This window comes from Rhizobium sp. AC27/96 (genome assembly GCF_001692325.1).
GTDB lineage: Bacteria > Pseudomonadota > Alphaproteobacteria > Rhizobiales > Rhizobiaceae > Rhizobium.
The window spans coordinates 336627-392488 of record NZ_LXKN01000046.1 but is presented as its reverse complement, the minus strand read 5'-3'; the positions used below and the strand labels follow the sequence as shown (position 1 = coordinate 392488).

Here is a 55862-nt window from a genome sequence, read left to right as displayed (position 1 = left end):
GCCCGACAATGCCGTCTGATAGCCGGCGGCGCGCAGATGATGCGCGAAGGTCGGAATATCAGAGCAGAATTCGGCGGCATTGTCGTAGACGCGCGTGCGGCTCGGCAATTGCCCGGACATGAAGGAGGCCCGCGCCGGCGCGCAAAGCGGACTTGCCGTATAGCTGTTGGCGAAGCGCACGGAGCGTTTCGCCAAAGCTTTCAGGACCGGCGCATGCAGAAACTCGGCCGGGCCATCGGGAAACAATGTCCCGTTAAACTGATCGACCATGAGAATGAGAATATTCGGGCGCGACATTCGGGTATTTCCTTGAAGATCAGAGGCCGATGGCGGCTTTGACGGCATCGAGACCGGGTTTGCCGTCGATAGTGGTGACGCCGGTAAGCCAGGGCGTCAAGGCATCCGGATGCGCCTTCAGCCACGCAGTCGCTGCATCCTTGGCGCTGTCGCCACCGAGGATCGAGCCCATCAGGGAATTCTCCATGCCGATGTCGAAAGTCAGATTGTGGAGGAGCTTGGCGGCATTCGGGCATTGGGCTGCCCAGCCGGTACGGGCCAGCGTGTAGACTTCGGCTCCGCCGTAATTCGCGCCGAAATAGGCATCGCCGCCTGCGAGATAGGCGATCTTGAAGCGCTCGTTCATCGGATGCGGCGCCCAGGCGAGGAAGACGATCGCCTGCTTGTCCTTCGAGGCACGCTCCACCTGCGACAGCATCGCCTGCTCGCTCGATTCCACCAGCTCCCAGCCCTTGAGGCCGAAATCATTGGCGTCGATCATCTTCTGGATATTGGCATTGGCGGGCGCGCCGGGCTCGATGCCATAGATCTTGTGGTCAAAGTCGGCGGCATGCTTCTGCAGATCCGAGAAGTCCTTGATGCCCTTGTCGGCGACATAGGTCGGCACCGCCAGTGTGAATTTCGCACCTTCGAGATTGCGGTTCAGCACTTCGACAGCCTTCGCCGCGTTGAGGTCGTCGACAAAGGCTTTCTGCGCCGGCATCCAATTCCCGAGGAAGACATCGATCTCGCGGGTTTTCATCGCCTGATAGCCGATTGGCACGGAGAGGGTCTTGATATCGGGCTCGTAGCCGAGTGCTGTCAGCAACACGCCGGTTACACCGTTGGTCGAGGTAATGTCGGTCCAGCCTGGGTCGGACATATGGATCGTGCGGCAGCTGTCGCCATCGGCGCGGGCGATGCCGGCAAAGGAAAGGACGGAGAGAAGGGCGCCGGCGGCGAGCCGACCCATTGCAGAAATGCGCATGACGATAGCTCCCTCTTTGTTATTGGATTATTTTATTGAACATCACTAGCGCTCGCGCTGTGAAGCAGGCATTTTTCGATAGATGCCAAAAGGAAATTTTATGGCTGAACGTTTGGTGGATCTTGGTTGGCTGCGTATTTTTGTGGAGGTCGGGCGCTCCAGCAGCCTCTCTTCCGCAGCTTTGGCGCTTGGGCTAACGCAGCCCGCCGTCAGCTATCAGATCCGCCGCATCGAAGAGCAGATGGGCGTTTCCCTGTTCCACCGCCAGCATCGCGGCGTCAAGCTTTCGCCTGAGGGGCGGCGCCTGTTCGAGATGGTTGAAAAAGCGGTAGGCGGCGTCGATACGCTGGTGCGCAGCTTTCGTGCCGAGGCGGAGCGGCCGTCCGTCCGGCTGAGAACCGACTATGCGTTCTCCGCTCTCTGGCTGATCCCCCGCATGCATGCCTTCCGGCTGCTCCATCCGGAGGTAGATATCCAGATCGTCGCGACGCAACGGCTGGATCGCGGTGCACCTGACAATGGCGACATCGCCGTTTTCTTCGGATCGCGAAATGAATTCGGCCCGGGAGCGTCGCTGCTATTGCCGGAAAAGGTCGTGCCGATCTGCACCCGTGGCTTTGCCGAGCGTCACGGCCCGTTCACCGATCCCTCGCAATTGGCGCGCGCCACCCTCGTACATCTCGATTCAGAGATGCCATCGCCATGGTTCGATTGGGAAAGCTATCTCGCAGCATTCGGCATTGCCCATGACAACTCTGCCGGCCGTGGCGACCTGCGCTTCAATACCTACTCATTGGTCGTGCAGGCAGCGCTCAGTGAGCAGGGTGTGGCGATCGGCTGGATGGGCCTCGTCGATTCGTTACTCGCAGCCCGCACATTGGTGACGGCCGGTCCGATGCTGGAAGCACCGGAGCGCGGCTATTGGCTTCTGCCGCCAGCAGCGCCGAGTCCGCATGCGGAGCGGCTGGCGGAGTGGCTGCTGGCAGAAGCGGCTGCGGCTAAGCAGCCATCGCTTCCTCTGCCGTGAGATCAGCCAGGAAAGTCTCGCACCAGTGCAGGACATCGTGCTCCAGCAGATAATCCATCATGCCGCGCCAGCGTTCCTGCCGTTCCTGTAGCGGCATGTTGACGGCGCGCGCCAGGGCATTGGCCGTGCCGTCGACGTCATAGGGGTTGACGAGCAAAGCACCGTGGAGCTTACGCGCCGCGCCGGCAAATTGCGACAGCACCAGCACGCCTGGGTCTTCCGGATCCTGCGCCGCGACATATTCCTTGGCGACGAGGTTCATGCCATCGCGCAGCGGCGTCACCAGCCCGACCTTGGCGAGCCTGTAAAGACCGGCCAGGATCGGGCGGCTGATCGAGCGGTTGATATAGCGGATCGGCACCCAGTCGACCGTGCCGATGGCGCCATTGACCCGGCCGGCCTGTTCGGCGACGGCATGCTGCATCGCCTCGTATTCCGGCACTTCCGAGCGCGATTTCGGGGTGATTTGCAGATAGGTGACGTTGCGCTGGTGCGCCGGGTTGTTGGTGATGAACCGTTCGAAAGCGTCGATGCGCTGCGTGATGCCCTTGGAGTAGTCGAGCCTGTCGACGCCAAGGATCAGCTCGCGGCCCTCGATGCTTTGCCGCGCCTTTTGCACCATGCTGTGCGACGCGGCCTTGCGGGCGAAGGCGGCGAAGCCTGCCGTTTCGATGCCGATCGAATAGGCGCCACCACGGAAATCATGGCCATGGGCGCTGAAGTGGCCAGGGCTTTTCTCGATACCCATGCCCTCGCGCTTCAGGCAGCCTGCGAAATTTTCGAGGTCATGATCGGTCTGGAAGCCGAGCAGGTCGTAGGAGGTGAGGCCGCGCATGATTTCTTCATGCACAGGCATGGCCTGCACGACGTCGGCCGGAGGCCAGGGAATATGCAGGAAGAAACCGATGCGGTTATTCAGCCCCATCTGGCGCAACTCGGCTGCCAGGGGAATGAGGTGATAGTCGTGAACCCAGATGACATCATCCGGCTCGATCAATGGCGCCAGCCTGTGGGCAAAGAAGCGGTTGACGCGAAAATAGCCGGTCATTTCCTTCCGGGCATATTCGGCCAGATCAAGCCTGTAATGACAGATCGGCCAAAGCACGCGGTTGGCAAAGCCCTGATAATATTCCTCGACATCGGTCTGGGTCAGGTCGGTCAGGGCATAGGTGATATTGCCGTCCTGCGTCATCTCCAGCGGCTCCGGTTCGGCCTCGCCGCTCGATTTGCCGGACCAGCCCATCCAGATGCCGCCGCGCTCTGCTAGCGCCGCCTGTAGCGCCACGGCAAGGCCGCCCGCAGCCGCAGCGCCCTTGTGATCAGGCACGGAAACACGATTGGAAACGATGATGAGACGACTCACGGATTATTCCTTTCAAGAGGGCTGGGAGGGCGCCGCAATGATCGATGGATCATTTGACGAGCGTTGCCAGCACCTCCCTTAAACGCGCGGGTGAGCCAATGGATGCACGCGCCAGCGTTTTTCCGCTGCCATCGCTGATGCGCACGGATTGACCGCCAAGACGATTGGCGGCGGCAAACATCGTCTCGTCGGTCACGTCGTCGCCGATCGTCACGGGACGGCGGCCTTCGAAAGGTGCTTCGGCAAGGAATGCCTCGACGGCGCTCCCTTTGTTGGCATGGGCAGGGCAGATCTCCACAACCATCTTGCCGCGCTGCAAGCTCCAGTCCGGCCCGGCTTCCTCGAGGTAGCGTTGCATGGCTTCGACAATCTCAGCCTCGCTGCCGGGTGTTTGCCGGTAGTGAATGGTGACGGCCGCACCCTTGTCTTCGACAATAGCGCCCGGCCAGGCATGGGCCTCGCGAGCGATAGCCTGCTTCATCTCCTGGAAGGCAGGCGGGATATGCGTGCGCCGCAGCCGACCCGCCGCATCGCGCCGTTCTGCGCCGTGCAGGCCAGCTACCGGAAAGCGGAAGGGTGCAAACAGCGGATCGACGAATTCGATCGACCGTCCTGTCACCAGCGCCAAGGCGCCGCCGAGCTGGCGTGAAAGCGCATGGAGCGTCGCGGGAAGATCGTCGGGCACGACGATCGCCTCGGGCGTTTCGGCAAGATCGAGCAGCGTTCCGTCGATGTCGAGAAACAGTGCCCAATCGTGAGGATAAAGTGAGAGTGCGGTGAGGGCCGGCTCTTTCAGCGGCCTCGGTGTGGCTTCGCCCTGTTCGGGCTGTTCCTGAGAAGACATGCCATCTTAGCTAAGGCGCTATTCTCATACGGCAAGGAAAAAAGCGAAATCATCATAAGTCAAAGCCAGCAGCGATCTGCTGAAATCGAGGTCCAGGAATGCAAAAGGGGCCGCGCTAGCGACCCCCCATGAGCTTTGGCCCGTAACTGGCCTGAAGCGCTGAGCGCTTCGGGAAGGTGTTGATCAGTGTGAGGGCTGCCTCACAACGTTCACGACCATTTCCATGCCATATACCAAGACCGAAATCCCACTAGACATTGGATCACCTTCCTTTCGTTACGTTTCAGACAAGCTAAACGTAGCTCAAATTTGAGCCGATGCAAGGGGTTCGTTGTTATGGAACTTCATTCTTCTTGTCGCAGCGAAATCTCCTGCATTGCCGCGTCGGCTACCAGAGCCTGCCGCATCGGGCTTCACGAAGAAAATGTTGCGATGCGAAACGTGATCGGACGAAGCGTCAAATATCTGTCATCTTCGCTGTGAGGGCATGAAAAATTAAGAGTTTGTTACCCATTCCGCATCAACAATCGTCCAAGATTTGCCATTCTCCCGCGGGACAGGAAAACAACGGGAATCGGAGTTAGAGACGCATGTGTCGCTGGGCAGCCTATCGTGGAGACCCCCTCTATCTGGAGGAGCTGGTATCTTCGCCTGCCCACTCCCTGATCGAACAATCCCATTGCGCCACGCGCGCCAAGACGGCGACCAACGGTGATGGCTTCGGCATCGCCTGGTACGGCGACCGGCCGGAGCCGGGCCGCTACCGCGATATCCTGCCCGCCTGGTCCGACTGCAATCTGAAAAGCCTGGCACGGCAGATCCGCTCGCCGCTCTTCCTCGCCCATGTCCGCGCCGCGACCGGCGGCGGCACGCGGCGCGACAATTGCCATCCCTTCGTTCTCGAGAATTGGTCGTTCCAGCACAATGGCCAGATTTCCAATTTCGAGCGCCTGCGCCGCCCGATGGAAGCCATGCTCGATGACCGGCTGTTCCATGCCCGCAGCGGCACGACCGATTCCGAGCTGCTGTTCCTGCTGGCGATGCAATTCGGCTTGGCGAGTGATCCGGTCGCGGCGATAGCCGAGACCATAGGCTTTGTCGAAGGTCTGTCGATCGATTTGACCGGTTCGGCGCTGGTGCGCTTCACGGCCGCCTTCTCCGATGGCAAGTCGCTTCATGCGATCCGCTATGCGACAGACCGCAAGGCGCCGACGCTCTACGCATCGCCCGTCGGCTCAGGATATTGCCTGGTGTCGGAACCACTGAACGACGACATCGATGCCTGGCGAGAAATTCCCGATGGCAGTGCCGTGCTCATCGACGATACCGGCGTCCATGTGACGCCTTTTCAGCCGCAGGAGAGCAGGGCCGACAAGGCCCGGATTCCAGCCGCTATCCCTGCTTGAACTGCTCCGATATCAGCGCCGCCAGCCTGAATGCCACTTCGTCCTTGTCGAGATCGGGCCATTGCTCGACGCTGTCGTGACGGATGATCTTCACGCGATTATGCGTGCCGCCCATGATGCCGGTCGCGGGTGAGACGTCGTTGGCGACGATGATATCGGCGCCCTTGCGCTCCAGCTTCGCCTTTGCATTGCTCTCGACATCCTGCGTCTCGGCGGCAAAGCCGATGACGAGCTTCGGCCGTTGCGTATGATGGCCGACCGTCTTCAGGATGTCCGGGTTTTCGGTGAGCGTCAGTGTCGGGATGGATTCGCCCGGGTGCTTCTTGATCTTCTGGTCGGAGGCAGACGCCACCTTCCAGTCGGCAACGGCAGCCACCATCACGGCGATGTCGGCTGGAAGAGCCGCCAGCACGGCATCGCGCATCTCGTCGGCACGCTCAACATGGATGACGCGCATGCCCGCCGGATCGGGGAGGGTGACGGGGCCTGAGACCAGGGTGACGTCGGCGCCAAGGGCGGCAAGTGCAGAGGCGATGGCATGACCTTGCCGGCCGGATGAGCGGTTGGCGATATAGCGCACGGGGTCGATCGGTTCATGCGTTGGCCCAGAGGTAATGATGACTTTCTTGCCGGCAAGCGGCTTGGCGCCATCATCCAGCCGCATCTCGACGGCGGCAACAATATCGAGCGGTTCCGCCATGCGCCCCGCGCCCGCTTCGCCGCTCTCAGCCATTTCGCCCTTCATCGGACCGATAAAGGCGATGCCATCGCCGCGCAGCGTCTCGACGTTGCGCTTCGTTGCGGCATGGGCCCACATCTTGGGGTTCATGGCAGGTGCTGCCAGCACGGGCCGGTCAGTTGCAAGCAATATGGTCGAGGCAAGATCGTCCGCCAGCCCGTTCGCCATCTTGGCGAGCAGATTGGCCGTCGCCGGCGCGATCAGCACGAGATCGCAGTCGCGCGCCAGCCTGATATGGCCGACATCCTGCTCGTCCTGGCGGGAAAACAGATCGGTGAAGACGTGATCGGCGGCCAAGGCACCGACTGCGAGCGGCGTAATGAACTCCTGGGCGCCCGCCGTCATCACGGGGCGCACGCTTGCCCCGCGCTCGCGCAGCCGGCGGATGAGGTCGAGGCTCTTATAGGCCGCGATGCCGCCGGAGATGATGAGAAGGATGCGCTTTCCTGCGAGAACCATGGTTCAACCCGTCGTCCGTTCTTTTGACAACTAGCCTAAGCCCTTGGCGAATAATAGGCAATCGCGCCGTGCCTCCGCGGGTGCTGACACGCAGGCGATCACATCGACATCAACTACTTGTCACTTGCGGTAGCTCTTCGGCTCGACAACACTGAACACGTTAACGATCGAAGGAGCAACGCCTTGAGACTGATGAAAATCGCAATGATCGCCCTGCCAATCATGGCTGCTGCCGCGCCGGCTTTTGCCGAACGCGCCTATTCGCCGCAAGAGCAGAAGAACAAGGAGATCGTTCTGGATTTCTACCAGAAGGCGCTGAACGACAAGGACTTCGATGCTGCCTCCAAATATCTCGGCAAATATATCCAGCACAATCCGATGGCCGGCGATGGTCCGGAAGGGCTGCGCGGCTTCCTCGATTACCTGAAGAAGAACTATCCGCAGTCGAAGAGTGAGATCAAGCGCGTCATGGTCGACGGCGACTTTGTGATCCTGCGCGTCCACGCAATTCGCCAGCCCGGCGACCGGGGCAGCGCCATCGTCGATATCTTCCGGGTCGAGGACAACAAGATCCAGGAGCATTGGGATTCGGTGCAGCCGATCCCCGAGACATCGAAGAACAACAATACGATGTTCTAAACGCAAGGGCCGCAAGAGATCCAGCTCTTGCGGCCCGTTCTTACTCATTCAAAGCATGCCGGCGACGATAATCGCACCGTGAAAGGCGCCGTCAGGTCCGCGTGATCGACAGGCCGCCGTCGACCAGCGAAGCCGTGCCGCTGACGAAGCTGGCGTCATCGGAGGCGAGGTAGAGGACCGAGCGGGCAATCTCCTCCGGACCGGCAACACGCTTCAGCGCATGCAGATTGGTGATGAAAGCCTGCTTCTCGGCCGTGTCGTTCATCTCGCGATACATGTCGGTATCAACAGCGCCTGGCAATATGGCATTGACGCGCACATTCTGCGGACCGAATTCGGCGGCCAGTGTTTGCGTCAGGCCGATCAGGCCGGACTTGCTGGCGGCATAGGCAGCAACGCCCGGGAAGCTGACGGTATGGCCGACAAAGGTCGAGGTGAAGATCACCGAGCCACCGCCGTGCTTGATCATTTCGCGGATCTGGTGCTTGGCGGCCAGGAACGACGCAGTGAGGTTGATCGCCAGTGCATCGGCAAAACCTGCCTCGGAAACCTCGGTGCTGGGGCCGGATTCGCCAAGTGTGCCGGCATTGTTGAAGGCAATATCGAGTTTGCCGTAGCGCTCGACCGCAAGGGCAACCAGTACCTTGTGGTAATCTTCCGAGCGCACATCGCCGGCCAGTGCGGCAGCCTCGCCGCCGGCGGCCTTGATTTCATCGACAAGACTTTCCAGTTCCGCGCCGCGGCGAGCGCCGACGATGACCTTGGCGCCTTCAGCGGCAAAGAGCTTTGCAGTGGTGCGGCCGATGCCGGAGCTGGCGCCGGTGACGATTGCGACTTTTCCATTCAAACGGTTCATTGTTCCATCTCCTGTGTGAGAACGTGTGTTTCGGTCTGTCCGATACACGGAAGATGGCCTTTTCCAACCGTTCGGATTAGTCTTCAAATAATGGAACTTGAATTCGGAATTGCCGAACGATGCTGAAGATGGATGGGATTGTCACTTTCGTCGCCGTTGCCGAGGCGGGATCGATCAGCGAGGCGGCGCGACGCCTTCGCTTGTCGAAATCCGTCGTCAGCGAGCGGCTGTCGGAGATGGAGAAAGTTCTGGGGGCGACCCTGCTCCATCGGACGACCCGCAAGCTGACCCTGACCGAGGATGGGACCGCCTTCCTGGAACGTGCGACCCGCATCGCACAGGAGGTGCGCGAGGCCGCCGCCGATCTCGCCGAACGGCGCGGCACGCTGATGGGACCACTGCGCATCGCGGCACCCGTCACCTTCGGCCGCATGCATCTCGGTCCGGCTCTCTATCCGTTTCTATCCGATCATCCCGATATAGAGCTGACGCTTGATCTCGATGATCGCCGCGTCGATCCGTCATCGGATGGTTATGACGCGATCATCCGCCACGGCCTGATCGCAGACTCGCGGCTGGTCGCGTGGAAGCTTGCAAGCAGCCGCCGCCTTCTCGTGGCGTCGCCGGATTATCTGAAGCGCCACGGTCGCCCCGCCTCGCTATCGGACCTCGAGAACCATCGCGGTATTTTCTATACCAATCGCGGCGTGGCTGACTGGCGGTTCCAGGGTGCGGACGGGGCTGTCGTTATCAGGGGGAGGCTGGCGCTGGGGGTCAACAATGGCGACGTCCTTCACGATGCGGCCATTGCCGGGCTCGGAATTGCTTTGTTGCCGACCTTCATCGTCGGACCCTCCGTCGGGGAAGGGCGGCTTGTCGAGATCGATATCGGCCATCGGCCCGAGCCGGAGTTCATCTTCATGGCCCATCCGGAGGGGCGCAATCCATCGGCGAAACTCAGGGCCATAGCCGAGCATCTGAAGAAGGCATTCGGCGATCCGCCCTATTGGGACCGGGGCTAGTTACGCTATCAGGCTCATGAGATTGGCAACGATGGGCGATCGCTGTGCCTTGAGGCTGGCAAGACCGAGACGTGCCACGATCGGCGGCCCATCGATCGGCCGATAGGCGACGCCGTCGAGCTTGATCTGCGCGATCGACGCGGGAACGATGGAAACCCCGAGATTGGCGGCGACGAGATTGACGATCGACGGGATCTGCGGTGCCTCCTGCGTCACCACAAGCTCGAAACCGGCCTCGCGGCAGGCCGCGACAATATCGTCATAGAGGCTGAGGCCAACCATGCGCGGAAAGAGGATAAAGGGCTCGCCGGCAAGTGCTGCAATCGGCACCCGATCTCGCGCCGCAAGGGGATGGCGGGCGGGCAGTGCAATCATCATCGGCTCGTCGGCAAAGCGCTTCAGCCGCACGTCGCGCGTATCTTCCAGGCCGGGGCGGATAAAGGCGGCATCGATCTCGCCGCGTACCAGCCGCTCCATCAGTGCATTGGTGTTCATCTCGGTGAGCGACAACAGCACGCCGGGCCAGTGATCGCGAAACTCTCGGATGGTCGCCGTGACGATGCTGTTGAAGGCGGAGGAGGCGGTAAAGCCGAGCGACAGGCGGCCGATTTCGCCGCGGTTGGCGCGCTGGGCCGCGAGCTTTGCTTTTTCCGCCGCATCCACGGCGGTCTTCGCCTCGGCCAGAAAGGCTTCGCCGGCGACCGTCAGTTCGGCGCCATGCGGCACGCGGTGAAACAACTGCACACCAACCTCGTTTTCCAGATCCTTGATCTGCTGGCTGAGCGGCGGCTGGCCGATGCCGAGATTGGCGGCGGCGCGGGTGAAATTTCCCTCTGCCGCCAGCGCCAGAAAATAGCGGATATGACGCAGTTCCACGATATCTCCAAAACCTATTGAAATCGCCTGTTCCATATATTGGACTAATGAAGTGCTATTGAATAGATTCTGGGGGTAAGAAAGATTGGATGCCCCATGTTCCGCCCCGCCAACAGGCAAAAAACCACCGCCTCCGAAGTCCCGTCGCGTCCGGAATTGACGCTTGTGAAAAGCGAGCCGCTGGTCGAGCCGCGCCAGTTCCTGACGCGTGGCACACCTGCCTTCCGCCGCGCGACCATCGCCCTGTTCCTCTCCGGCTTTGCCACCTTCTCGCTGCTCTATTGCGTTCAGCCGCTGATGCCGATCTTCTCGCAGGATTTCGGCGTTACGCCCGCTGAAAGCTCGCTGTCGCTGTCGCTTTCGACAGGATTCCTGGCCTTTGCGATTTTCGGGGCAGCTGCCGTTTCCGAAAGCCTCGGGCGCCGCAGCCTGATGTTCATTTCGCTGCTGGGTGCTGCTCTTTGCACGCTTGTCTGCGCGGTATCGCCCAACTGGCATGTTCTGCTGATTTTCCGTGCGCTCGAAGGCTTCCTTCTGGGCGGCGTTCCCGCTGTCGCCATGACCTATCTGGCCGAAGAGATCGAGCCGCGCGGCCTTGGCGGCGCCATGGGTCTCTATATCGCCGGCAATGCTTTTGGCGGCATGGCCGGTCGCGTTGTGACGGGTACGATCGCGGAATTCTTCAGCTGGCGGCCAGCGCTGGCAGCTGTCGGCATTCTCGGCCTGATCGCCGCCACCGGCTTTCTCTATCTGCTGCCGCCATCGCGCAATTTCACGCCGCGCAAAGGTTTCGATATTGCCTTTCATGGGAAGGCCTGGAGCGGGCATTTCAGCAATCCGGCACTGCCGCTGCTGTTCGCCATCGGCTTCCTGGTCATGGGCTCCTTCGTCACGGTCTATAATTATTCCGGCTTCCGCCTCGTCGTCGCGCCGTATAATCTCAGCCAGACCGAGCTTGGCCTGATCTTCACCGCCTATCTCTTCGGCATCGTTGCCTCCTGGGCCGCAGGTCTGCTTGGCGACCGCATCGGCCACTTCGTCGTGCTGCCGGCCGGTGTGTTGATTGCCGCTCTTGGCGCTGTCGTCACCCTGTCCACGTCGCTGCTGCTGATCATCCTTGGCATCATTCTGGTGACGATCGGCTTCTTCGTCACCCATTCCGTCGCCAGCGCCCTTGTGGGACGGCTTGCGAGTGGCGCCAAGGGGCATGCCTCCTCGCTCTATCTGCTGGCCTATTATCTGGGCTCCAGCATTGCCGGCTCGCTCGGCGGCTATTTCTGGCTTGCCGACGGTTGGAATGCCGTGGTTGCCTTCATCCTCATCATGCTGGCCATCTGCCTTGTCAGCGCCGTTGCGATCGCAAGGTTGGCTCGCCGCTAAGGCCGGAGATTGAAAATGATCCGCATCAACCATCTCGATCACCTCGTGCTGACGGTCGCAAGCATCGAGCAGAGCTGCGATTTCTACGCTCGGGTCCTCGGCATGGGCGTCGAAACCTTCGGCGAGGGCCGCAAGGCGCTGACGTTCGGCAACCAGAAGATCAACCTGCATCGCGCGGGCCACGAATTCGAACCGAAGGCCAAGCGGCCGACGCCGGGCTCCGCCGATCTCTGCTTCATCAGCAACACGCCGATCGACGACATCATCGCTCATCTGCAGGTGGAGGCTGTCGCGATCGAGGAAGGTCCGGTTCGCCGAACCGGCGCGACCGGCCCCATTCTCTCGGTCTATTTCCGCGATCCCGATCACAATTTGATCGAAGTCTCCAACGCCATCTCCTGAGATTGTGCGTCGTCAGACACTTCTTGACATCGCCTGCCTACGATCTATATTAAACCGGAAGGTTAATTAACTTATTGGTTTGTGATCCTCATGGATGCGTTGAGCATGACCCTTTCGGCTCTTGCCGACCCGACCCGCCGGGCCATCCTGGCACGGCTGACAAGCGGCGAGGCCTCCGTTTCCGAGCTGGCGGAGCCATTCGACATGTCCCTGGTCGCCGTTTCCAAGCATTTGAAGGTGTTGGAAAAGGCTGGTCTGATCTCGAAGGGGAGGGAGGCGCAGTGGCGTCCTTGCCGGCTGGAACCCAAGCCGCTCAGGCAGGTGGATGACTGGCTGGAAAGCTATCGCCAGTTCTGGAACGATAATCTCGACCGCCTGGAAGCTTACGCAGCTCTGTTGCAACAGGGAGGAGCCGATGACCGCGGCAAATGACGGCGGCGGCATGAGCCCGCAGCGCGAGATCGTGTTGACCCGCGACATAGCCGCACCGCGCGCACTGCTGTTTCGTCTCTGGACGGAGCCGGAGCATCTGATGCGCTGGTGGGGGCCGCAGACCACCACCGCCTCATCCGTCTCCGTGGATTTGCGCGAAGGCGGCGCCTGGCGGCACTGCATTCTTACGGCAGAGGGTCGGGAATATTGGAGCCACGGACGCTATCTGGAGATCATTCCACCGGAACGCCTCGTCTTCACCTTCGGCTGGGAAAACCGGGAGGGTAAGCCCGAGCATACGATGCAGGTCACCGTGGAATTTCATGAGCTTGGCGAGAAGACGCGTCTCATGTTTCGCAAGGTGCAGCTGCCCGATGATACCGAACTGAAGCTGCAGACCGGCGGCTGGGAACAGGCTCTCGATAAATATGTCGCTTACGCAGAAGCCACCTCAAGGGAAGGATGAGTGTGATGAAGAAGACCTATCACGGAAGCTGCCATTGCGGCGCCGTCGCTTATGAAGCCGATCTCGATCTTCAGGGTGGCACCTTCAAATGCAATTGCTCGATCTGCAAGAAGAAGCGCAATTGGCTGACTGTCGCCACACCCGCCGATTTCCATCTGGTTTCCGGCGAAGAGAGCATTGGCGAATATCAGTTCGGCCAACGCATCCTGCATCACCTCTTCTGCAAGAACTGCGGTATCAGTTCCTTCAATTGGGGTGAAAATCCAGCACTCGGCGGCAAGTTCTATGCGGTCAGCATCAGCTGTCTGGACGATGCCAGCGACGAGGAACTGGCCTCGCTCCCCGTGGGATATTTCGACGGCCGCGACGACCATTTCGACAGGGCGCCCGAAGAAACGCGCTATCTTTAACGTAGGACTTAGCCTTTGGTGGCCAGCCAGATGACATGACGCGCGCCGCTCTTGCCATTGGCGCGCGTATGGACCACCTCGGCGGCAAAGCCGCTCTCGCGCAAGCGTTTCGTGAAGCGCTCGTCGGGTCCGGAAGACCAGACCGCCAGAATACCGCCTGAGCGCAGCGCGCCATGGGCAGCCTTCAGGCCTTGATAGTCGTAAAGGCCGTCATTGGCCTCCGACGTGATGCCATCCGGGCCGTTGTCGACATCGAGCAGGATGGCGTCGTAACTCGCCTTGCTCGCACGGATGAGCGGGCGGACATCGCCTTCGTGGATAGCGACGCGTGCATCATCGAGGCAGCCATCAAAAACCGTTGCCATCGGCCCGCGCGCCCATGCGACGACGGCCGGGACGAGTTCCGCGACCGTGACCTTGGCGTCCTCACCGAGTTCGCCGAGTGCCGCCCGCAAGGTAAACCCCATGCCGAGGCCGCCGATCAGCAGATGCGGCGCCTTGCGGCCCTTGATTTTCTCGCAGGAGAGCGTGGCAAGCGCGCGCTCGGAGCCGCTCAGGCGACTGTTCATCAGCTCGTTGGTACCAAGCATGATGGAAAATTCCTGGCCGCGCTGCTTCAGCCGCAGTTCGCCGCCGCCGGGGATTTTCGCAGTGTCGAGCAAGGTCCAGGGGATCACGGGCAACTCTCAAGCTTGTTGGAATCGCCCGGGACCATAGTCTTTCAATGTCGCCAAGAACAGATGCCCTTATCCCAGCCGGATATAGGGCACATCCTTTTTCGCAACTTCATCAAGCGCTTCCTCATAGCCCGCATCGGCATAGCGCATGACGCCGAGCGCCGTGTCGTTGGTGAGCGCATGGTCGAGCCGCTCATCAGCGGCTTGCGTGCCATCAGCAACCACGGTGACGCCGCAGCTCGTCATGTAACCGGCATAGCCGCCGCCGCCGGAATGGACGACGACGAGATCGGCCATCGACGAGCAGAGCATCATGGCGTCGATCAGCGGCCAGTCGGCGATGGCGTCGGAGCCGTCCTTCATGCCCTCGGTCATGATGTTCGGATGGGCCATGGCGCCGGCGTCGAGATGATCGCGCGAGAAGGCGATCGGGCCCTTGAGCTCGCCGCTTGCCACAAGCTCGTTGACGCGGCGGGCAAGTGTGGTGCGCTCGCCATGGCCGAGCCAGGCGATACGCGCCGGCAGGCCTTCGAAGGGCACGTGCTCGCGGGCAAGGCGGATCCAGTTGGTGACGATCTTGTTGTCCGGGAACATTTCGAGCAGCAGGTCGTCGATACGGGCGATATCGCTTTCCTCACCCGACAATGCCATCCATCGGAACGGGCCGATGGCGCGGCAGAAGAGCGGCCGCAGATAGGCTTCGGTGAAGATCGGGATATCGAAGGCATTGGCGACGCCGCCTTCCTTCGCCTGGGTGCGGATGAGGTTGCCGTTGTCGAAGACTTCGGAGCCCTTTTTCTGGAAGTCCAGCATGGCCTTCACATGTTCGACGATCGAGGCGCGGCTTGCCGCCATCAACTGGCCCTGGCCATCGTCGCGCAGATCCTTGACCTGGGCGAGGCTCATGCCCTTCGGCACATAACCATAGACGAGATCATGGGCCGACGTCTGGTCGGTGACGATATCAGGCACGATGCCGCGCCGCGCGATTTCCGGATAGATTTCGGCCGCATTGCCTACGAGGCCGACGGAAAGCGCCCGCTTCTCCTTGACGGCAGCGTCGATCATTGCCAGCGCGGAATCGAGGTCTGGCGCGATCTCCTGCAGATAGCCGATTTCCTGGCGCTTCCGGGCACGCTCTGCATCGATGTCGACGCAGAGGATCGCGGCACCCGCCATGCGGCCGGCGAGCGGCTGCGCGCCGCCCATGCCGCCAAGACCGGCGGTCAGAACGAAACGGCCGAAGAGATCGCCGCCGAAGCGGCGCTCGGCGATGCGCATAAAGATTTCATAGGTGCCCTGGATGACGCCCTGGCTGCCGATATATTGCCAGGCTCCGGCCGTCAGGCCGCCCCAGCAGATCAGGCCCTTGCGCTGCAGCTCGTAGAACACCTCGGCCTTCGCCCACTGTCCGACAATGTTGCAGTTCGCCATGATGACCAGCGGCGCCTTGTCATGCGTGCGGATGAGGCCGATCGGTTTGCCGGACTGGATGAGCAGCGTCTGGTTCTCATCCATTTCGGTGAGCGCCTTGACGATACCCTTGTGTGCCGCCCAATTGCGCGCAGCCTTGCCGAGGGCTGCGTAGACGACGAGATTGTCCGGGTCTTCGCCCACCGAGAGCACGTTTTCGAGCAGGCGCAGCAGGGCCTCCTGCCGCCAGCCCTTGGCACGCAGCTCCGGGCCGCCCGGAATGGGGAATTTCGGGTGACGTGGATTGGCTTTCGGCATGGATTTCCCTTCCCTGTTTTCTTTGTTGTTTCGGTGGCCCGGCTATTTCGGCGGCAGACCTTCGACGAAGTCCAGCGCGGCCAGAAGCAGCCGCTTGCGCAGCATGTCGTTGCCATAGGCTTCCGGCCCGGCACGCAGCCACCCCTTCATCTCGCGACCGCCCATCAACATGGTTTTGACGTCATGCTGCTCCAGCGCCCAGCTATCGTTGCCCTTGCCGAGACGGATCAGCATCCCGTCGACACGGGCGCCGCAGAATAGGTGGCCATTCAGCAGAAAGGCCCAGCCGCCGAACATCGCTTTTTCGCTGAGCCCGGGGCGTTCCCCGAGCTCTTCTCTCAGCAATTCTTCGAGACCGGCGTCGCGGGCCATTCAAGCCTCCTGCGTTCCTCAGCCCTTCTTGCCGGCGAGCGCGTATTTCGCGATCTCGATGCCCATGGCCTTCTCTACGGAGGGATAAACCGTGGGGTCGAGCACGCTGGCCGAGAGAGGAATGATGTCCATCGGCACATGCAGGATGAAGACGTTCATGCCTTCATACAGCTGGCCGACGCTCAAGGGTTCGCCTTCCGGCGACAGCGTGGTGATGACGGAAGGGAAGGTCGCGAGACGCTTGCCACCGGTGTCTTCGACCGCCATGTACTCGTTCATCACATACATGATGACGGCCTTGTCGCCGCTGCCGACCGTGATGGTGCCGATATCGAAGGCTTCCTTCGTGTAGACGACATCCTTCGTGGTGATCGTGCCTTCGGCCAGGATATGACCGCCCGTCGTCTTGCAGATGGCGTCGATGACGGCGCTGCCGCCCTTCTTTTCCGCCTCGATGATGGCTTCGCCGAGCGACAGCGCCATGGAGATGCCGCCGAGCGCTGCGTGCGTGCGGACGTAAGAAGCGCGCAAGGGGTTGCGGCAGGAGGCGATGAAGCCGCCCGATTGGTCGGAAGCGGCGCGCAGGATCGGCGAAATCTTCGCCGTCGCACCCTTCACGACCAGCTCGATATAGCGGTTCTCGGCGCGATTGCCGCCGACGGCGGTCTGGATCATCTGCTCCGGCGAACCGGCCATGCCGATCGAGCCCATATCACCAGTCGGATGAGCGCGGATATCGCCGACGGCGTCCACGACCTTCGTGCCGAGAATGGCCGATGGCAGCCAGCCGTTCAGCGTCGAGGACTTGCCGTTCTGGCCGATGATCAGACCGGAAAGCTTTTCGCCAAGCTCGTCCTGCAGCAGCTGTGCGGCCTTGACGTAATCGATGCCCTGCATTTCCCAGGGGGTCGTGGAGGCCGGCGCGCCGATGGCGGCAGCCGTCGCGATCCAGTCGTTGTCGTTGAGTTCGTCGATCGACACCAGCTCCGGCTTGCCGACATTGACGGCCGCATAGCCGAGCATGCGGCCGTGATCGGCCCAGCCGCCGCCGCCGGCGGCATAAACGGAGCCACCCTTGACGGCCGCTTCCACATCCTTGGCAACGAGTACGCGTCCCATTGGCTACTCCCGGTTCTGTTTGAGGTTCTTGTCCATGTCGCGCACCGCTTCGAAAAGCACGGCGGCACCCATGGCGATATCATCATTCTCGGCCCATTCCTCGGCGCAATGGCTGCGGCCTTCCTTGCAGGGCACGAAGATCATGGCGGCGGGCGCGACCTTGGCGATCCAGGCCGTGTCGTGGCCGGCGCCGGAGGCCATGCGGCGATGCTTGGCGCCGACCGTTTCGCAAGCTCGCTCGAGCGTTTCGAGCAGCACCGGAGCGCCCGGTGTCGGAAAATTGTCGGAGACGCGGACCGGCGTATTGATCGTCACGCCGTAATCGGCGGCAATGGTCTTCACTTCACCGTCGATCCAGGCGAGGAAATCTTCCATGTCGCCACGGATTTCGGCGCGGCCGTCGATCAACAGCACGACCTTGGACGGCACGACATTAGCGGCATTCGGCTCGATGCGGAATTCGCCGACGGTTGCGGCGAAATGACCCGGCGTCTTCGCCTGCTCGGCCGCCCTCTGCCGGATATCCAGCACGAGCTGCGAGGCTGCCACCAGTGCATCCGCGCGGCGATCCATCGGCGTCGTGCCGGCATGGTCGGCGCGGCCTTCCACGGTGATTTCGATGCGGGTGATGCCGGCGATCGCGGTGACAATGCCCACATCCTTGTTCTCGGCTTCCAGCACCGGCCCCTGCTCGATATGCAGTTCCAGGAAGCCGGCAATATCCGGGCGCTTCTGAGCGAGCAATACGGAAGGGTCACCGCCGACTTCGGCAATGCCCTGCGAAAGCGTGCGGTCGCCGCTCATGCGGGAGAGCCAGGCCTCGGGGATCTGCCCGGTCATGCCGCGGCTGCCGATGCAGGAGACGCCGAAGATGCTGACTTCTTCAGCCAGGAAATCGACGATCTCCAGATCATGGTCGAGTTCGATGCCGCGATCCTTCAAGGAGCGGGCGACTTCAAGCGCTGCAATCGTGCCGGCGATGCCGTCGAAGCGGCCGCCATCGGGAACGGTGTCGGAATGCGAGCCGACAAGGATCGTGCCGAGGCCGGGTTTCGCGCCGGCGCGACGGCCGATCAGGTTGCCGGCGGCATCCATGCGCGTCTCAAGTCCTGCCGCCTTCATCCGTGCGTCGATATAGGCGCGCCCTTCGAGGAAGAGCGGCGAAAAGGCGCGGCGCGTCCAGGGGTGGCCGGGCTCGGTAATGCCGGCCAGCGCATCGATGTCTTCAGCGATGCGGTCGGCGTTGACGGGCAGGTTGCGGCGTTTGGTGTCGGTCATCAGGCAGCATCTCCGGCAATGATTTGGCGAGGCAAGGGGCGCACGAAGTTGCCGGAGCCGGGTTCGGCCAGCACCTTCTGTCCCTCGGTGATCTGCTTGCCTCTAAGGTAGGCGGCCGACACAGTCCAGGGCAGACGGATGCCGTTATAGGGGCTCCAGCCAACGACATTGTTGCCGCTGGCGGCTGCGTCATAGACCATTTCGCGTGGTTCCAGCACGACGATGTCGGCATCCTTGCCCGGCGTCAGCGCGCCCTTGATATGGTCGAGACGGAAATGCTTAGCCGGATTCTCTGCCATCAGCTTCGCGGCCCAGGTGAGCGGCACGCCGCGTTCGAGAGCACCCTTGACGAAGAGCGGCACCATGACCTCCAGTCCCGGCACGCCGGAAGCGTTCGCCAGCATATCCGGATTGGTCTTGCGGTTTTCCGACCAGCTGACATGGTCGGTCGAGACCAGCCAGACATTGCCTTCCGCCACCTTGCGCCACAAGCTTTCCACTTCGGCGCGCGGGCGGATCGGCGGATTGATTTTCGCCTTGCCGCCGAGGCGCCGCACATCGTTTTCCTCGTCGAGCGTCAGATAATGGATGCAGCATTCAACGGTCGCTTCGAAGCCGTCGCGGCGATAGGCGCGGGCAATATCATAGCCACGGCCGAGCGAGCAATGCACGACATGGGCCGGGCAGCCGGTATCCGCACCCGTCTCGAAGATCGTGTGCATGGCGAGAAGCTCAGTGATCGGCGGGCGGGAAAGGCCGTGGGCGCGATAGTCGGTCACGCCGCTCGCCTTCACCTGCTCCATATAGGTGCGGACCGCTTCGTCATCCTCATTGTGGACCCCGGCGGTCAGCCCGGTCGGCGCGATGGCGGCAAAGCAGGCGTCGAGAAGAGCAGGCGGGATGCGGGGGAAGCGCTTCGGGTCCGTGCCGAAGGTCGAGAATTTGAAGGCGGCAACGCCGGCCTCGACCATTTCGGCGATGCGCGCCGGGCCCTCTTCCGGGTCGATCGTGCCATAGAGAGCGAAATCGACGCGCGCCTGCGGAGAGGCATGGTCGATCTTCTTCTTCAAGGATTCAGCCGAGCAGACGAGATTGCCTTCGTCATAGGGCATGTCGACGATGGTGGTGACGCCGCCGGCCGCCGCCGAGCGCGTCGACCAGACGAAGTCTTCCTGATCCTTCTGCGATAGCGAATGCACCTGCGCATCGATCGCGCCGGGCAGGATCAGCGCCTTGCCGAGCAGATGCCGCTCGCGTGCCGCTGGCGGCACGCCGATGCCGATCTCGGCGATCTTGCCGTCGCGCACGGCGACATAACCCGCCTCCACGATGCGCTCAGGCAAAACAACCGTGCCCTGAAGAACAAGATCGAAATCGGCCATATGCATTCTCTCCGCTTATCGGTTGGTTCAGATGGCGACGGTGTCGCGATATAGCCGCTCTTCGACACGCTCCAGCGAGCCGAGCGCGAAGAAATCATCATAGGCAAGGATCGGCTTGTGGGCGATCATTTCGGAAATGAAGGCCTCGGAAGCAAGCTCTTCTTCGATCGCCTCGACTTCTGCTGAAAGGGGACGGTCGACCACATAGAAATCGGCATGCTTGCGCACGACGTCGTAGAGCATGCGCGCAACGCCTTCCGGCTTGTCGCCGAGGATGTCCATCGCCTGGGCCGAAAGCAGCGCTTCCAATGCCGCCAGGCGCTTCAGCGCCCGCATCTGCCGCTCGAAGCGTTCGATGACCAGCGGCAGGAAGGCAGCCTCGTCCTCCATGCCGCCCGCGACGACAAGCGATTGCGCCGAAACCGGGTTGGACATGGAGAGCACGCGCGAGAAGATCTCACCCGCTAGCTTGATGATTGGTCCGAAACCAGTGGCGATCTTGCCCTCCGGCACGAGATTGACCGGCAAGCCGCGACGTTGGCCGTTGCCGAGCAGGACGCAGCGATTGAAGGCGTTGCGGGCAGCGTGTGCCATGCAGATCACGGCGGCTTCAAGCAGAATGGTAACGTCGAGCGGCAGCGAACCGCCCGAGGTCATGACGCGCCCGTCGACGATGACGGGGTTGTCGTCGGAGCGGCCGGTGGCGGCGAGAATCTTGTGACCGGCCGTCAACAGGTTCTCGATGACGGCGCCGAAGACCTGTCCGATCATGCGCAGGCTCAGCGGGTCCTGCACATGGGTCGCGACCGGCCAGGGCCATTCATCCGAGGCATTGCAAAGCCAGGCGCCGATCAGCGCCTCGCGGGCGGTGCCGACATGGCGCACCGCGATCCAGGGGTCACGCGAAGCGCCAAGAGCGCCAGCGGCCATCATGGCGGTAGCAAGCAGCACGCGGATCGAGGCAGCGGCGTTGCGGGTGGTCTCGGCGGCAGCGGCGAAGCTTACGGCATTGACGCTAAGCGAAGCCAGGCTGTCACGCGGGAGCATCTTCACGGCGCTGATGCCGGCGGCGTCGAAGGCATCGGCCGCCTGCATGCGGCGGCCACGATAGACGGCTTCGCCGACGCCGGTCAGAACCGCGCCGATCTGGCCCATCAGGCCGATATCGGCGCAGCCGATCGAGCCGGTGCGCCGTACCACAGGGATGACATCGGCGCGCAGCAACTGCAGATAGGAATCGATCAGCTCCTGCGAACATCCGACCTGCCCCGTCAGGGCAGTGTTGACGCGGATCGCCATGGCGTTGCGCACGACCGACATGGAAAAGGGAGCGCCAGTGCCGAAATGATGCGCACGCACCAGGCCGAGATTGAAGGCGTCGAGATCTTCCGGCGACCACTCGACATCCTTCATCGCGCCGACGCCGGTCGTCGAACCGTAGACCGGCATGCCGGACTGGATGGTGCTTTCGAGAACGCCGCGTGCCAGGCGCACCCGCGCCATGCCACTTTCCGATGCCGAAGGAAGCGCGACGCCTGCGCCGATCCGAACCAGATCGCTGAACCCCAAGGGCTGTCCGGTGAGTTCGATGCCGGCTCTCTGACGCTCCATTGTCGTTATTCTCCTTTTTTGCAAGGCTATGCGAGCCTCATCGCCAATGGGATATCCCAAATGGCGAACACCTCAATCGGCGGCGTGTGAATTCTGAGGCGAGTCCGGCTGCGATGCAACTCTGTGTTTGCTTGGGCTCATAGGCTCCCGCTCGCGAGCGCGGGCAGCGGGGATCGGCCCTTTCCCGTGTGAAGGAAGACGGCACACGCCGATGCTCAAGCCTCAAGATGCGTCGAGGATCAGCTCAGATGCCAGGCGATATAAAGAAGTGCCAGCGCGATGACCCACAGCGCCAGACGGCCGGAGCGGCTGTGCTTGGCCTCGGCCTTGCCGATCGCTTCTGCGGTCTGCGGATCGAAGCGCAGGCCATTCTCGCTCATATGCAGCAGCTCGTGATGGAACTTCTCCGTCTTGGCGGCGATTTCCGGCACGGCTTCGGCGAGTTTCACGGCTGCCTTCAGGCCGTCCTTGAGGTCGGTCATGATGCGCTTGGGGCCGAGATTGGTGCGGATCCAGTCTCCGACGACCGGCTCCGAAGCCTTCCACATGTTGAAGCGCGGATTGAGCATGCGCGACACGCCCTCGACCACGACCATGGTCTTCTGCAGCATGACCAGTTCGGGACGCGTCTCCATGTCGAAGAGCTCGGTCACCTCGAAGAGCAGCGTCAGCAGCTTGCCCATGGAGATCGTTTCGGCCGGCTGGCCGTGGATCGGCTCGCCGATGGCGCGGATCGCCTGGGCGAAACTTTCCATATTGTGATGGGCAGGTACGTAGCCGGCTTCGAAGTGCACTTCGGCGACGCGGAGATAGTCGCGGGTGATGAAGCCATAGAGGATTTCGGCGAGGAAACGGCGTTCCTTCCGACCGAGCCGCCCGACGATGCCCATGTCGACGGCGACGATCATTCCAGTGGCATCGACGAAGAGGTTGCCGGGGTGCATGTCGGCATGGAAGAAGCCGTCGCGCAGCGTGTGGCGAAGGAAAGACTGGATCAGCGTATCGGCGAGCGTGTTAAGATCGTGGCCGGCGGCCTTCAATCCCTCGACATCGGACATCTTGACGCCGTCGATCCACTCCATGGTGATGACGTCGCGTCCCGTGCGCTCCCAATCAACCTTGGGAACGCGGAAGCCCGGATCCTTCTCCGTATTCTCGGCGATCTCGGAAAGGGCAGCCGCTTCCAGCCGCAGATCCATCTCCACCTTGGTGGTTTGCTCGAGTGTCCGCGTCACTTCGACTGGCCGAAGACGTCGGCTGGACGGGAGGAAGCGCTCCTGCAGCCCGGCGACGAGGTACATCGCCTTGATATCGTTGCCGAAACGCTGACGGACGCCGGGGCGAACCACCTTGACGGCAACACGCTTGCGGCCTTCCGCGGTCTCGATTTCGGCCGGATGCACCTGCGCGATGGAGGCGGCGGCGATCGGCTCGCCGAAGCTGGCATAGAGATCATCGATCCGCCGGCCGAGCGAGGCCTCGATAGCTGCCATCGCTGTCGCCTGCGGGAAGAAAGCCATGCGGTCCTGCAGCTGCGACAGGTCGTTGGCCATGTCGACGCCAACCACGTCGGGGCGCGTCGCCAGGAACTGGCCGATCTTCACATAGGAAGGGCCGAGCCGCTCGACGGCCTTGGCAAGCCGGTCGCTGCGGGCCTGGCTCTTGGCGCGCTTGCGGGCAAACATGCCGACGAAGGATTTGGCGAGGCTGACGGACGGCGGCAGGCCTTCCGACGGAAGCGAAATGACCACGCCTTCGCGCACCAGTACCCAGCCGACCCTGAGCAGGCCGAAATATGCGTAGAAAGCACTCATAGCGTCTCAAGGTCTCTGGAGATGGAGGCCGTCAGTCGGGTCACATCGCTCGACATCATGCTTCAGAGCTTCCAGCCGGAGTGCAGCGCGGCGATGCCGCCGGTGTAATTGGTGAAGCTCACGCGTGAGAAGCCGGCCTCACGGATCATCGTCGCGAAGTCCTGCTGGTTCGGGAACTTGCGGATCGATTCCACCAGATACTGATAGGGCTCGGCATCGCCAGTGATCGCCTTGCCGAAGCGCGGGATGGCGTTGAAGGACCAGGCGTCGTAGACGCGGTCTAGCAGCGGCAGGTCAACCTCGGAGAATTCAAGCACCAGCAGCCGGCCGCCGCGCTTGAGAACCCGATAGGCTTCCTTCAGCGCCACGTCGATGTGCGGCACGTTGCGAATGCCGAAAGCGATCGTGTAGGCGTCGAACGAATTGGGCTCGAAGGGCAGTTCCTCGGCATTCGCCTCGACGAAGGTCAGGTTGTCGGAGAGCTTCTTCTTTTCGGCGCGCTCGGCACCGACGCCAAGCATCGAACCGTTGATGTCGAGCACGGTCGCATGCGCCAGACGGTTCGAGGCTTCAACGATGCGGAAGGCGATATCGCCCGTACCGCCGGCGACGTCGAGGGTCTTGTAGCCCGCGTCCTTGCGCGGGTTGAGCGCGGATATCATCGCGTCCTTCCAGGCGCGGTGCATGCCCATGGACATCACGTCGTTCATGACGTCGTAGCGCTTGGCGACCTTGTGGAACACCTCGTTGACGAGGCCCTGCTTTTCGCCATCGGCTACTTCGCGGAAACCATAGGACGTTTCCATGCCGCCATCGGCGGAGGTGCGGCTGTCTGCCATCGGCTCAACTCCGTTACATAATTCAGTCGCGGACCATGGCGAAATCGCGTTTGCCACGCTATCTCATCAGCCAGATCACCATCCGCAACGCCTTGGGCTATAGCCCAGATCATAAGCGGTTGAAACATAAAGATGGATAGCCATGCCGGAATTACCAGAGGTCGAAACCGTCAGACGCGGGCTGGCGCCTTCCATGGAGGGCGCGGTTCTGCAGGCGCTGGAGCTGCGGCGCAACGATCTGCGCTTTCCGTTCCCGGCCGATTTCGCGCAGGCCGTGTCAGGCCGCGGCATCACGTCGCTGTCGCGCCGCGCCAAGTACCTGCTGATCGACCTGGAAGACGGCATGACGATTGTCTCGCATCTCGGCATGTCCGGCTCCTTCAGGGTCGAGGCTGGTGTAGCGGCCGATGCGCCCGGCAACTTCCATCATCCACGCTCCAAGGACGAGAAGCACGACCACGTCGTCTTCCATCTGGCGGGTGTAAACGGTGGCGCACGCGTGATCTATAATGATCCGCGACGCTTCGGCTTCATGGATATGGTCAGACGGTCGGATATTGGGAGCCACCCCTTCTTCCGCGATCTCGGTCCGGAGCCGACGGGCAATGAACTGGGCGCCGACTATCTGGCCCAGCGCTTTGCCGGCAAGGCCCAGCCGTTGAAGAGCGCCTTGCTCGACCAGAAGAACATTGCCGGCCTTGGCAATATATATGTCTGCGAGGCGCTGTGGCGGTCTCATCTGTCACCCTTGCGCGCCGCCGGCTCGCTGGTCACCGACGCCGGCGGGCCGACCGGGGAACTGCTGACGCTGGTCGCTGCCATACGCGAGGTCATTGCCGATGCGATCGCCGCCGGTGGCTCGTCCCTGCGCGATCATATCCAGACGGATGGGTCGCTTGGCTATTTCCAGCATTCATTTTCCGTCTACGATCGTGAAGCCCAGCCTTGCAGTACGCCCGGTTGCAGCGGTACGGTCGGTCGCATTGTTCAGGCGGGGCGCTCCTCTTTCTATTGCGCCACCTGCCAAAGCTGATTGAAGGGAGAGAGACATGGCCTACGAAACCCTCATCGTCGAAACGCATGGGGCCGTCGGCCTCGTCCGGCTCAACCGACCGCAGGCGCTGAACGCGCTGAACTCCACCGTATTGTCTGAGCTGAAGCAGGCCTATGCCGCCTTCCATCTGGATGATGCGATTGGCGTGATCGTGCTCACCGGTTCGGAAAAGGCTTTCGCGGCCGGCGCCGACATCAAGGAAATGCAGCCGCTCGATTTCATCGATGTCTACAAGAACGATTTGATGAGTGGCTGGGACGAGGTCGCCAAGGTGCGCAAGCCCGTTATCGCGGCGGTCAGCGGTTTCGCGCTTGGCGGCGGCTGCGAGCTCGCCATGATGTGCGATTTCATTATTGCCTCCGAGACGGCGAAGTTTGGCCAGCCGGAGATCACCCTCGGCGTCATCCCCGGCATGGGCGGTTCGCAGCGGCTGACCCGCGCCGTCGGCAAGGCGAAGGCGATGGATCTGATTCTGACCGGCCGCATGATGGATGCCGCAGAAGCGGAACGTGCGGGCTTGGTGGCTCGCGTCGTGTCGGCTGACAAGCTGCTGGACGAGGCTCTGGCCGCCGCCGCCAAGATCGCCTCTCTGTCACGCCCCTCGGTGCTGATGGCCAAGGAGGCGGTCAACCGCGCGCTGGAAACCACGCTTGAGGAGGGCTTGCGTTTCGAGCGCCGCCTGTTCCACAGCCTGTTCGGCACGGAAGATCAGAGGGAAGGCATGGCTGCCTTCATGGAAAAACGTAAGCCTGCGTTCAAGAACCGGTGAGCGCAGGAATCCGGAATTACGAGCCTTCGGCAAGAATCCGCGTTGACGCCGGGGCTCATTCCGGTTATATGCCCGCCACAGTTTGGAAAGCCGCTCTGGTTTTCCGCAATTGCTCCCGCATTGCTGGATGAAGTGGCCGCAGGGCCCGCGCTGCAACGATGGAGTTATGTTCGAATTCTAAGAGAGGCATACATGGCCAATACTACCTCGGCGAAAAAAGCGACCCGCAAGATCGTCCGCCGCACCGAAGTCAACAAGGCTCGTCGCTCGCGCGTTCGCACTTTCGTCCGCCAGGTCGAAGAAGCCATCGCATCGGGTGATGCAGATCTCGCAAAGGCAGCTTTCCTTGCCGCCCAGCCGGAACTGGCTCGCGCAGCAACCAAGGGCGTGCTTCACGCCAACACTGCTTCCCGCAAGGTCTCGCGTCTTGCCAAGCGTGTGAAGGCCCTTTCGGCCCCGACCGCATAACTTTCTATTAACGACTCGATCGTTAGACTTGAAGCCCGGCCCTTGCGCCGGGCTTTTTGGATTCTGACAAAAAAATGCCGTATTGCCAAAATCGAGTACCTGATCATGTCATTGACGTGACAGAAATATACATTTGAAAACAAAGGCTTGCAGCAGGATATCCCAGCGCTGTGTGATCTGCATGACGCGTTGCCGGCTCACAAGTGAGTCAAGGGAATTTTTATTTTATTTCTTTTGAAAGCCCTGAGAATCGCGCTGAACGGGAATCTCTTTGATTCAACAGCGATTCTTTTTTGAAGGGCTTGTGACAGTCAAATATGGCTTCCGGAGTCAATGGCCGGCTCTTAATTTTGTGTAAAATTCATCGTTGATATCTGCCTCCGATCCTGCCTAAATGCTTTTCAACAAGGGGCGCGGATCTCACCTTAAACGGCTTCGGCGAACACCGTCACTAGCGGCGGCGTGGGTGGTTTTGTCTCTTGTGACGGAGCAGTTCAGCTCCGTTTTTTCAAACAGTTGACGAGTTAAAGCCGGAAGCGGCAACGCTTGCGGAACGAGGAAGCTTGTCTGTCCTTTGCAGCCTAAGTCAATGACGCGGCTGTGGGGAGGGGAGAAAAATTGACAGTCGTTGGAGCAGCCGGTCGGAAGACGAGGGCCGACTGATGCTCCGGTTACAGACACCGAGACGAAGATCGCTTTAAAGAGCAGTTTTCGCCACAGTGTTCCTGTAAGGCCCATTGGCGGGGCTCGGCTGATGAACCGGTATGCGGCGCAGCTTGGGACAACGAGCGCGATAGTCATGCCATGGCGAAGACCTAGGGGCGGCGGTGCAACGCTGGTTCGCCCCATAAAGAGACTGTGGAAGGCGGCATTACATGCAGATACATACGAGGACGACGGGTGCGTTGGAAAATGGGGACAATGCGCAGGCGTTCGGTGCTGTTTGCCTAGAAGCGGCGGGGGAAAAAGGAGACGTGGCGCAAAACGTTTTGTTTGAGCGCGTCAGCGCGCGCTTGAAAGCTCAGGTCGGTCCTGATGTTTACGCCAGCTGGTTTGCGCGGCTCAAGCTGCATTCGGTATCCAAGAGTGTTGTACGTCTTACCGTTCCGACGACCTTTCTGAAGTCGTGGATCAACAATCGCTATCTCGATCTCATCACCGGCCTGTTCCAGGCGGAAGATGCCGAGATCCTGAAGGTCGAAATTCTGGTGCGCAGCGCGACAAGGCCGGGTGTAAAGCCGTCGGTTGATGAGCAGGCTGTCGTGCCGGATCAGGCTGCCGTAGCGCCGATCCGCCGCTCCGTTGCCCAGCCAGCCGGCCATGCAGCTGCTCAGGCTGTCAGTGCGGCCGCTGCTGCCCGCCCGGCTACGGCAGGTACGCCCTTGTTCGGCTCGCCGCTCGATTCCCGCTTTACCTTCGACACCTATGTCGAGGGCAGCTCGAACCGGGTGAGCCTTGCCGCCGCCAAGACCATCGCGGAAGCCGGTTCCGGCGCAGTGCGCTTCAATCCGCTCTTCGTTCACTCGACGGTCGGTCTCGGCAAGACGCATCTGCTGCAGGCGATCGCCAATGCAGCCGTACAGAACCCGCGCAACCTGCGCGTCGTCTATCTGACCGCTGAATATTTCATGTGGCGCTTTGCCACTGCCATTCGCGACAATGACGCGCTGACGCTGAAGGATTCGCTGCGCAACATCGACCTTCTGATCATCGACGACATGCAGTTCCTGCAGGGCAAGATGATCCAGCACGAATTCTGCCATCTGCTCAACATGCTGCTCGACAGCGCCAAGCAGGTCGTCGTCGCCGCCGACCGTGCGCCCTGGGAGCTGGAATCGCTCGATCCGCGCGTTCGCTCGCGTCTTCAGGGCGGCGTTGCCATCGAGGTCGAGGCGCCGGATTACGAGATGCGTCTCGAAATCCTCAAGCGCCGGCTGGAAGCTGCCCGTCTGGAAGATCCGTCGCTGGAAATTCCGGCCGAGCTTCTCTCGCATGTCGCCCGTAATGTCACGGCAAGTGGCCGCGAACTGGAAGGCGCTTTCAATCAGCTGATCTTCCGCCGGTCTTTCGAGCCGAACCTGACGGTCGAGCGTGTCGACGAGCTGCTTGCACATCTGGTCGGCTCCGGCGAACCGCGCCGTGTCCGCATCGAGGACATCCAGCGCATCGTCGCACGCCACTACAACGTCTCGCGTCAGGAGCTGGTCTCCAACCGCCGCACCCGCGTCATCGTCAAGCCGCGCCAGATCGCCATGTATCTGTCGAAGACCTTGACGCCGCGCTCCTTCCCAGAGATCGGTCGCCGCTTTGGCGGGCGCGATCATACGACGGTGCTGCATGCCGTGCGCAAGATCGAGGAACTGATCTCCGGCGATAGCAAGCTGTCGCATGAGATCGAGCTGCTGAAGCGCCTCATCAACGAATAGGCGGCGGGCAATATCCGCTCATCATTTCACGGCCGGCGTCATCGCCGGCCGTTTTCGTTGACGCCTTGTTCGGCTTGATGCGGATGCTCAACCGAGCCAGCGGCCGTCCATGCCGTGGTGAAGGTAACGCCAGCCTATGTCGGCGGCGTTGCCTGCGAGATTTCGGAAAACAGCCAGGCGCGCAGCGCCGCAATCGCCGGTCGTTCGAGTGCGCCCGGCAGATAGACGAGGTGATAGGCGAGTGCGCTGGCAAACCCTATCGGGAAGGGAGCGACCAGCTTGCCCTCCGCCAGCTCCTGCTCGACGAAGGACCGGCGCATGAGTGCTATGCCGAGCCCGGCCTGCATGGCTTGATAAGCTCCGATACCATCCGTGAAGACCGGCCCACGCGTGGCGTCGACGCGGCTTGCACCCGCAGCTTGCAGCCAAAGTTCCCAGTCGCGCCGATAGACATCATGGATCAGGGTCAGCTTCGCCAGGTCGTCGACGAGGGGCGAGGGGCCGAGTGACGCCGCCATTGCCGGCGTACAGACGGGCACATACTCGTCGTCGAGCAATCGCTCACTTGCCAGACCCTCATAGCCGCCAAGGCCGTGGCGAATGGCGACATCTATTCCGTCCCGCTGGAAATCCATGATGCGGTGAGAAGCGCTGATGCGCAGATCGATCTCGGGATGCGCCTGCTCGAAGCGGCGCAGCCTCGGCACCAGCCAATGGGTGGCAAAACCGGCTGTACAGGTAACCGTCAATACGCTGTCGTTCGCGCGCATGGTCAGCGCCGCAGTCGCCTCGCGGATGAGCCGGAAGGCCGTCCGCATGGTTGCGAAATATTCGGCGCCGTCCGACGTCAATGCGAGGCTGCGTGTCCGGCGCTCGAAGAGCCGCACGCCGAGCGCGCTTTCGAGGTCGCGAACCTGCAGGCTGATGGCGCCGGGCGTCACATGCAGCTCGTTTGCAGCCAGCGTCATGCTAAGATGACGGGCGGACGCTTCGAAAGCCCTGAGGGCCGAAAGAGATGGCAACTGATCCATAATGATTGAGTTAAGCTAAACCATAAAATGAGAAAGAGTCGTTTGTCAGAAAGCGGATATTGAGAGATTATCCTAGTAATTCTGGTGTTTGGCAAGCAAGCGAAAATAGGCGCCTGACAAGCTGAACTCAATCATTCGAAAGTGGGGGTTTGTCGTCATGCAGCAGAAATCCATGGGTGCGCTCGAGTGGGGCATGTTGGTGGCGCTATCATTGCTTTGGGGCGGCTCCTTCCTGTTCAACGGCATTCTGGTGCGGGAATTGCCGCCCTTCACCATCGTCACGGCGCGTGTGGCGCTTGCTGCCATTGCTCTTCATGTCATCGTGCGGATGACCGGACATTCCATGCCGCGCGATCGCCAGGCATGGCTTGCCTTCTTCGGCATGGGCTTCCTCAACAACGTCATTCCCTTCCTGCTGATCGTCTGGGGCCAGACGCATATTGCCAGCGGCCTCGCCTCGATCCTCAACGCAACGACGCCGCTTTTCGGCGTCGTGGTCGCGCATTTTCTGACCGCGGACGAGAAGATGACCGGCAATCGCCTGATCGGCGTCATCGTCGGCTTTGCCGGCGTGGCTCTGATGATAGGCCCGTCGGTGCTCGCAAGCCTAGGCGGCTCGAATGCGCTCGCGCAGCTCGCCGTGCTGGCCGCTGCCTTCACCTATTCGCTTGCCGGCATATTCGGCCGCCGCTTTCGCCGCATGGGCTTGGCGCCGATCATTCCCGCTGCCGGCCAGGTCACCGCCTCGACCGTGCTGCTATTGCCGATCGCGCTCTTTGTCGATCGTCCGTGGACGCTCGCAATACCCTCAAGCGAAACCTGGCTCGCGCTTGCCGGCCTTGCCATCCTCTCGACTGCGATCGCCTACGTGCTGTTCTTCCGCATTCTGGCAACCGCGGGGGCCACGAACCTGATGCTGGTGACGTTCCTCATCCCTGTCAGTGCCATCCTGCTGGGCGCGCTTATTCTCGGCGAAGACCTGCAGATGAAGCATTTCATCGGCATGGCGATGATCGCGGTCGGCCTTGCGGCGATCGATGGAAGATTACTCACCCTCCCTTCGAGGGGGAGGGTCGGCACATAGTGCCGGGGCGGGGTGATCTGGGTAAGCACTGAAGCCTCGATTGGCTCTTGGGGATCACCCCCACCCGCCGCTTCGCGGCGACCTCCCCCCTCAAGGGGAAGGTGACTAACAGGCGAGATCGGCGACGACAGAATCGAGAACCAGCATTCCCGACGGCGTGCAGCGCAGGCGGGAATTGCCGATCCGCTCGATGAAACCGTGTTCCAGTAAAAACGCCTCGCGCTGTGGATCGGGATCGCGTCCCGAAAGCTCCTGCCAGCGCACGAGATCGATGCCTTCCTTCAGACGCAAGCCCATCAGCAGCAATTCGTCGGCCTGCTCGTCGAACCCGAGCATTTCCTGATCGACCATGCCGTGGCCGTCACGCTCGACCATCTCAAGCCAGCTCTCCGGCTTGCGCTCGGTCGCTGTTGCAAGCTTCTGCGGGCCGTGGGTCAGGCGGCCGTGGGCGCCAGGCCCAATCCCGGCATAGTCGCCATAGCGCCAATAGGTGAGATTGTGCCGGCTCTCGGCACCCGGACGGGCATGGTTGGAGACCTCATAGGCCGGCATGCCCTCACGCTCGGTAATCTCCTGCGTCGCCTCATAGAGCAGCGCCGATTGGTCACCATCGGGCACGATCAGTTTGCCGGCCTTGTGGAGGCCATAGAAGGGCGTGCCTTCCTCGATCGTCAGCTGATAGAGCGAGAGGTGATCGACGGCGTAGGAAATTGCCTCCTTCAGCTCGCGTTCCCATTCCTCGACGGTCTGGTTCGGGCGGGCATAGATGAGATCGAAGGACATGCGCGGGAAGATCTCGCGCGCCAGCTTGATCGCTTTCAGCGCATCGGCGACGTCGTGCAGCCGGCCGAGGAATTTCAGGTCGCGGTCGTTCAGCGCCTGCACGCCCATCGACACGCGATTGACGCCAGCCGCGCGATAGCCGCGAAACCGTTCAGCCTCGACGCTCGACGGATTTGCCTCCATGGTGATCTCGATGCCGTCAGGCATGTGCCAGGTCCGGGCGATGCCGTCGAGAATGGCGCCGACAGTTTCCGGCTTCATCAGCGAGGGGGTGCCGCCGCCGAGAAAGACGCTGGTCACCGTCTTCGGGCCGCTGATCATCCGCATCGACGCCATTTCCTTCAGAAAGGCGGCAGCGAAACGCTCCTGATCAACTGGCTGATGGCGGACATGGCTGTTGAAATCGCAATAGGGACACTTGGCCGCGCAAAACGGCCAATGCACATACACGCCGAAACCGGGCTCGCCGGTATCCGGTAGCAATTGCGCGCCGCGCATCAGCTGTTGCGAATCCATGATATCCACGAAGTAAGCTTACGCCTCCAGGCAGGTTTCGACAAAGACCTTGAAGGCCCGGGCGCGATGCGAGAGTGCCTGCGGATCGCCAGGCTTCCAGCCATGCTTCTCCTCGGCGCTCATTTCACCAAAAGTGGTGTCGTACCCCTCCGGCTGGAAGATCGGATCGTAGCCGAAGCCCTGAGTGCCGCGCGGTGGCCAGGCGACCGTACCTTCGACCTCGCCGCGGAAAAGCTCGGTATGCCCATCAGGCCATGCCAGGCAAAGCACGCTGACGAAGCGCGCTGTGCGGCTTTCCGGCGATGTCGCGCCGGCTTTTTCAAGAGCGGTCTCGACCTTCTGCATCGCCATCGCGAAATCGCGGGTGCCGTCAGCCGTTTCGGCCCAGTTGGCCGTGTAGACGCCCGGATCGCCGCCAAGCGCGTCGATCACCAGGCCGGAATCATCAGACAACGCCGGCAGGCCGGAGGCATGCGCAGAGGCGAGTGCCTTGATCGCGGCATTTTCTTCGAATGTCGTGCCGGTCTCGTCCGGTTCGATGAAGTTGAGGTCGGCGGCCGATTTGGCGGTGAAGCCGAAGGGGCCGATCAGATCCTCGATTTCGCGGATCTTGCCGGCATTGTGGCTGGCGACGACAATGGTTTTGGTATCGAGCTTACGCATGTCCTGTTCCGTCATAGGCCCCAGATGCGGGGTTCTGCGCATTCCAGGCTGTTGCCGGCCGGATCGCGGAAATAGATCGAGCGGCCGCCATTCGGCCAGTGAAAATCGGTTTCTATGGCAATGCCGGCAGCCTTCAGCCTCTGCGCCATTGCCTCGATATCGTCACCGGTGACGCGGAAGCACACATGACCATGGCCCGTCGTCCCATGCGAAGGCACGGGAAGGGCGTCCGGTTCCGGTGGCTTTATCGTCTCGGCCGGATTGAAGATCAGCAGCACGCCTGATCCGCAACGGTAAAAGATGTGGCGATTGCCGCCGCGTGAGATCTTCTGCAAACCGAGAATGTCGCCGTAAAAAGCTTCGGCGGCATCGAGATCATCGGCATAGAGAGCCGTTTCCAGGATGCTTTCGAGGGCCGTATCTGCCATTGCAAGATGTCCTTAGGCGATTGCCTGCTTCTGCAGATCCACCAGTTCGGCAATGCCGTTCTTGGCAAGGCCCAGGAGCGTCGCGAATTCCTCTTCGCTGAAGGGCGCACCCTCCGCCGTTCCCTGGATTTCGACGATGCCGCCCTTGCCTGTCATGACGAAATTGGCGTCGGTTTCAGCCGAGGAGTCCTCGAGATAGTCGAGGTCGATGACCGGCTGGTTGGCGAAGATGCCGCAGGAGATGGCGGCGATATGATCCTTCAGCACCCGGTCCACCTTGACCATATTGCGGCTTTCCATCCACTTCAGGCAGTCGTAAAGCGCGATCCAGCCGCCGGTGATCGAGGCCGTGCGCGTGCCGCCGTCGGCCTGGATGACGTCGCAGTCGACGGTGATCTGACGTTCGCCGAGTTCCTTCAGATCGACGACCGCGCGCAGCGAGCGGCCGATGAGGCGCTGGATTTCCTGCGTGCGGCCGCCCTGCTTGCCGGCTGCGGCCTCGCGCTTCATGCGCTCGCCGGTGGCGCGCGGCAGCATACCGTATTCGGCCGTGACCCAGCCCTTGCCGCTGTTGCGCAGCCATGGCGGCGTCTTGTCCTCAAGGCTTGCCGTGCAGAGCACATGCGTATCACCGAACTTGACCAGGCAGGAGCCTTCGGCATGCTTGGAAAAATTGCGCTCGAACGACACTTTGCGCATCTGGTCGGTTTTTCTGCCTGAAGGCCGCATTCCACTCTCCTGAAAGTTTGTCGACCGCTTCTACGACCCGTAGGCGGCTTTTGCAAAGGAAAAGCAGGTCGAAAGGCCCGGCGGCGGCGCAGGCAGCATTTTTCCCTTTCGCCATTGCTAACTGAATGATTATATTTTGGCCAAGGCTCAACGAAATGGATTAGACAGCGAAATGGTATTCACGACATCGTCGGTTTCGGATGTCATTGCTGCACTGGACGAACGATCCAAGGAAGTTTTCCGCCGTATCGTCGAGGGCTATCTGGAGAATGGCGAGCCGCTTGGATCGCGCAATCTATCCCGCCTGCTGCCGATGTCCCTGTCGCCGGCCTCCGTGCGCAATGTCATGAGCGATCTGGAAGAGCTGGGGCTTATCTATTCGCCGCATATCAGCGCCGGCCGGCTGCCGACCCAGGTCGGGCTGCGTTTCTTCGTTGACGCTTTCATGCAGGTCGGCGATCTCTCGGCCGAGGATCGCGCCACCATCGATCGCCAGGTCCGCGGCAGCAATCGCGATCAGCCGATGGAATCTGTCATGACCGAGGCGAGCCGCATGCTCTCCGGCATTTCACGCGGCGCCGGGCTGGTGATCACCTCGAAGAACGACCCGGTGCTGAAGCACGTCGAATTCATCCGCCTGGAGCCGACCAAGGCGCTCGCCGTGCTGGTGGGCGAGCATGATCAGGTGGAAAACCGCATCATCGAACTGCCGGCCGGCGTCACCTCCTCGCAGTTGACGGAGGCGGCGAATTTCCTCAATGCCCATATGACGGGCCAGACCCTGCCGGATCTGCGCCGTCAATTGCAGACATTGAAGGAGAGCGTGCGTCACGAGCTGGATACGCTGTCGCGAGAGCTGGTCGAGCGCGGGATCGCCGTCTGGTCCGGTGGCGAGGACGAAGGCAAGCCGACGCAGCTCATCGTGCGTGGTCACGCCAATCTCCTGTCCGAAATCGCCGGCGCAGAGGATCTGGATCGGCTGCGCCTGCTCTTCGATGATCTCGAAAAGAAGGACAGTCTCATCGAGATCCTCAATCTGGCCGAAAGCGGACCGGGAGTGCGCATCTTCATCGGCTCGGAAAACAAGCTCTTTTCGCTTTCCGGCTCCTCGCTGATCGTCGCGCCCTATCGCGACGACGACGATCGCATCGTCGGTGCCGTCGGCGTAATCGGCCCAACGCGGTTGAACTACGCCCGTATCGTGCCGATGGTCGATTATACGGCCCAGTTGATTTCGCGGCTGTCGCGCTCGGGAATGTAGTTCCGGATCCCGGCTGTGCGGCGGCGTGTCCGGCCCGATCGGAGATGGATGGCGGAGGTCACCGCTTTGAGTTCTCGATCAACACTCCTTTCTCAATGCCACCATATCGGGAATTGGCTGTTCTTCTCGACAAAGCCTTGATTTTTTCCGGGTAAACCTCGATATCGGGCACATCCAAAAGACAAAGCAATTCGGAGACCGTCATGACCGACGAAACAACGAAAACCGGACCTGACGCCACGGCGGCTGACGCTGCTGCGGATTTCGCTCAAGAAGCAGCGGAAACCGTGGATGCGACGGAACCGTCTCAGCCGGACCCGGTGGAGCTGCTGAAGGCCGAAAACGGCGAACTGCGTGACCGCTATCTTCGCCTCGCCGCCGATATGGACAATCTTCGCCGGCGTACCGAGCGCGAGATAAAGGACGCAAAGTCCTACTCCGTGGCAAGCTTCGCCCGCGACATGCTCGCCGTGTCGGATAATCTGCGCCGCACGCTGGATGCCATTCCGGCTGAAGCGCGTGCCAGCGCCGATGCCGGTCTGCAGACGCTGATCGACGGCGTCGAGTTGACGGAGCGCGCCATGCTCTCCGCCCTCGAGCGTCACGGCGTACGCCAGATCGAGCCTGTCGGGCAGAAGTTCGACCCGAATTTCCACCAGGCGATGTTCGAAGTGCCGAACCCTGAAGTGCCGAACAATACGGTGGTGCAGGTGGTGCAGGCCGGCTTCGTCATCGGCGAGCGCGTTCTGCGCCCGGCCATGGTCGGTGTCGCCAAGGGCGGCCCGAAGATCGTCGAGAATGCCGAGGGCGCCAACAGCCCGCTCGACGAAAAAGACGCCTGATCCATACACGAGAACAAAAAATAAGAGCCGGATGATTTCAGATCATCCGGCTCTTATTTTTGCCTTGGTCCGATGCGATCCAGGCCAAGCCGTTAGAGCATGATGCCGAAAAGTGTAAGCGGTTTTCGGACGACATCATGCTCCAACTATTTGATTCTAGAGCGGATTGAGATTTTAGGTCGAACAGACCTAAAATCATCCGGCTCTAGGCGGCGTTGGATGCCTGTTCCTCGTTGAGGAAAGCATAGATTGCCGAAGCGGAATCGGTGGCGCGCAGCTTGGCGACCAGATCCTGGTCTCGCAAAACGCGGGCAATGCGGGACAGCGCCTTCAGATGATCAGCGCCTGCGCCTTCGGGCGCGAGCAGCAGGAAGACGAGATCGACGGGTTGATCGTCCAGAGCCTCAAAATCGACAGGCGCCTCAAGGCGCGCGAAAATGCCGGCGATGGACTTGATGCTGGCGAGCTTGCCATGCGGGATGGCAATGCCATTGCCAACGCCGGTGGAACCAAGGCGCTCGCGCTGCAGCACGACATCAAAAATCTCGCGTTCGGGAAGTCCGGTCAGTTTCGAGGCTTTGGCCGCCAGTTCCTGAAGCAGTTGTTTTTTGGAATTTGCCCTCAAGGCGGGGATGATCGCATCTTGGTGTAGCAAATCTGCCAATGCCATTCTCTTTATCCTTCGTGTCGCCGAGAGCCGGTAACGGGAAAAAGCGGCGGCCGGGTGCTGTTACGCGCCGCCGCCGCTTACCTTCTATTCTCAGCCTTTGATATTGGCCGCGTCGATCCAGCCAATGTTACCGTCCTGGCGGCGGTAGACGATGTTCAAATGTTCCTTGCCGGGGCTGCGGAAGAGCAGCAACGGTTCGTCGGTCATGTCGAGCGCCATCACGGCGGTCGCCACCGACATGGTCTTCAATTGCTTCGTGCTTTCGGCAACGATCACCGGCGCGAAATCGGCTGCAATTTCCTCGTCGTCATCCGGTACGCCATCCATGACGGTATAGGCGACTTCAGCCTGGCCGTTTATGTGGTTGCCGGCCTGATGATCCTTAAGCTTGCGTTTGTAGCGGCGCAGGCGCTTCTCGATGCGTGCAGACGCTGCGTCGAACGCCAGCTGCGGGTCCATGGCCTCTCCGGCAGCATGCAACACGACACCACTGTCGAGGTGAAGCTTGCAATCGGCCGCGAAGCGGGAGCTGGATTTCTGCACCGTTACCTGACCCGAATACCCCCCGTCGAAGTATTTCGTCACGGCCATACCGATCTGGTCCTCGATCCGCTGACGGAAGGAGTCACCAATTTCCATATGTTTACCGGAGACACGCACACTCATGGAGTTTCCCTTCTTGTAGTGGTTATTGCGCGTATCAGTTTACGCCAAGCCTCAAGCTCATCCAAGCACTTCACGCGGTCAAAGACAAATTGCGTATTTCGACCGCCTTCGGGATGATGGGGATAAGTTTCATGGTCGTGCTATCTTGCAGCGATTGCGGCGGGCTTCTAGCCCTGCCACATGGGAAAGTCAACTGCATCTTAACGGACTGTTAGGAGATGAACACCCTGCGGTTGAAAGGCGACAATCGTCAGAAACTGCCGACTTTTGCCAGCGCCCGCTTTTCACGACGCCGCTGCACGGACGATGGGATGTTCATGGCTTCCCGGTATTTTGCAACCGTACGGCGAGCAAGCTCGATGCCGCCGCCTTTGAGCGTATCGACGATATCGTCGTCCGACAGAACTGCATCCGGGCTTTCGCCCGATATCAGCAGGCGGATTTTGTGGCGCACGGCTTCGGCCGAATGACCGTCGCCACCCTCGACGGCGCTGATCGAGACGGTGAAGAAATATTTGAGCTCGAACATTCCGCGCGGCGTCAGCATGTATTTGTTCGAGGTGACACGGCTGACGGTCGATTCGTGCATCTTGATCGCGTCGGCCACGGTCTTCAGATTAAGCGGCCGCAGATGATCGACGCCATGGATCAGGAAGGCATCCTGCTGCCGCACGATCTCGCTTGCCACCTTCATGATGGTCTTGGCGCGCTGGTCCAGGCTGCGGGTCAGCCAGTTGGCGTTCTGGAGGCATTCCGACAGGAAGGCGTGGTCCTGGCTCGTTTTGGAGACCGACGCGAAATAGGACTGGCTCACCAGCACTCGGGGCAGGGCATCGGGATTGAGCTCCACCAGCCAGCTGCCGTCGGTGGAGGGGCGCACGACGATATCGGGCATGATCGCTTCGGACACGCTGGTCTCGAAGCAGCTGCCGGGCTTTGGGTTCAGCTGGCGAATTTCCGCCATCATGTCGAGCAGGTCTTCCTCATCGACGCCGCAGAGCCGCTTCAGCGATGCGAAATCGCGTCGCGCCAGAAGCTCCAGATTTTCGATCAGCCGCTCCATGGCCGGATCGAAGCGATCTTTTTGCCGGAGCTGGATTTCCAGGCATTCGCTGAGGGAACGGGCAAAGATGCCGGGAGGGTCCAGCAGCTGCAGGGTGGCAAGCACGCGCTCCACATCCCCGATTGCCGAGCCGAGGCGCTCCACCGTCTCGTTCAGATCGGCGCGGAGATAACCGGCATCGTCGAGCTGGTCCACGAGGTGCTGTGCGATCAGCCGATCACCCATGGCGGGAAGCGAAAAGGGGATCTGTTCGTTCAGATGGTCGCGCAGCGATACCTGGCCGGCGACGAAGTCGTCCAGATCAAAGCTTTCGCCCGCTTCCCCGCCGGGCATGGATTTCCATTGGCTCAGCAGCTCGGGCGCATCGGCCCGCTGCGGGCTTCCGTCGTCGGGGAAGACATCGCTGAAATTGGTGTCGAGCTCGTTGTTCAGCCTGTCGGCATTGCCGGTATTTTCGTTCTCGTACCAGTCACTGGCAAGGTCGCTGCTGTCGAAGGTCTCGTCGCGGCTATCGCCCGTGCTTTCGAAGGAATCGTCCTTCGTTTCGCGATCGCCGTGGCTGCCCATATCTTCGTCATTTGACGCAAATTCCAGCAGCGGATTTTTCTCGACCTCCTGGCCGATGAATTGTGTCAGTTCGAAATGAGTCATCTGCAGCAACTGGATGGATTGCATCAGTTGCGGTGTCATCACCAGGCTTTGGCTTTGGCGCAGGAAAAGATTGGCCGATAGTGCCATGGCGGACGCGAGACTCCCCTTGAACTCCTCGGGAATTCGCGTTTTCCGTCACTAAAATCTTCGCGAAATTCCAACTGGCCCAAAAATTGCTTTTTTATAAGATTTGGTCAAGCGGAACTGTGAAGCAAAGGTAAATTTCCGCCCCTTTGCAGATCTATGTAATATTAAGGGGCGAGCAGCTCGAATTTAAGCCAATCAAAGGCTGAAATTGTCACCGAGATAGAGTTTCCGAACTTCCGGATTGCTGACGATATCATTGGCTCTGCCATGCGTGAGCACTTCGCCGGCATGAATGATATAGGCGCGGTCGATCAGGCCAAGCGTTTCACGGACATTGTGGTCGGTAATCAAGACGCCAATCCCGCGCGCCGTCAGGTGATGCACGAGGTTCTGGATGTCGGCGACCGAAATCGGATCGACACCGGCAAAAGGCTCGTCGAGCAACATGAAGGTCGGGTCGGTCGCCAGCGCGCGGGCGATTTCCAGACGCCGCCGCTCGCCGCCCGAAAGCGCGATCGCCGGCACGGTGCGCAGATTGCGAATGTGGAATTCCTCCAGCAATTCGTCGATCTTGTGCTCCCGCTTTGCCTTGTCCTTTTCGTGAACCTCGAGCACGGCGCGGATATTCTGCTCCACCGTCAGGCCACGAAAGATCGAGGCTTCCTGCGGCAGATAGCCGACACCGAGCCGCGCACGACGATACATGGGCATCGAGGTGACGTTGTTGCCGTCGATCTCGATCGTACCTTCGTCCACCGGCACCAGCCCGGTAATCATGTAGAAACAGGTCGTCTTGCCGGCGCCGTTCGGCCCCAGCAGACCCACTGCTTCGCCACGCCGCACGACCAGCGAAACGCCGTTCACGACACGGCGTCTACCATAGGTTTTGGTGAGGCCGCGCGCGATCAGGGTGCCCTGATAGCGCGCTTTATCCGCGGCCGGCGCACCGGATGCCGCAGAGGATGGCCCGGGCATGCCGGGTAAGGTGGTGGTCGTCGATGTCGTCACGAGGGGGCCAGTATCAGTTCTTGTTCTGTTGTTGCTGCACTTGCTGCGACTTTGGATCGAGCTGGATCTGGACGCGGCCCCCACAGGAATCCAGCTGCGCTTCACCCGTCGCCATATGCACGGTGAGCTGGCAACCTGTGAAAACGTTCGGTCCGTCCGTCAATACAACCTTCTTGCCCTTGAGGACGGCGAGCTGGTTTGTCATGTCGAAGGAACCGTCTTCGGCGGTCGCCGTCTGCGTGCCGGAAACGAGGTAGACCTTATCGGTGACCAGAATATGGTCGATATTGGCATTGCCGGAGACCAGGGACTCGTTCTGCTCCTTGGCGACCTTGGCGACGGGATTGTCCGCCGGCTTGGGAGCGTTGGCATCGGTCGGCTGCTTCTTCTTGTAGAAGACAGTCATCTTCCCGGCCTGCATCGTCGTGGTTCCCTGAACCACCTTGACGTTGCCGGTGAACACGGCCTGGCTCTCCGCGTCATGGATTTCCAGCTTGTCGCTTTCGATCTGGATCGGCTGATCCTTCGAAATGGCGAGACCGGGCATCTTGCTTGTCGTTGCCTGCGCACCTGCTTCGGCGGCTGCAAACAGAGCAAGCGCGCCAATGGCACAGAAAAGGCCGGCCCTGCGCCGGCGGGAGTTGAAAATTGAATGTGTCCAATCGTTTATCATGAACCGCCCGGCTTCTTTTCGCTAGCTGAATTGTTGAGAGCGGACGGTTCGATATGCACCTGAACCTGCCCGTCGAGTTCGATTACGCTCCCCTTATCCGTCATCTTGAGCGAACGCGCAACAACCGACATGCCACCTCGAAAGATTGAAACCTGATCCTGGCTCGACAGGTCGCCCTTCTTGACATCCAGGAATGCGGTCCTGAATTCGGCGCGCAAGCCATTGTCCATCACAATGGTGAAAGGTTCTGTCAGTTTCAGCGTGTCGGCCTGCCGGTCGAAGTCCGCGCTTTGAGCGGTAACATGTGCGATCACGTCCGTATTGACAGGCATGGATGCCTTGATGGTCTTGAGCGTGATCATGTTGGGGTTCTTGATATCCTGCAGCGCTTTTTCCGCGAGCAGGGAATAGTTGATGCCGTCCTTGTTGCGGCCGGCGATTGCGGGGCGCTCCATCACGACCTTGCCATCCTCGATCTTGGCGCCCTCGATCTGGATCTCGGCCGGCAGGTAGGCGCGGATGACGGAGACGCCAACGAAGATCAGCGAGACGATTAACGCAGCCAGCGGCAATAGCACTTTCAGTCTTCTCACGCGCGAGGAGTGGAAGATTGCGTCCTTATACGGGCTGCGTTCCGGCAAAGCGCGGACGGTCTCGCCGGGGGTCTCGATCGTATTCAGCATGCAACAGGTCCGTCTTTTCTGATCCGGAGAACCGCATTGACGTTATGCGGGGCTGTGTCAAAAAGCCCATCGGATCGTTTCGCATTATTGCACTGGCTTGCCAATATGGATTTTTTTCTGCAACCAAGCAAATTTGGCGGAGAAATATGCCATAAGCCGGTTTCATCCGATCGGGGTATGTCCTATCTGATGAGCCAGCAGAGCGACGTGCCGCCGACGACATCGAAAACGGGAACAGCTTTTCTCTGAGGATTGTGCCTGTTTCAAGATGTCATGTATCCGGTTCGTAGCGCATTCAGTTTGTTGCAGGGAGAAATAAGGCGTGATGGACAGTTCTGCAATCGCGGATCGGCGACAATTACGCCGCAGGCTTGGTTTCTGGCGCATTGTTGCCGTTTTGCTCCTCGTGGCCCTTGGTTTTGCGCTCTATCGTTTCATCGCCGGGGACTTGCCGGATGCGCGAGGACCACAGGTCGCTCGCGTCACGATCTCCGGGCTCATTCAGGACGATCCCGAGCTTCTGGAGCGATTGAAGAAGATCCGCGACAATGATCAGGTCAAGGCGCTGATCGTCTCGATCTCGTCGACCGGCGGAACGACCTATGGCGGCGAGCGCATCTTCAAGGCGATCCGCGCCGTAGCCGCCAAGAAGCCTGTCGTCTCCGATATCCGCACCGTTGCCGCCTCGGCCGGCTACATGATCGCCGCCGCCGGTGATGATATCGTCGCCGGTGACACCTCGATCACCGGCTCGATCGGCGTCATCTTCCAGTATCCGCAGGTCAAGGATTTGCTCGACAAGGTCGGCGTGTCCCTCGACGAGATCAAGTCGGCGCCGCTGAAGGCCGAGCCTTCGCCCTTCCATCCAGCCAGCGAAGACGCCAAGAACATGATCCGCAACATGGTCATGGACAGCTATGGCTGGTTCGTCGATCTCGTCGCGGATCGCCGCAAGCTGCCGCGCGAAGAGGTGTTGAAGCTCGCCGACGGCAGCATCTTCACGGGCCGTCAGGCGCTTCAGAACAAGCTGATCGACACGCTTGGCGGCGAAGACGAGATCCGCGCCTATCTCGAAACGCGCAAGGTCAGCAAGGACCTGCCGATCGTCGATTGGAAGCCGGAAGACAAAAGCTCGTCCTTCTTCTGGCCAAGTGCCGCGGCCTGGTTGCTAAATGGCCTTGGTTATGGTGATTTTCTGAAGGCAGATGGCTTTCAGAAAGTCATGACAGATAAGTTGTTTCTTGACGGCCTGCTTTCTGTTTGGCAGGGTGCAGCCAACTGATAAATCAATGATTTAAGGGGGTAGCCGTGATCAAGTCGGAATTGGTGCAGATTGTTGCCGCCCGCAACCCGCATCTCTATCACCGCGACGTCGAAAATATCGTCAACGCAGTCCTCGATGAGATCACCGATGCGCTCGCCGCCGGAAACCGGGTTGAACTTCGCGGCTTCGGTGCTTTCTCCGTCAAGAACCGTCCCTCGCGCTCCGGTCGCAACCCGCGCACGGGCGATACGGTATTCGTCGAGGAAAAGTGGGTTCCCTTCTTCAAGACCGGCAAGGAGCTGCGCGAGCGGCTTAACCCGGGCGCCGGCGATGAGGAAGACGACAACTGATCGTCTGGCTTCGGTCGAATTTTCCCGGGATGGCCCTTCGGACATGATTGTGCCGCGACGCGGTGGCACTTGAACTCGGCCGCGTCTTTTCTATTGTGCGGCTTAAGGCGGTGCGTGTGCGATCTACACGGTACGTCTGGATAAAGGAGCTGCGCGATGGCCAAGAAGATCGTCAACCTGCTGATATTGCTGCCGCTCGGCATCATTTTTATCGTATTCTGCGTTGCCAACAGGCAGTCGGTGACACTTGCGCTCAATCCATTCCGGCCGGACGATCAGGTGTTGTCGCTGCATGCGCCGCTCTTCGTCCTGCTGTTCGTGGCGCTGATCGTCGGCATGCTCGTCGGCGGCGCGGTGACCTGGTTCAGCCAGGGAAAGCATCGCAAGCGCGCCCGTAGCCAGTCGCTCGAGGCGGTGCGCTGGCAGGCGGAGGCTGATAAGCACCGCACGCGCGCCGAGCAGATTGCCGGGCAGCTTCCGTCAAAGTGACTGGATGCCGCGAAGCCGCATTTCCTTGTAGTCGCCTTCCGGCGAAGCTCCGTCGCCGATGATTTCGAAGCCGAGCGCCCGATAAAAAGCCATGGCATGCGTGTTTTTGACCAGGCATTTCAATCGATATCGGCGTTTCGGCCAATCCGGCAGGGCGGCAAGCAGGGCTTTGCCGGCGCCGCGGCCCTGAAATGCCGGGAGAATATAAAGCATATGGATGAAGTCGTCCGCGTCCCATAGCGCCGCGAAGCCTGCGATCAAACCATGCAGGTCCTCGCAAACCAGCAGGCGCTCGCCCGCCGAATGAACGGCGAAATCCTCAAGGTTGAAATGGCTGGGATCGACCCAGAGGAACGTCTGCCGGCGAACGCTCAGATAAATCTCGGCAAGAAGCGGCATATCCTGCTCGCGTGCCGGACGGATGGTCCAAGTCTCGGGTATCGTTGTCATGACTCGATTATATGGGCGCCAAATGTGATCGTGGCAATCAGGCTTTGGCTTGGCCGTTGATCGCTGCAGTGAGATCGGAAAAGAACTGCTGTGTAATCTTCTTGGCGCTGGAATCGACCAGCCAAGAGCCAAGCTGCGCGATCTTGCCGCCGACCTGCGCATTGGCTTCGTATTGCAGGATGGTCTCGTTGCCGTCTTCCTTAAGGACGACGTCTGCTCCGCCCTTGGCAAAGCCGGCAATCCCACCTTTTCCCTCGGCATAGATCGTGTAGCTTATCGGAGGGTTGATATTGGAGAGCGTCACATCGCCGTTGAAGGACGTCGAGAGGGGACCGATCTTCAACCTCACGGTCGCGGTCAGTTCCGTCGAGGAGACCCATTCGAGGCTCTCACAGCCGCGAATGCACTGCTTGAGCATATCGGGGTTGTTCAGAGCCGCCCAGACTGCGTCCCTGGGTGCCGCGATCCGCTGTTCGCCGGTCATGTCCATACGCAATCCTTCCAATGCGACATTATGAACATGGATCATCGCAGATCGGAAAGCGCTTTGCCAAGTGGCGGCCAGATGCTATTTGCACGCTCATATCAATTTTGAGACAAGCATGGTGAAACATAGGGAAAACCGGCCCGGTCAGAAAGCAGCGGGCGGTCTCGGGGCAAAACCCCGGCGTGACATGCCCGGCAAGCCGCCGGCAAAGCCCGCGCATGCCTTGCGGCCTGCCAAACCTTCGCGCGATCACGGCGAGCGGGTAACCGAGCCGCGCGCTGCCGCATCGGTGGCTGCCGCGCCCGAACGTCCGCTGATCGCCCGAACCGGCGAGCGGTCGGCAGAGCGCGTGCCAGTCATTCTCGAGTCGCTGGGCGCCGGGGATTTTCACCTTATCGACACCGGCAACGGTCTGAAGCTTGAGCAATACGGCCCTTATCGCATCGTGCGCCCCGAGGCGCAGGCGCTGTGGCCGCCATCGCTCGCCGCCCATCTGTGGGACAATGCCGATGCCATCTTCACCGGCGATACGGACGAGGACGGCATGGGCCGCTGGCGCTTTCCGCGCGAGGCGCTCGGCGAAACCTGGCCATTGCAGTTGCTTGGTGTCGATTTTCTCGGTCGCTTCACCGCGTTCCGCCATGTCGGCGTCTTTCCCGAGCAGATCGTGCATTGGGCGTGGATGAAGGAGCAGGTCGAGGCGGCGAAACGGCCACTGAAGGTGCTGAACCTCTTCGGCTATACCGGCGTGGCGTCGCTCGTCGCGGCCGCCGCCGGCGCGGAAGTGACCCATGTCGATGCCTCCAAGAAGGCGATCGGCTGGGCGCGAGAAAACCAGGCTCTGGGCCGCATGGAAAAGCTGCCGATCCGCTGGATCTGCGAGGATGCGATGAAGTTCATCCTGCGCGAAGAGCGCCGCGGCAGCAAATACGACATCATCCTCACCGACCCGCCGAAATTCGGCCGCGGCCCGAATGGCGAGGTCTGGCATCTTTTCGAACATCTGCCCTCGATGCTGGATATCTGCCGCGAGATCCTGTCGCCGAAGGCGCTTGGACTGGTGCTAACGGCCTATTCGATCCGCGCCAGCTTCTACTCGATCCATGAATTGATGCGCGAGACCATGCGCGGGGCCGGCGGTGTCGTCGAATCCGGCGAACTGGTCATCCGCGAGGCCGGCCTTGATGGCCGCACGCCGGGCAAGGCGCTTTCCACCTCTCTCTTCAGCCGCTGGGTGCCGAAATGAATCAGGATTTCCGTAATGACGGCCCGCGCAGGGTCGGGCAGGTCAAGGAGGTCACCTCGCTTGCCAATCCGATCGTCAAGGACATCAAGGCGCTGACAGTCAAGAAATCGCGCGAGGAGAGCGGCGCTTTCCTGGCCGAAGGCCTGAAGCTGGTCATCGATGCCCTCGAGCTCGGCTGGACCATCCGCACGCTGGTCTACGCAAAGTCCGTGAAAGGCAAGCCGCTCGTCGAGCAGGTGGCCGCAAAAACCGTGGCGTCCGGCGGGTTGGTGCTGGAAGCGAGCGAAAAGGTCATCGCGTCGATCACCCGTCGCGACAATCCGCAGATGGTGGTGGGTGTCTTCGATCAGCGCTGGCGGCAGCTGAGGGATGTCAAGCCGCAGGTTGGCGAGACCTGGGTGGCGCTCGACCGCGTGCGCGATCCCGGCAATCTCGGCACCATCATTCGCACCGCCGATGCGGCAGGTGCCTCCGGTGTCATCCTCGTCGGTGAAACGACCGATCCGTTTTCGCTGGAAACCGTGCGCGCCACCATGGGTTCGGTCTTCGCGATGCCCGTCGTCAAGGCCACGCCCGAAGAGTTTCTGGCCTGGAAGAAGAAGGCCGATGTCTCCGTCGTCGCCACACATCTGGCCGGCGCGGTCGACTACCGGACCATCGATTACAAGAAGAAGCCCGTCGTCATTCTGATGGGCAACGAGCAATCCGGCCTGCCGGATGTCCTGGCGAAAGAGGCCGATGCGCTTGCCCGCATTCCGCAGGCCGGCCGCGCCGACAGTCTCAATCTGGCAGTTGCGACGGCCGTCATGCTGTTCGAAGCCCGCCGCCATATCCTGACCCTTAGCGAGAGCCGATGACCGAAAGCGAGACCAATCCGCAGCCGCCTGCAAAGCCGGCGCTGTTTTCCCGGCCCTTGCCGATCCTGATCTTCATCGTAATCGCCGTCATCCTTGACCAGATCGTCAAGATCACGGTCGATCACTGGCTGCCGCTGCAGGAAATGGTTCCGGTCATTCCGATGCTGGCGCTCTATCGCACCTACAATCTCGGCGTCGCCTTCTCGATGCTGTCAGGCATGGACGGCTGGTTCATCGTCGGCATGCGGCTTGTGATCGTCGCCTTCGTGCTCTGGCTTTGGCGGCATACGCCCAATCATCGCTGGCTCGCCCATCTCGGCTTTGCCCTGATCATCGCCGGCGCTCTTGGAAACCTGATCGACCGCTTCCTCTACGGCCATGTGATCGACTATATCCTGTTCCATACGGAAACCTGGTCTTTCGCGGTGTTCAACCTGGCCGATAGTTTCATTACAGTCGGCGCGGCCTGCGTGATTCTCGACGAGCTTCTGATGCCGAAAAAGGCGAAAGCTTAAAATTCTAGCGAATCCCTGAAGGCATCGGGAACGTTGCCCATGCTAGCCAGATTGCATGAGCACGCTGGCAAATCTGCAGGAAAAGCTTGCCGCTGACATTACGCGCGGCCAAACCGGATCGATCGAAGGACTGACCGGGAACGGTCCCCCCTTTGCCGAGCCAACCGAGACGCTGCACGAGGCGGAGCGGCGCCTGACACCGTCGGCGCGTTGGCTGCAACGCCATTGGCTGAACGGCGGTGGTCTGATTGTCGGTATTATCTTGCTCGCGATCGGCTTTGCCGGAGGTCCGCTGACCCTGGCCGGCGTTCTGGCCCTCGTGGCGATTACCCTTATCGCCATCGGCGTCTTCAATATGTGGAAAGACGCGCGGAAACCTGCCGCTGTCGCCGCCGATCTCAGCGAGAGCGAGCATGACCGTCTTTGGGAGCGCAGGGAAAGCAACAATCTGATTGCTACCATTCATGATGCGCTCGGCGATATCACTGTCACCCGCAGCATCGACCGACGGATCCTGGACGCCAACGCCACCTTCCGCAAGCTGACGGGCAAATCCAATCCCGAAGGTCTGACGCTGGAGGAGACCGGCCTGGTCTTCCGTGCCGTTACCGACGCAAAGCATCAGGATGCCGAGATATCGACGCCCGAGGGTCGTCGCATCTTTGCCTGGCATGATGTCATATTTCGCGATCCGTCGACGGGACAGTTGTGCATACAGAGTGTGGCGCGCGACGTGACGGAAGAACGCCAGACGACCCGCCTTCGCGAGGATGCAAGGCTGAAGGCCGAATATAACAGCGCCGCCAAGTCGCGGTTGCTGGCGACCGTCAGTCATGAAATCCGCACGCCTCTCTCGGGCATTCTGGGCATGAACCATCTGCTTGCCCAGACGCCGCTGACGCTGGAGCAAGCCAATTACCTGACGGGCATCCGCCAGTCGGGTCATGCGCTGGTGCAACTGGTCGAAGATCTGCTCGACTTCTCCACCATCGAGGTCGGTCGTTTCCAATTGCATCCCCGCAAGGAAGCTTTCCGGCCATTGCTGGAAGGCGTCGTCGAGATGCTTGCACATCGCGCCCATGAAAAGGGCATCGAAATCGCCGCGACCGTTGCCGCCGATGTACCCGAGGCGATGGAGTTCGATCCGGCCCGATTGCGCCAGGTCCTGTTCAATGTCCTCGGCAATGCGGTGAAGTTCACCCAGACGGGCGGCGTGCTCGTGCGCGCCAGCCTGCAAGGACGCAATCTCGCAATCTCGGTGCAGGATAGCGGCCCGGGTATGACGGAGGAGGAGCAGGCTCGTATTTTCGGAGAGTTCGAGCAGGCCGGCACCATCGTCGAGAGAAGCTCCGGCACCGGGCTGGGGCTTGCCATTTCGGCTCGTATTCTCCGCGAATTCGGCGGCGGACTTAGCGTCGCCAGCGAACGCGGCAGGGGCAGCGAGTTCACTGTCAGCTTCCCCATCGGGTTGGTTGCCGAAGAGGACGGAAACCTCAGGCGCGATGCCGTGCTCAAGGGGGCGCACGTCCTGTTGCTTGCCCCGGAGGGCGCGGCAAGCACCGCGATCGCGCAAACCATTCGCACGCTCGGCGGCCATTGCCGCCTGATCGGTGCCGACGATATCGATGTGCTGAAGCGCTCCTCTTCGACGCGGGAGCGTGGTGCCTGGACCGATCTCATCGTCGATCATCGCATGGCGCCCCTATATTTCAGGGAGGGCAACGAGCTCGCGATGCCGGCGCTGCGCAAGATTTTCCTCGTCAATCCCGAGGAGCGCAACACCCATCCGCTCGATCTCTTCGATGCCTGGCTCATCCGGCCGCTGCGCGAGCAATCGCTGATCGATGTGTTGAGCGGCCGCATGCGCGGCATGGAAAAGCGCGATGCCTTGATCGAAGCTGTGTCCGAGATCGGCATAACGACGCCTGAGGCTGAAGATCCCGCCCTTGAAATCCTGCTCGGCGAGGATGATCCGGTCAACGCCATGCTCATTCGCGCCATGCTTGCCAAGGCAGGCCACAGGGTCTGCCTGGTGGAGGATTTCGATGGTCTGCGTGCCCGCACGGAAAATGCCGAGCCACGGCCTGATGTTATCGTCACCGATTTCAACATGCCCGGCGGTGCCGGTGCGGCCGTGCTGGCGCAATTGCGCGCCCAGGAGCGCCGGCATGGGTTGCCGGCATTGCCGATCATCGTGCTGACGGCCGATAGCCGCGATGCGATCCGCCGCCAGGCCTTGCTTGCCGGTGCCGATGCCGTCATCGTCAAGCCCGTCGACCCCCAGCGATTGGTAACGACGGTGCAAAGCCTGTCGAAGCTGAGCTTCGAACGCGCATAGCCGGCTATTTCGTTTTAGAAGGAAGATTGCGGCCCGGATTCATCAATGCCCGATAGAAGGCATTGGCCGCCCTCAACCACAGGCAATCGGTGCCGCTAAGTTGGGGACTGTGCGTTCATTCGAAAATTGCAACGGGCACGCTTCTTGCTTTTAGCAATGCTGCATGTCACTTTCCTGTCGCATGAATTTGGTTTATGGCGCTATATCGGCCCGTAGGGGGAGAATCGCCATGTCCATCGAAATTTTGAATCGCGAAGCTCAGGGCGAAATGGTTCAGTCTTCAAAGGCAACGGTTGCGCCGGTTGCCAGCGATGTGCTTGGACGCATCGGAAATCTAGAAACTCGCCTTGCCCGCACGGCGAGCGAGATCGATGCCGCTCAGGCTGTCCGCTATCGTGTTTTCGTCGAGGAGATGAAAGCGCAATTGCCGGCTGACGCCATGCGTCGCCAGCGCGATATCGACGGCTGGGATGCCATCTGCGACCATCTGCTCGTCCTGGACCGGTCGCTCGAAGGCGATCCGGAAGACCAGATCGTCGGCACCTATCGCCTGCTGCGCCAGGAAGTGGCCATGGCCAATGGCGGCTTCTATTCCGCCTCCGAATTCGATCTGGATGCGCTGCTTGCCCGTCATCCCGACAAGCGCTTCATGGAGCTTGGCCGCTCCTGCGTGCTGCCGGAATACCGCAACAAGCGTACGGTCGAGCTTCTATGGCAGGGCAATTGGGCCTATGCGCTAAAGCACGGCATGGGCGCGATGATCGGTTGCGCCTCTTTCCCGGGCGTCCTTCCGGAACAGCATGCGCTGGCTCTTTCCTTCCTCTATCACAACGTCCTTGCCAAGGATGAGTGGACCGTCGGCGCCTTGCCGTCGCTCGCCCGCAACATGGACCTGATGCCGGTCGAAGCCGTCAATCCGAAGAAGGCGCTGATGGCGCTGCCGCCGCTGATCAAGGGCTATCTGCGCCTCGGCGCCATGGTCGGTTCGACGGCCGTCGTCGATCAGGCCTTCAACACGACCGATGTCCTCATCGTTCTGCCGATCGCAAGCATCTCGGACCGCTACGTCAATTATTACGGCGCGGACGCAGGTCGCTTCGCCAGCTAACTGATCTCAAGGGATCGCGAAAATATTGATCGCATCCGTGATGCCCCTCAAGGAGACTTGATGGGATTGCGGGCTCAAGCCGTGCGCGGTCAGCAATGCCGCGGCACGTGGATTGTCGAGGACGGAGCTCGTGGCGAATATGTCGCGTGATGTGGCGAGGTGCTGCACGCGCGAGGCGATGTTGACGGTTTGTCCGAAATAATCCTGCCGCTCGTTCAGGCTCACTGCAATGCAGGGGCCTTCGTGGATGCCGATCTTCAGCAGAAGATCGTCGTTTCCGCGCTCCCTGTTGAAGCCGAGCATGGCTTCGCGCATCCGCATCGCCGCGACCAATGCCCGATCCGGCGTCGGAAAGGTGGCCATGACGGCATCGCCGATGGTTTTGACGACCGCACCGGCCTCCGCCCCCACGATCTCGTGCAGAATGCTGAAATGCGTTCTCACCAGATCGAAAGCGGCAAGGTCGCCGACCCTTTCATAGAGCGCCGTCGAGCCGCGCAAATCTGTGAAGAGAAAGGTCAGGCTGGTGATCTTCAGGCGCTGATTGATGTCGATGGTGTCGGTGCGATAGATGTCGCGAAAGGTCTGGTTGGAAAGCAGCTGTTTTGCCGTCAGGAATGGCCGCCGCTGGCCGATCAGCGTGTGAAACACCTCGTTTGCGAAGACAACCGATGGCAGCGCGCGGGCGTCTGAATGGTTTTCCAGCGAGATACGCACGGAACCCGGCTTCAGCTCCATGATGTCGTTGTGCAGGTACATCCGGTCGAACACGAGCGAGAGGGCCTGCCGTTCCTTCGATGGCTGCCCCTGCACCTCGATAAACTGCGCGGCATGCGTCACCGGTTCGAAAATGATGATGAACCCCGCCGGCAACTGAAGAGATACGACGGCCTTCTCTCCAACAGGCAACTCCAGGGCTTCCAGGACGAACTGATCGAACTTTTCCTCGTAGCCGTCATCGGGAAGATCGACGCCCGAGCCCCAGTAAATCTGCCGGAAATACTCAAGCGGCGACAGATTATGCGGATCATGAGCCTCGATGCGGCGCACGCGCGGACTGACGGTGAAGGTGACCTCAACCATGTCATCGAGCGTCGGTTCGTATCCGGCGGCGCACATCACGCATCTGTAGGTTTCGCTCTGTACGGTTTTCAGCGAGGTATTGGCATCCAATACCCCGCCGCAACTCGGACAAACGATATTCCATGACATGTCGAACAGGCCAAGGCGCGAGCCATGCAGGAAGGCATTGATGGTCTGTTCCTCGTCGAAGCCTCTGTCGGTCGCGAAGGCAAGCGCGTTCACGCGGTTGAGCTTGCGGTCGGGCGCCTCGAGAACGAGCCGCTCGATCGTGTCGACGATATCCGGCTGCGCCGAATTGCGCAGTGCTGCGAACAGGGGCTGGGCGTCACTCATCATCATAGTCTCCACCGAAATCCTACGGTAACTATCATCTTCGTTCGGCCCGCCCGCTGTGCTATTCGCGGTGTCGATCAGGATCCCGCGCCGTAGGCAGCGATTGCGGCCATGTTGACGATATCGGAATCCTTCGCGCCCATCGAGGTGATCTGCACCGGCTTGTCGAGCCCGACGAGCAGCGGTCCGATCACGGTTGAGCCACCGAGTTCCTGCAGCATCTTGGTGGAGATCGCAGCGGAATGGAAGGCCGGCATCACGAGTACGTTTGCCGGTCCGGAGAGACGCGAGAATGGATAGAGGCTCTCCAGGATCTTGCGGTTCAACGCCACGTCGGCTGCCATTTCGCCATCGAATTCGAAATTCACATAGCGCTTGTCGAGGATGTTGACGGCCTCTCGCACCCGCTCGGAACGCTCGCCCGAGGGATGGCCGAAGGTGGAATAGGCGAGCATGGCGACGCGCGGCTCATAACCCATGCGCCGCGCGAAACCCGCTGCCTCTTCGGCGATATCGGCCAGTTCCTCGGCGGTCGGCATGTCATGCACGGCTGTATCGGCAACGAAGACGGTGCGGCCGCGGGCGAGCACGATCGAAACGCCGATGACCCGGTGCCCTGGTTTCGCGTCGAGGCAGCGGCGCACGTCGCCGAGTGCCGTCGAATAGTTGCGCGTCACGCCCGTCACCATGCCATCGGCATCGCCCAGTGCCACCATGCAAGCGGCAAAGTGATTGCGGTCGTTGTGGATCAGGCGCGTTACGTCGCGGTGCAGGTAGCCCTGGCGCTGCAGGCGGGCATAGAGATAGTCGATATAGGCGTCGACCCGCTTGGAAATACGGGCGTTGACGATTTCGAGGCCGGGGCGATTGAGGTCGATGCCGGCGCGTTCGGCGGTGGATTGGATCAGATCCTCGCGGCCGAGCAGGACGGCAGTGCCGAGACCCTGATTGGCGTAGGAGAGGGCGGCGCGCATGACCTGTTCTTCTTCGGCCTCGGCAAAGACGATGCGCTTCTGGTGCCGGCGCACGCGTTCATAAAGCTGCGACAGCGTAGAGGCGATCGGATCGCGGCGTGCGGAAAGCTCGCGGGCATAGGCGTCCATATCGGGCATGTCGCGGCGGGCGACGCCGCTTTCGATCGCCGCCTTGGCGACAGCCACCGGGATTGCCGAGATCAGACGCGGATCGAACGGCACGGGAATGATATATTGTGCGCCGAAGCGCGGCCTTGCGCCTTGGTAAGCGGCGACAACGTCGTCGGGAACATCCTCGCGCGCCAGGCTCGCCAGCGCCCTGACGGCGGCGATCTTCATCTCGTCGTTGATGGTGGTGGCGCGCACATCGAGCGCGCCGCGGAAGATATAGGGAAAGCCAAGGACGTTATTGACCTGGTTCGGATAGTCCGAGCGGCCGGTCGCCATGATGGCATCGTCGCGGATGCGGGCGACTTCTTCCGGCGTGATTTCCGGATCGGGATTGGCCATGGCGAAAATGATCGGCTTGTCGGCCATCGAGCGGATCATGTCTTCCGAGAAGGCGTCCTTCTGCGACAGGCCGAACACGACGTCCGCATCCTTCATGGCTTCGGCCAGCGTCCGCCTGTCGGTCTTGACCGCATGCGCCGACTTCCACTGGTTCATGCCCTCGCTGCGGCCCTGATAGATCACGCCCTTCGTGTCGCAGAGAATGATGTTTTCCGGGTTGAAGCCCATGGCCTTGATCAGCTCGATACAGGCGATCGCGGCAGCACCCGCGCCATTGCAGACGAGCTTGGTGGTCTTGAGGTCGCGGCCGGTCAATTCCAGCGCGTTGATCAGGCCGGCGGCGGCGATGATTGCGGTGCCGTGCTGGTCGTCATGGAAGACCGGAATATCCATCAGTTCGCGCAGCCGCTGTTCGATGATGAAACAGTCGGGCGCCTTGATATCCTCGAGATTGATGCCGCCAAAGGAGGGGCCGAGATAGCGCACGCAATTGATGAATTCATCGACATTCTCGGTGTCGATTTCGAGATCGATCGAATCGACGTCGGCGAAGCGCTTGAAGAGGACAGCCTTGCCTTCCATGACCGGCTTGGAGGCGAGCGCCCCCAGATTGCCGAGGCCGAGAATGGCCGTGCCGTTGGAGATGACGGCGACCATGTTGCCGCGTGCGGTATAATCATAGGCGGTGGCCGGATCGGCGGCGATCGCCTTCACGGGAACGGCTACGCCGGGCGAATAGGCAAGGGAAAGATCGCGTTGCGTCGCCATCGGCTTGGTGGGGTTGATCTCAAGCTTGCCGGGTCGGCCCTGCTTGTGAAAGTCCAGTGCCTCCTGATCGGTGATCCCGGTTCCCGGACGCGACTTGCTCTTGCTGTCAGCCATTTTTCCTCCAAACCTCCTGTGGGCGACCGGTCCCTCTTGCCCGATAGCTGTTGTCTTCTATACCGGCGCGCGGATAGGGTGACACCTCATTTTTTGGAAAAACTGCACCTCCGTGAACGAACGTAAAACCCACAGCGTCGATGCTTTCTCGGCCGCCGAGCTTGCCTCGGAGGAAAGTCGCGCCTCAGCGACTCCGATGATGGAGCAATATATCGAGATCAAGGCGAACAATCCCGGTTCGCTCCTGTTTTACCGCATGGGCGATTTCTACGAATTGTTCTTCGAGGACGCCATCGATGCGTCGCGCGCGCTCGGCATCACGCTGACCAAGCGCGGCCAGCACATGAGCCAGGATATCCCGATGTGCGGGGTGCCGGTTCATGCCGCCGACGATTATCTGCAGAAACTGATTTCTCTGGGCTTCCGCGTCGCCGTCTGCGAGCAGGTGGAAGATCCGGCCGAGGCGAAGAAGCGCGGCGGCAAGTCGGTGGTGCGGCGCGATGTCGTGCGTCTGGTGACGCCAGGCACGATCACCGAGGAAAAGCTGCTCTCGCCCTCGGAATCCAATTATCTGATGGCGCTGACGCGCATTCGCGGCGGTGCCGAGCCGCAGCTGGCGCTCGCCTGGATCGATATTTCGACGGGCGTATTCCGGCTGGCGGAGACCGAGGCTTCGCGGCTGCTTGCCGATATCCTGCGCATCGATCCGCGCGAGCTGATCCTGCCGGATACGATGTTCCACGATCCCGAGCTGAAGCCGGTCTTCGATATTCTCGGCCGCACCGCCGTTCCGCAGCCGGCCGTGCTGTTCGACAGCGCCAGCGCCGAGGGCCGCATCACGCGCTATTTCGGCGTATCGACCCTCGATGGCTTTGGCACGTTCAGCCGCGCCGAGCTCGCCGCTGCGGCAGCGGCTATCGCCTATGTCGAAAAGACCCAGCTTGCCGAACGGCCGCCGCTCGGGCTGCCGGAGCGGGAAAGCGGTGCATCGACGCTGTTCATCGATCCCGCCA

General features: G+C 61.0%; 55 protein-coding genes and 1 pseudogene (2 of these 56 cut by a window edge). 25 read left to right on the top strand and 31 right to left on the bottom strand.

Annotated features, from left to right (window positions below; all coding sequences use genetic code 11):
• Both betC and A6U86_RS27295 read right to left on the bottom strand, forming a co-directional pair.
• Positions 1-297, bottom strand: partial view of a choline-sulfatase gene (betC, locus tag A6U86_RS27300; RefSeq protein ID WP_068397778.1) — the 5' end (the start) only. 1218 nt of this gene lie to the left of the window's left edge; only the first 297 of its 1515 coding nucleotides appear in the window; the start codon lies at positions 295-297; the stop codon falls past the left edge of the window.
• Positions 298-316: 19 nt separating this feature from the next.
• Positions 317-1249: a choline ABC transporter substrate-binding protein gene (locus tag A6U86_RS27295; RefSeq protein ID WP_141683826.1), complete on the bottom strand. Its 933-nt coding sequence runs from the start codon at positions 1247-1249 to the stop codon at positions 317-319.
• A gap of 115 nt (positions 1250-1364) precedes the next feature.
• Between A6U86_RS27295 and A6U86_RS27290 the strand changes: the two genes are divergently transcribed.
• Positions 1365-2291: a LysR family transcriptional regulator gene (locus A6U86_RS27290; protein ID WP_068397772.1), complete on the top strand. Its 927-nt coding sequence runs from the start codon at positions 1365-1367 to the stop codon at positions 2289-2291.
• On the opposite strand, the gene otsA is transcribed toward A6U86_RS27290, so the two are convergent.
• Both otsA and otsB read right to left on the bottom strand, forming a co-directional pair.
• The gene (gene otsA / locus A6U86_RS27285; protein ID WP_068397769.1) at positions 2263-3654 is read right to left on the bottom strand and encodes an alpha,alpha-trehalose-phosphate synthase (UDP-forming); all 1392 of its coding nucleotides are present in this window, start codon (positions 3652-3654) and stop codon (positions 2263-2265) included. The genes A6U86_RS27290 and otsA overlap by 29 nt on opposite strands.
• Before the next feature lie 49 nt (positions 3655-3703).
• Positions 3704-4498 (bottom strand): trehalose-phosphatase, encoded by a 795-nt coding sequence (gene otsB, locus A6U86_RS27280; protein WP_068397766.1) that lies wholly within the window; start codon positions 4496-4498, stop codon positions 3704-3706.
• Positions 4499-5088: 590 nt separating this feature from the next.
• Between otsB and A6U86_RS27275 the strand changes: the two genes are divergently transcribed.
• Complete coding sequence (locus A6U86_RS27275; RefSeq protein WP_068397764.1) at positions 5089-5904, top strand: class II glutamine amidotransferase; 816 nt, start codon at positions 5089-5091, stop codon at positions 5902-5904.
• On the opposite strand, the gene coaBC is transcribed toward A6U86_RS27275, so the two are convergent.
• The gene (coaBC, locus tag A6U86_RS27270) at positions 5891-7102 is read right to left on the bottom strand and encodes a bifunctional phosphopantothenoylcysteine decarboxylase/phosphopantothenate--cysteine ligase CoaBC (RefSeq protein WP_068397762.1); all 1212 of its coding nucleotides are present in this window, start codon (positions 7100-7102) and stop codon (positions 5891-5893) included. The two genes, A6U86_RS27275 and coaBC, sit on opposite strands and share 14 nt — an antisense overlap.
• Positions 7103-7285: 183 nt before the next feature.
• On the opposite strand from coaBC, the gene A6U86_RS27265 reads away from it, so the two are divergent.
• Entirely contained in the window at positions 7286-7741 is a 456-nt protein-coding gene (locus tag A6U86_RS27265) for a nuclear transport factor 2 family protein (RefSeq protein ID WP_068397760.1), read from the top strand.
• 91 nt (positions 7742-7832) lie between these two features.
• Here A6U86_RS27265 and A6U86_RS27260 read toward each other — a convergent pair whose 3' ends face one another.
• On the bottom strand, positions 7833-8597 hold the full coding sequence (locus A6U86_RS27260; RefSeq protein WP_068397758.1) for an SDR family oxidoreductase: 765 nt from the start codon (positions 8595-8597) through the stop codon (positions 7833-7835).
• Positions 8598-8716: 119 nt separating this feature from the next.
• Here A6U86_RS27260 and A6U86_RS27255 point away from each other — a divergent pair, with 119 nt between their 5' ends.
• On the top strand, positions 8717-9619 hold the full coding sequence (locus tag A6U86_RS27255; RefSeq protein ID WP_068397755.1) for a LysR family transcriptional regulator: 903 nt from the start codon (positions 8717-8719) through the stop codon (positions 9617-9619).
• Here the strand turns inward: A6U86_RS27255 and A6U86_RS27250 are convergent, their stop codons facing one another.
• The gene (locus A6U86_RS27250) at positions 9620-10495 is read right to left on the bottom strand and encodes a LysR family transcriptional regulator (RefSeq protein WP_068397967.1); all 876 of its coding nucleotides are present in this window, start codon (positions 10493-10495) and stop codon (positions 9620-9622) included.
• 96 nt (positions 10496-10591) lie between these two features.
• On the opposite strand from A6U86_RS27250, the gene A6U86_RS27245 reads away from it, so the two are divergent.
• The 5 genes from A6U86_RS27245 to A6U86_RS27225 all read left to right on the top strand — a co-directional run bounded on the left by A6U86_RS27245 (position 10592) and on the right by A6U86_RS27225 (position 13585).
• A complete protein-coding gene (locus A6U86_RS27245; protein ID WP_068397752.1) occupies positions 10592-11875 on the top strand; it encodes an MFS transporter in 1284 nt (427 codons plus the stop codon).
• Positions 11876-11890: 15 nt separating this feature from the next.
• Complete coding sequence (locus A6U86_RS27240) at positions 11891-12277, top strand: VOC family protein (protein ID WP_068397749.1); 387 nt, start codon at positions 11891-11893, stop codon at positions 12275-12277.
• 90 nt (positions 12278-12367) lie between these two features.
• Positions 12368-12709 (top strand): helix-turn-helix transcriptional regulator, encoded by a 342-nt coding sequence (locus tag A6U86_RS27235; protein ID WP_068397964.1) that lies wholly within the window; start codon positions 12368-12370, stop codon positions 12707-12709.
• Complete coding sequence (locus tag A6U86_RS27230; RefSeq protein ID WP_068397746.1) at positions 12693-13175, top strand: SRPBCC domain-containing protein; 483 nt, start codon at positions 12693-12695, stop codon at positions 13173-13175. Before A6U86_RS27235 ends, A6U86_RS27230 begins: the two co-directional genes overlap by 17 nt.
• Positions 13176-13180: 5 nt before the next feature.
• Positions 13181-13585: a GFA family protein gene (locus tag A6U86_RS27225; protein ID WP_068397961.1), complete on the top strand. Its 405-nt coding sequence runs from the start codon at positions 13181-13183 to the stop codon at positions 13583-13585.
• Positions 13586-13593: 8 nt separating this feature from the next.
• Here the strand turns inward: A6U86_RS27225 and A6U86_RS27220 are convergent, their stop codons facing one another.
• From A6U86_RS27220 to ubiE, 9 genes and pseudogenes are all read right to left on the bottom strand, one after another.
• Positions 13594-14262: a spermidine synthase gene (locus A6U86_RS27220; RefSeq protein WP_068397743.1), complete on the bottom strand. Its 669-nt coding sequence runs from the start codon at positions 14260-14262 to the stop codon at positions 13594-13596.
• A gap of 69 nt (positions 14263-14331) precedes the next feature.
• Entirely contained in the window at positions 14332-15993 is a 1662-nt protein-coding gene (locus A6U86_RS27215) for a urocanate hydratase (protein ID WP_068397740.1), read from the bottom strand.
• A gap of 42 nt (positions 15994-16035) precedes the next feature.
• A complete protein-coding gene (locus A6U86_RS27210) occupies positions 16036-16365 on the bottom strand; it encodes a TfoX/Sxy family protein (RefSeq protein WP_068397737.1) in 330 nt (109 codons plus the stop codon).
• 18 nt (positions 16366-16383) lie between these two features.
• Positions 16384-17484: a DUF917 domain-containing protein gene (locus A6U86_RS27205; protein WP_068397734.1), complete on the bottom strand. Its 1101-nt coding sequence runs from the start codon at positions 17482-17484 to the stop codon at positions 16384-16386.
• A pseudogene (locus A6U86_RS27200) lies at positions 17468-18762 on the bottom strand (Zn-dependent hydrolase); the annotation flags it as partial. The pseudogene A6U86_RS27200 and the gene A6U86_RS27205, both read right to left, overlap by 17 nt.
• Complete coding sequence (locus A6U86_RS27195; RefSeq protein ID WP_068397728.1) at positions 18762-20144, bottom strand: dihydroorotase family protein; 1383 nt, start codon at positions 20142-20144, stop codon at positions 18762-18764. The gene A6U86_RS27195 and the pseudogene A6U86_RS27200, both read right to left, overlap by 1 nt.
• A 27-nt stretch (positions 20145-20171) precedes the next feature.
• The gene (locus A6U86_RS27190; protein WP_068397725.1) at positions 20172-21755 is read right to left on the bottom strand and encodes an aromatic amino acid lyase; all 1584 of its coding nucleotides are present in this window, start codon (positions 21753-21755) and stop codon (positions 20172-20174) included.
• A gap of 239 nt (positions 21756-21994) precedes the next feature.
• Positions 21995-23569: a 2-polyprenylphenol 6-hydroxylase gene (ubiB, locus tag A6U86_RS27185; protein WP_068397722.1), complete on the bottom strand. Its 1575-nt coding sequence runs from the start codon at positions 23567-23569 to the stop codon at positions 21995-21997.
• Positions 23570-23631: 62 nt separating this feature from the next.
• The gene (ubiE, locus tag A6U86_RS27180) at positions 23632-24408 is read right to left on the bottom strand and encodes a bifunctional demethylmenaquinone methyltransferase/2-methoxy-6-polyprenyl-1,4-benzoquinol methylase UbiE (RefSeq protein ID WP_068397719.1); all 777 of its coding nucleotides are present in this window, start codon (positions 24406-24408) and stop codon (positions 23632-23634) included.
• 142 nt (positions 24409-24550) lie between these two features.
• Here ubiE and mutM point away from each other — a divergent pair, with 142 nt between their 5' ends.
• The 4 genes from mutM (at position 24551) to dnaA (ending at position 29125) form a co-directional block, all read left to right on the top strand.
• The gene (gene mutM / locus A6U86_RS27175) at positions 24551-25441 is read left to right on the top strand and encodes a bifunctional DNA-formamidopyrimidine glycosylase/DNA-(apurinic or apyrimidinic site) lyase (RefSeq protein ID WP_068397717.1); all 891 of its coding nucleotides are present in this window, start codon (positions 24551-24553) and stop codon (positions 25439-25441) included.
• A 16-nt stretch (positions 25442-25457) separates the two neighbouring features.
• Positions 25458-26231 (top strand): enoyl-CoA hydratase, encoded by a 774-nt coding sequence (locus A6U86_RS27170; protein WP_068397715.1) that lies wholly within the window; start codon positions 25458-25460, stop codon positions 26229-26231.
• Between the two features lie 192 nt (positions 26232-26423).
• A complete protein-coding gene (gene rpsT / locus A6U86_RS27165) occupies positions 26424-26699 on the top strand; it encodes a 30S ribosomal protein S20 (protein WP_068397713.1) in 276 nt (91 codons plus the stop codon).
• An 875-nt stretch (positions 26700-27574) separates the two neighbouring features.
• Positions 27575-29125, top strand: coding sequence for a chromosomal replication initiator protein DnaA (dnaA, locus tag A6U86_RS27160; protein ID WP_068397711.1), 1551 nt, complete (start codon positions 27575-27577; stop codon positions 29123-29125).
• A gap of 134 nt (positions 29126-29259) precedes the next feature.
• Here dnaA and gcvA read toward each other — a convergent pair whose 3' ends face one another.
• The gene (gcvA, locus tag A6U86_RS27155; RefSeq protein WP_174070050.1) at positions 29260-30156 is read right to left on the bottom strand and encodes a transcriptional regulator GcvA; all 897 of its coding nucleotides are present in this window, start codon (positions 30154-30156) and stop codon (positions 29260-29262) included.
• 157 nt (positions 30157-30313) lie between these two features.
• On the opposite strand from gcvA, the gene A6U86_RS27150 reads away from it, so the two are divergent.
• A complete protein-coding gene (locus A6U86_RS27150) occupies positions 30314-31240 on the top strand; it encodes a DMT family transporter (RefSeq protein WP_068397707.1) in 927 nt (308 codons plus the stop codon).
• A 105-nt stretch (positions 31241-31345) separates the two neighbouring features.
• On the opposite strand, the gene hemW is transcribed toward A6U86_RS27150, so the two are convergent.
• The 4 genes from hemW to rph are packed head-to-tail and all read right to left on the bottom strand — an operon-like array spanning position 31346 to position 34359.
• Positions 31346-32539 carry a radical SAM family heme chaperone HemW gene (hemW, locus tag A6U86_RS27145; RefSeq protein WP_068397705.1) on the bottom strand — a complete coding sequence of 398 codons (1194 nt, stop codon included), beginning with the start codon at positions 32537-32539 and terminating at the stop codon, positions 31346-31348.
• An 18-nt stretch (positions 32540-32557) separates the two neighbouring features.
• The gene (gene rdgB, locus A6U86_RS27140) at positions 32558-33202 is read right to left on the bottom strand and encodes an RdgB/HAM1 family non-canonical purine NTP pyrophosphatase (RefSeq protein WP_068397958.1); all 645 of its coding nucleotides are present in this window, start codon (positions 33200-33202) and stop codon (positions 32558-32560) included.
• A gap of 11 nt (positions 33203-33213) precedes the next feature.
• Positions 33214-33630, bottom strand: coding sequence for a VOC family protein (locus A6U86_RS27135; RefSeq protein WP_068397702.1), 417 nt, complete (start codon positions 33628-33630; stop codon positions 33214-33216).
• Positions 33631-33642: 12 nt separating this feature from the next.
• Positions 33643-34359 carry a ribonuclease PH gene (gene rph, locus A6U86_RS27130; RefSeq protein ID WP_068397699.1) on the bottom strand — a complete coding sequence of 239 codons (717 nt, stop codon included), beginning with the start codon at positions 34357-34359 and terminating at the stop codon, positions 33643-33645.
• Between the two features lie 172 nt (positions 34360-34531).
• On the opposite strand from rph, the gene hrcA reads away from it, so the two are divergent.
• Positions 34532-35620, top strand: coding sequence for a heat-inducible transcriptional repressor HrcA (gene hrcA / locus A6U86_RS27125; protein ID WP_068397695.1), 1089 nt, complete (start codon positions 34532-34534; stop codon positions 35618-35620).
• Between the two features lie 203 nt (positions 35621-35823).
• A complete protein-coding gene (gene grpE, locus A6U86_RS27120) occupies positions 35824-36462 on the top strand; it encodes a nucleotide exchange factor GrpE (protein ID WP_068397692.1) in 639 nt (212 codons plus the stop codon).
• Positions 36463-36667: 205 nt separating this feature from the next.
• Here the strand turns inward: grpE and ptsN are convergent, their stop codons facing one another.
• The 6 genes from ptsN to lptC all read right to left on the bottom strand — a co-directional run bounded on the left by ptsN (position 36668) and on the right by lptC (position 41963).
• Positions 36668-37132 (bottom strand): PTS IIA-like nitrogen regulatory protein PtsN, encoded by a 465-nt coding sequence (gene ptsN, locus A6U86_RS27115; protein ID WP_068397686.1) that lies wholly within the window; start codon positions 37130-37132, stop codon positions 36668-36670.
• 90 nt (positions 37133-37222) lie between these two features.
• The gene (raiA, locus tag A6U86_RS27110) at positions 37223-37798 is read right to left on the bottom strand and encodes a ribosome-associated translation inhibitor RaiA (RefSeq protein WP_068397684.1); all 576 of its coding nucleotides are present in this window, start codon (positions 37796-37798) and stop codon (positions 37223-37225) included.
• A 250-nt stretch (positions 37799-38048) separates the two neighbouring features.
• On the bottom strand, positions 38049-39599 hold the full coding sequence (gene rpoN / locus A6U86_RS27105; protein WP_068397682.1) for an RNA polymerase factor sigma-54: 1551 nt from the start codon (positions 39597-39599) through the stop codon (positions 38049-38051).
• A 195-nt stretch (positions 39600-39794) separates the two neighbouring features.
• Positions 39795-40574, bottom strand: a complete 780-nt coding sequence (gene lptB, locus A6U86_RS27100) for an LPS export ABC transporter ATP-binding protein (RefSeq protein ID WP_068397680.1) — start codon at positions 40572-40574, stop codon at positions 39795-39797.
• 46 nt (positions 40575-40620) lie between these two features.
• Positions 40621-41280 (bottom strand): LptA/OstA family protein, encoded by a 660-nt coding sequence (locus A6U86_RS27095; RefSeq protein ID WP_068397677.1) that lies wholly within the window; start codon positions 41278-41280, stop codon positions 40621-40623.
• Positions 41277-41963, bottom strand: coding sequence for an LPS export ABC transporter periplasmic protein LptC (lptC, locus tag A6U86_RS27090; protein ID WP_068397675.1), 687 nt, complete (start codon positions 41961-41963; stop codon positions 41277-41279). The genes A6U86_RS27095 and lptC overlap by 4 nt, the downstream gene beginning before the upstream one ends.
• A 325-nt stretch (positions 41964-42288) precedes the next feature.
• Between lptC and sppA the strand changes: the two genes are divergently transcribed.
• The 3 genes from sppA (at position 42289) to A6U86_RS27075 (ending at position 44066) form a co-directional block, all read left to right on the top strand.
• A complete protein-coding gene (sppA, locus tag A6U86_RS27085) occupies positions 42289-43245 on the top strand; it encodes a signal peptide peptidase SppA (protein ID WP_068397672.1) in 957 nt (318 codons plus the stop codon).
• Between the two features lie 26 nt (positions 43246-43271).
• Positions 43272-43577: an integration host factor subunit beta gene (locus A6U86_RS27080; RefSeq protein WP_004120746.1), complete on the top strand. Its 306-nt coding sequence runs from the start codon at positions 43272-43274 to the stop codon at positions 43575-43577.
• A gap of 156 nt (positions 43578-43733) precedes the next feature.
• Positions 43734-44066, top strand: coding sequence for a LapA family protein (locus tag A6U86_RS27075; protein WP_068397669.1), 333 nt, complete (start codon positions 43734-43736; stop codon positions 44064-44066).
• Here the strand turns inward: A6U86_RS27075 and A6U86_RS27070 are convergent.
• Positions 44058-44516 (bottom strand): GNAT family N-acetyltransferase, encoded by a 459-nt coding sequence (locus tag A6U86_RS27070; protein ID WP_068397667.1) that lies wholly within the window; start codon positions 44514-44516, stop codon positions 44058-44060. The genes A6U86_RS27075 and A6U86_RS27070 overlap by 9 nt on opposite strands.
• Positions 44517-44553: 37 nt before the next feature.
• Positions 44554-45006 (bottom strand): CoxG family protein, encoded by a 453-nt coding sequence (locus tag A6U86_RS27065; protein ID WP_068397955.1) that lies wholly within the window; start codon positions 45004-45006, stop codon positions 44554-44556.
• Between the two features lie 115 nt (positions 45007-45121).
• On the opposite strand from A6U86_RS27065, the gene A6U86_RS27060 reads away from it, so the two are divergent.
• The 5 genes from A6U86_RS27060 (at position 45122) to A6U86_RS27040 (ending at position 51067) form a co-directional block, all read left to right on the top strand.
• Entirely contained in the window at positions 45122-46249 is a 1128-nt protein-coding gene (locus A6U86_RS27060) for a class I SAM-dependent methyltransferase (protein WP_198929097.1), read from the top strand.
• Positions 46246-47106, top strand: a complete 861-nt coding sequence (locus tag A6U86_RS27055) for an RNA methyltransferase (protein ID WP_068397661.1) — start codon at positions 46246-46248, stop codon at positions 47104-47106. The genes A6U86_RS27060 and A6U86_RS27055 overlap by 4 nt, the downstream gene beginning before the upstream one ends.
• Positions 47103-47621: a signal peptidase II gene (gene lspA, locus A6U86_RS27050; protein WP_068397652.1), complete on the top strand. Its 519-nt coding sequence runs from the start codon at positions 47103-47105 to the stop codon at positions 47619-47621. Before A6U86_RS27055 ends, lspA begins: the two co-directional genes overlap by 4 nt.
• Positions 47622-47676: 55 nt before the next feature.
• The gene (locus tag A6U86_RS27045) at positions 47677-49959 is read left to right on the top strand and encodes a PAS domain-containing hybrid sensor histidine kinase/response regulator (RefSeq protein ID WP_068397649.1); all 2283 of its coding nucleotides are present in this window, start codon (positions 47677-47679) and stop codon (positions 49957-49959) included.
• Positions 49960-50227: 268 nt separating this feature from the next.
• On the top strand, positions 50228-51067 hold the full coding sequence (locus tag A6U86_RS27040; RefSeq protein ID WP_234906154.1) for a GNAT family N-acetyltransferase: 840 nt from the start codon (positions 50228-50230) through the stop codon (positions 51065-51067).
• A gap of 6 nt (positions 51068-51073) precedes the next feature.
• On the opposite strand, the gene A6U86_RS27035 is transcribed toward A6U86_RS27040, so the two are convergent.
• Both A6U86_RS27035 and A6U86_RS27030 read right to left on the bottom strand, forming a co-directional pair.
• Entirely contained in the window at positions 51074-52483 is a 1410-nt protein-coding gene (locus tag A6U86_RS27035) for an adenylate/guanylate cyclase domain-containing protein (protein WP_068397952.1), read from the bottom strand.
• A gap of 77 nt (positions 52484-52560) precedes the next feature.
• Positions 52561-54849, bottom strand: a complete 2289-nt coding sequence (locus tag A6U86_RS27030) for an NADP-dependent malic enzyme (RefSeq protein ID WP_068397643.1) — start codon at positions 54847-54849, stop codon at positions 52561-52563.
• 196 nt (positions 54850-55045) lie between these two features.
• Between A6U86_RS27030 and mutS the strand changes: the two genes are divergently transcribed.
• On the top strand, positions 55046-55862 hold the beginning of the coding sequence (gene mutS / locus A6U86_RS27025) for a DNA mismatch repair protein MutS (RefSeq protein ID WP_244510110.1). 1841 nt of this gene lie beyond the right edge of the window; only the first 817 of its 2658 coding nucleotides appear in the window; the start codon lies at positions 55046-55048; its stop codon lies off the right edge, out of view.

What these genes read in the sequence shown, in the direction of transcription:
- A6U86_RS27275 (WP_068397764.1), top strand. Translation starts at nt 5,089, where the DNA reads ATGTGTCGCTGGGCAGCCTATCGTGGAGACCCCCTCTATCTGGAGGAG.
- A6U86_RS27150 (WP_068397707.1), top strand. Translation starts at nt 30,314, where the DNA reads ATGCAGCAGAAATCCATGGGTGCGCTCGAGTGGGGCATGTTGGTGGCG.
- dnaA (WP_068397711.1), top strand. Translation starts at nt 27,575, where the DNA reads ATGCAGATACATACGAGGACGACGGGTGCGTTGGAAAATGGGGACAAT.
- ubiB (WP_068397722.1), bottom strand. Translation starts at nt 23,569, where the DNA reads ATGAGTGCTTTCTACGCATATTTCGGCCTGCTCAGGGTCGGCTGGGTA.
- A6U86_RS27195 (WP_068397728.1), bottom strand. Translation starts at nt 20,144, where the DNA reads ATGGCCGATTTCGATCTTGTTCTTCAGGGCACGGTTGTTTTGCCTGAG.
- A6U86_RS27225 (WP_068397961.1), top strand. Translation starts at nt 13,181, where the DNA reads ATGAAGAAGACCTATCACGGAAGCTGCCATTGCGGCGCCGTCGCTTAT.
- rpsT (WP_068397713.1), top strand. Translation starts at nt 26,424, where the DNA reads ATGGCCAATACTACCTCGGCGAAAAAAGCGACCCGCAAGATCGTCCGC.
- A6U86_RS27245 (WP_068397752.1), top strand. Translation starts at nt 10,592, where the DNA reads ATGTTCCGCCCCGCCAACAGGCAAAAAACCACCGCCTCCGAAGTCCCG.
- mutM (WP_068397717.1), top strand. Translation starts at nt 24,551, where the DNA reads ATGCCGGAATTACCAGAGGTCGAAACCGTCAGACGCGGGCTGGCGCCT.
- grpE (WP_068397692.1), top strand. Translation starts at nt 35,824, where the DNA reads ATGACCGACGAAACAACGAAAACCGGACCTGACGCCACGGCGGCTGAC.
- A6U86_RS27190 (WP_068397725.1), bottom strand. Translation starts at nt 21,755, where the DNA reads ATGGAGCGTCAGAGAGCCGGCATCGAACTCACCGGACAGCCCTTGGGG.
- A6U86_RS27065 (WP_068397955.1), bottom strand. Translation starts at nt 45,006, where the DNA reads ATGGACATGACCGGCGAACAGCGGATCGCGGCACCCAGGGACGCAGTC.
- rph (WP_068397699.1), bottom strand. Translation starts at nt 34,359, where the DNA reads ATGCGGCCTTCAGGCAGAAAAACCGACCAGATGCGCAAAGTGTCGTTC.
- A6U86_RS27030 (WP_068397643.1), bottom strand. Translation starts at nt 54,849, where the DNA reads ATGGCTGACAGCAAGAGCAAGTCGCGTCCGGGAACCGGGATCACCGAT.
- A6U86_RS27240 (WP_068397749.1), top strand. Translation starts at nt 11,891, where the DNA reads ATGATCCGCATCAACCATCTCGATCACCTCGTGCTGACGGTCGCAAGC.
- A6U86_RS27170 (WP_068397715.1), top strand. Translation starts at nt 25,458, where the DNA reads ATGGCCTACGAAACCCTCATCGTCGAAACGCATGGGGCCGTCGGCCTC.
- A6U86_RS27070 (WP_068397667.1), bottom strand. Translation starts at nt 44,516, where the DNA reads ATGACAACGATACCCGAGACTTGGACCATCCGTCCGGCACGCGAGCAG.
- A6U86_RS27290 (WP_068397772.1), top strand. Translation starts at nt 1,365, where the DNA reads ATGGCTGAACGTTTGGTGGATCTTGGTTGGCTGCGTATTTTTGTGGAG.
- rpoN (WP_068397682.1), bottom strand. Translation starts at nt 39,599, where the DNA reads ATGGCACTATCGGCCAATCTTTTCCTGCGCCAAAGCCAAAGCCTGGTG.
- ubiE (WP_068397719.1), bottom strand. Translation starts at nt 24,408, where the DNA reads ATGGCAGACAGCCGCACCTCCGCCGATGGCGGCATGGAAACGTCCTAT.
- A6U86_RS27095 (WP_068397677.1), bottom strand. Translation starts at nt 41,280, where the DNA reads ATGATAAACGATTGGACACATTCAATTTTCAACTCCCGCCGGCGCAGG.
- A6U86_RS27035 (WP_068397952.1), bottom strand. Translation starts at nt 52,483, where the DNA reads ATGAGTGACGCCCAGCCCCTGTTCGCAGCACTGCGCAATTCGGCGCAG.
- hemW (WP_068397705.1), bottom strand. Translation starts at nt 32,539, where the DNA reads ATGGATTCGCAACAGCTGATGCGCGGCGCGCAATTGCTACCGGATACC.
- lptB (WP_068397680.1), bottom strand. Translation starts at nt 40,574, where the DNA reads ATGCCCGGGCCATCCTCTGCGGCATCCGGTGCGCCGGCCGCGGATAAA.
- A6U86_RS27215 (WP_068397740.1), bottom strand. Translation starts at nt 15,993, where the DNA reads ATGCCGAAAGCCAATCCACGTCACCCGAAATTCCCCATTCCGGGCGGC.
- lspA (WP_068397652.1), top strand. Translation starts at nt 47,103, where the DNA reads ATGACCGAAAGCGAGACCAATCCGCAGCCGCCTGCAAAGCCGGCGCTG.
- coaBC (WP_068397762.1), bottom strand. Translation starts at nt 7,102, where the DNA reads ATGGTTCTCGCAGGAAAGCGCATCCTTCTCATCATCTCCGGCGGCATC.
- A6U86_RS27135 (WP_068397702.1), bottom strand. Translation starts at nt 33,630, where the DNA reads ATGGCAGATACGGCCCTCGAAAGCATCCTGGAAACGGCTCTCTATGCC.
- A6U86_RS27205 (WP_068397734.1), bottom strand. Translation starts at nt 17,484, where the DNA reads ATGGGACGCGTACTCGTTGCCAAGGATGTGGAAGCGGCCGTCAAGGGT.
- sppA (WP_068397672.1), top strand. Translation starts at nt 42,289, where the DNA reads ATGGACAGTTCTGCAATCGCGGATCGGCGACAATTACGCCGCAGGCTT.
- A6U86_RS27055 (WP_068397661.1), top strand. Translation starts at nt 46,246, where the DNA reads ATGAATCAGGATTTCCGTAATGACGGCCCGCGCAGGGTCGGGCAGGTC.
- A6U86_RS27040 (WP_234906154.1), top strand. Translation starts at nt 50,228, where the DNA reads ATGGTTCAGTCTTCAAAGGCAACGGTTGCGCCGGTTGCCAGCGATGTG.
- lptC (WP_068397675.1), bottom strand. Translation starts at nt 41,963, where the DNA reads ATGCTGAATACGATCGAGACCCCCGGCGAGACCGTCCGCGCTTTGCCG.
- A6U86_RS27235 (WP_068397964.1), top strand. Translation starts at nt 12,368, where the DNA reads ATGGATGCGTTGAGCATGACCCTTTCGGCTCTTGCCGACCCGACCCGC.
- A6U86_RS27295 (WP_141683826.1), bottom strand. Translation starts at nt 1,249, where the DNA reads ATGGGTCGGCTCGCCGCCGGCGCCCTTCTCTCCGTCCTTTCCTTTGCC.
- hrcA (WP_068397695.1), top strand. Translation starts at nt 34,532, where the DNA reads ATGGTATTCACGACATCGTCGGTTTCGGATGTCATTGCTGCACTGGAC.
- A6U86_RS27210 (WP_068397737.1), bottom strand. Translation starts at nt 16,365, where the DNA reads ATGGCCCGCGACGCCGGTCTCGAAGAATTGCTGAGAGAAGAGCTCGGG.
- A6U86_RS27230 (WP_068397746.1), top strand. Translation starts at nt 12,693, where the DNA reads ATGACCGCGGCAAATGACGGCGGCGGCATGAGCCCGCAGCGCGAGATC.
- A6U86_RS27045 (WP_068397649.1), top strand. Translation starts at nt 47,677, where the DNA reads ATGAGCACGCTGGCAAATCTGCAGGAAAAGCTTGCCGCTGACATTACG.
- A6U86_RS27260 (WP_068397758.1), bottom strand. Translation starts at nt 8,597, where the DNA reads ATGAACCGTTTGAATGGAAAAGTCGCAATCGTCACCGGCGCCAGCTCC.
- rdgB (WP_068397958.1), bottom strand. Translation starts at nt 33,202, where the DNA reads ATGCGTAAGCTCGATACCAAAACCATTGTCGTCGCCAGCCACAATGCC.
- gcvA (WP_174070050.1), bottom strand. Translation starts at nt 30,156, where the DNA reads ATGGATCAGTTGCCATCTCTTTCGGCCCTCAGGGCTTTCGAAGCGTCC.
- A6U86_RS27255 (WP_068397755.1), top strand. Translation starts at nt 8,717, where the DNA reads ATGCTGAAGATGGATGGGATTGTCACTTTCGTCGCCGTTGCCGAGGCG.
- otsB (WP_068397766.1), bottom strand. Translation starts at nt 4,498, where the DNA reads ATGTCTTCTCAGGAACAGCCCGAACAGGGCGAAGCCACACCGAGGCCG.
- A6U86_RS27075 (WP_068397669.1), top strand. Translation starts at nt 43,734, where the DNA reads ATGGCCAAGAAGATCGTCAACCTGCTGATATTGCTGCCGCTCGGCATC.
- ptsN (WP_068397686.1), bottom strand. Translation starts at nt 37,132, where the DNA reads ATGGCATTGGCAGATTTGCTACACCAAGATGCGATCATCCCCGCCTTG.
- raiA (WP_068397684.1), bottom strand. Translation starts at nt 37,798, where the DNA reads ATGAGTGTGCGTGTCTCCGGTAAACATATGGAAATTGGTGACTCCTTC.